The sequence below is a fragment of the Mesorhizobium sp. M0830 genome (assembly GCF_040319965.1).
In the GTDB taxonomy this organism is placed as follows: Bacteria; Pseudomonadota; Alphaproteobacteria; order Rhizobiales; family Rhizobiaceae; genus Mesorhizobium.
The window spans coordinates 57,389-115,059 of record NZ_JAMYOR010000013.1; the positions used below are offsets into that span (position 1 = coordinate 57,389).

Genomic DNA, 57,671 nt, shown 5'->3' on the forward strand with positions numbered 1-57,671 from the left:
AGACATTCATCGATCGGCCCGGCATGTCCCAGGTGACAAGCGCAATGCCGTCGGCGTCGACGTCGAGGGTGAAATTTGTATAGCTCATCGTTTCTCTCCCCGTCAGACGCGTTCGATGATCGTTGCGGTGCCCATGCCGGCACCGATACACAGTGTCACCAGGGCGGTGTTCAAATCACGGCGCTCGAGTTCGTCCAGCACCGTGCCCAAGATCATCGCACCGGTGGCGCCGAGCGGATGGCCCATGGCAATGGCGCCGCCATTGACGTTGATCCTGTCATGCGGAATGTCGAACGCCTGCATGTAACGCAAAACCACCGAGGCGAAGGCCTCGTTGAGCTCGAACAGGTCGATGTCGGAGAGCTTCATCTTGGCGCGCTTCAACAGCTTCTCGGTGACGTCGACCGGACCGGTCAGCATCAGCACCGGTTCCGAACCGATGTTGGCGAAGGTGCGGATGCGGGCGCGCGGCTTGATACCCATCGCCTTGCCGGCCTTCTTCGACCCGAGCAGCACGGCCGCCGCACCGTCGACGATGCCAGACGAATTGCCGGCGTGGTGGACGTGGTTGACCTCTTCCACCTCAGGATGCTTCTGCACGGCGACGGCATCGAAGCCGCCCATTTCGCCAGGCATGATGAAGGACGGGTTGAGCGAGGCCAGCGACTGCATGTCGGTCGACGGGCGCATATGCTCGTCATGGTCCAGGATGGTCAGGCCGTTCTGGTCCTTGATCGGAATGACGGACTTCTTGAAGCGGCCGTCGGCCCAGGATTTTGCGGCGCGCTTCTGGCTCTCGACCGCATAGGCGTCGACGTCGTCTCTGCTGAAGCCGTATTTGGTGGCGATCAGGTCGGCGGAGATGCCTTGCGGCACGAACCAGCCGGGCAGGCCGACCGAGGGATCCATGAACCAGGCGCCGCCGGAGGCGCCCATGCCGACGCGCGACATCGATTCGACGCCACCGGCGATGACGATCTCGTCGGCGCCTTGCGCGATCTTGGCGGCACCGAAATTGATGGCGTCCAGCCCCGAAGCGCAGAAGCGCGATATCTGCATGCCAGGCGCCTTGGTGTCGTAGCCGGCCTCGAAGGCGGCGGCACGCGGAATGACCGAGCCCGCCTCGCCGACCGGATCGACGCAGCCGAAGATGATGTCGTCGACAGTGCCGGTGTCCAGCCCATTGCGGTCGCGCAGCGCCTCGAGCGTCTTGGCGGCAAGCCGAACCGCCGGCACCTCGTGCAGCGATCCGTCCTTCTTGCCCTTGCCGCGCGGCGTGCGCACGGCGTCATAGACATAAGCTTCGGCCATCTCTTGCTCCTTGGTTTATCCGACGGTCTTAGATTGATGCATGTCGATCTCCCAAAACCGGAACCACTTTTGGGCGACATGCATTAGAGCGAGCGTCCAATCAGCAATTTCATGATCTCGTTGGTGCCGCCGTAGATGCGCTGGACGCGGGCGTCGCGGAACATGCGGGCGATCGGATATTCATTCATGTAGCCATAGCCGCCATGCAATTGAAGGCATTCGTCGACGACTTTTCCCTGCAGGTCGCTGAGCCAGTACTTGGCCATCGACGCGGTCACCGGATCGAGGCCGCCGGCGATGTGGCGGGTGACGCAATCATTGTAGAAGACGCGGCCGATGGTGGCCTCGGTCTTGAGCTCGGCCAGCTTGAACTGGGTGTTCTGGAAATCGATGATCGCCTTGCCGAACGCCTTGCGCTCCTTGACGTAGTCGATGGTCAGTGCCAGCGCCCGCTCGATCATGGCAATCGCCCCGGTGCCGATCTGCAGACGCTCCTGCGGCAATTGCTGCATCAGCTGGACGAAGCCCTGCCCTTCCTCGTGGCCGAGCAGGTTTGAAGTCGGCACGCGCATGTCGTTGAAGAACAGCTCCGAGGTGTCGTTGGCTTTCAGGCCGATCTTGTCGAGGTTGCGGCCACGCTGGAAACCCTCAACCTCGTCGGTCTCGACGACGATCAGCGAGGTGCCCTTGGCGCCCTTCTCCGGATCGGTCTTGGTGACGACTATGATGAAGTTTGCAAGCTGGCCGTTGGTGATGAAGGTCTTTGAACCGTTGATCTTGTACTGGTTGCCATCCTTCTGCGCTCGCGTCTTGACGCCTTGCAGGTCGGAGCCGGCGCCGGGCTCGGTCATGGCGATGGCGCCGATCAACTCGCCGGTCGCCAGCTTCGGCAGCCATTTCTTCTTCTGCTCTTCGGAGCCGTAATGGAGGATGTAGGGGGCGACGATCGAGTTGTGCAGACCGATGCCGAAGCCATCCACACCGACATGGCCGATGGCCTCGATGATGGCACTCTCATGCGCGAAGGTACCGCCCGAGCCGCCATATTCCTCCGGCATCGAGGCGCAAAGCAGGCCGGCCGCACCGGCCTTCAGCCAGCTTTCGCGATCGACCATCTCATTCTTCTCGAACTCGTCGTAGCGCGGCGCGATCTCTTCCGACATGAAGCGGTGCGCCATGTCGTAGAGCATGCCGACCTCGTCCGCGGCCCAGGCGGGCTTGGGAAGGCCAAGGATTTCGGCTGGGTTGGTCATGCTGGTATGATACTCCTCCCAGAGCGCATCTTCAGAGTTGAGGTCGGCGCGCTTCACGCAGGACCCCACCCGGCCCTTCGGGCCACCCTCCCCTCAAGGGGCGAGGGAACTATCTTTAGAACGCTTCCGCCGGCAGTGCCATCAGCGTGTCGGCGCCGCTCGAAATGCGGGCGAGATGCGCTGATGTCTCCGGCATGATCCGCTCCATGAAGAAGCGCCCCGTCACGACCTTGTTGTCGTAGAACGACTGAGCGCCATTGGCGTCGGTCTTGCCAAGTGCCGCCTTGGCCATCTGCGCCCACATGTAGCCCAGCGCCACAAGGCCGAAGAGATGCATATAGTCGGTCGAGGCGGCGCCCGCATTGTCGGGCCTGGCCATACCGTTCTGCACCAGCCACATGGTAGCGGCCTGCAGGTCGTTGAGGCCCTTCTTCAGTGCCTTGGTGAACGGCGCCATCTTATCGTCGGCGCGGTATTCCTCGCAGAATTCGCCGACCTCCTTGAAGAAGGCCTGCACCGCCCGGCCGCCGTTCAATCCGAGCTTGCGGCCGACAAGGTCGAGGGCCTGGATGCCGTTGGCGCCTTCATAGATCATGGCGATGCGGGCATCGCGCACGAACTGGCTCATGCCATGCTCTTCGATGTAGCCGTGACCGCCGAACACCTGCTGCGCCATAACCGCATGGTCGAAACCCTTGTCGGTAAGCACGCCCTTGACCACCGGCGTCATCAGGCCGGTGTAGTCGTCGGCCGCCTGACGGTCCTTGTCGCCACCGGCACGGTGGGCGACATCCGACTTGATTGCCGTCCACAGCGCCAGCGCGCGGCCGGCCTCGTTGAACGCCTTCATGGTCATCAGGCTGCGGCGGATGTCGGGATGGACGATGATCGGGTCGGCCTTTTTGTCCGGTGCTTTCGGCCCAGACAGCGAGCGCCCCTGCAGGCGGTCCTTGGCGTAGGCAACGGCGTTCTGATAGGCGATCTCCGACAGCGACAGTCCCTGCAGGCCAACGCCAAGGCGTGCCTCGTTCATCATCGTGAACATCGCCTTCAGGCCGCCATTGGCCTCGCCGAGCAGCGTGCCTTGCGCCTCGTCATAGTTCATGACGCAGGTCGAATTTCCGTGGATGCCCATCTTCTCCTCGATCGAGCCGCAGGAGACAGTGTTCCTGTCGCCTAGATTGCCCGATGCATCGAGCTTGAGTTTAGGCACGATGAACAGCGAGATGCCTTTGACGCCTTCCGGCGCGCCCTCGATGCGGGCCAGCACCAGATGGACGATGTTGTCCGACATGTCGTGTTCGCCGGCCGAAATAAAAATCTTCTGACCTGAAATCTTGTAGGTGCCATCGCCATTCGGCACCGCCTTGGTCCGCAGCAGGCCGAGATCGGTGCCGCAATGCGGCTCGGTCAAGTTCATGGTGCCGGTCCAGACGCCTTCGATCATCCTGGGCAGCCACTTGGCCTTCTGCTCGTCGGTGCCGTGGGTGATGATTGCCGCGATCGCGCCTTGCGTCAGGCCCGGATACATCATCAGCGACATGTTAGCCGAGACCATGTATTCGGAGACCGCAGTGTGTACGGCGTAGGGCAGACCCTGGCCGCCGAACTCGACCGGTGCGGCCAGTCCCATCCAGCCACCCTCGCGATACTGGTCGAAGGCCTCCTTGAAGCCCTTCGGCGTCGTCACCGAGCCATCATCATGACGAACGCAGCCTTCCATGTCACCGACACGGTTCAACGGGTGAATGACGTTTTCGGCGAGCTTGGCGCCTTCGGCGAGGATCGCCTCGAGCACATCGGGCGTGGCGTCGGAAAATCCGGGAAGGTTCGAATAGCGCTGGTAGCCCAGCACCTCGTTGAGCACGAACAGCGTATCCTGGACCGGAGCCCTGTATGTCGGCATGCGTTTTCTCCACCCTGCGAACCCGGTCCGAACGCCCCGATGACGGCCAGGGGCGGCATGCGGACCGATGTTGAAAGCTGGATAGCAAAAATTGACGTTTGCGTAAACGTCAATTTTTCGGTGCGAAAAGATTTCCCGCCCATCGCAGCAATGAGCGTAGCGGCGCGGCAGCGCGCGAGCCGAAACCCTATGGGTCGGGAGGCGAGAAAACGAAAAGCCGCGCGGCATTGCCACGCGGCTTTGATCGTCAGACAGTCAGCGGATGACTTTGGGCGTCGCGCAATTCCCAAGGGGAAACGCTATGCGCTTACCGGGAGAACCGTATCACGCTTCTCCCGAAATTGCTTTAGCGAGCGACGCTCGCCTGTGGTGCCGACCGCTCGGCCAGCATCTGGCGCACCGCCGACATCGAGGCGCTCAGCTCGCTAATGGCGTCATCGATCAGCGCCCGTTGCTTCTGCAGACGGGCAAGCTGCTTTTCCGACTTGTCCAGCGCCAGCCGCAGCTGCTTGGTGTTTGAACCAGTCGGATCGTAAAGATCCATCATCTGCTTGACGTCGCGCAGCGAGAACCCGACCTTGCGGCCAAGCAGGATCAGCTTCAGCCGGGCCTTGTCGCGGCGCGTGTAGAGACGGGTCGAACCGTCACGCTGCGGGTTGAGCAGGCCCTTGTCTTCGTAGAAACGCAGCGTGCGCAGCGTCACTCCGTATTTTTTCGCCATCTCGCCGATGCGGACAAGGTCCTCGCCGGCTTCGACAGACATATTGGTATTGGCCGCGGTCTCGCCGGCCGAGATAAGCTTCATGGTCACTGGCTTTCCCCGTCTGGTGGCGTCGCGGTCTCCTGGACCGTGCGTCGCCTGACTGGAAGCGGGGGCCTGCTTCCAGTCGTGGTTTCAACAAACAAATCGCAAAACGGCACGCTCGACGCGCCTTTTACGTTTACGTCAATTCTATACCGATTGCCGCCTTGTGACGCAAGGGTGTTCTACACTCCGAACTTTATGCCGCACCGTCAGGCCGACATCCAACATCCTTGCAACTTCTTAAGTTTGGTTAACGCGTTGTTTACCACGTTGGGCGAAATGTGGGCGCGTCGGCTACCCGTGTTTATCCTGTATCGAATTTTTCACGGTTTTTCGGAGCGCGGGTGGTAACCTGGGAAGCTCGTCTTCCACCGCGGCATTGTCGCCGGTCGCCTTCGTTCCGACAGAGACTTGGGGGAACTGGCCACGAGCCAGCCATTCTGAAAGACGGACGCACCTATGAACAGCAAGCGGTCCTATCTCGATACACTCAACGCCGGCAGGCAGCGCAGGCCGCAGACCACGCTCGAGCAGTTGAACCAGTCGCTGGAGACGCTGGAGCAGCGGCTGGAGCGGACGCGCGAGGACCCGATGGCACGCCCAGATCCCCGTCAATATGGCGCCGACGCGCGTTATCCCGCCGCCCGACCTGCCAGCCAGCAGCGCTGGTATGAGGATCCGCAGGCCGCGCCGCGCCCGAAGACCCAGATGCAGGGAGCCGCCGCTTTCGGGCAGAACTACCAGGCCATTGCCCGCGACATCGATCGCGTGCGCGGCCAGGAAGACGGCGTTGCGATGGTCGGCAAGATCGCCGGCGAACTGCGCGGCATGCGCGAGGAATTGCGCCACCAGATGACATCAGGGCTGCAGCGTGAATTCGAAGCACTGCGCAAGGACATCGAGCGGGCTTTCCAGTCAGGTGCCAGGCCCGGTACCCAGGCCAAGGGCAGTGCCGAACTCGGCCTTGAATTCGAGCGGCTTTCCGGTGCCATCCAGACGCTGGCCGAGAAGAGCGACGACAGAAGCGTCAACATGCTGCGGCTCGAACTCGAGCAGGTCAAAGCCGCGCTCGACACGCTGGCGCGCGAAGAGAGCGTGCAGAGGGTCGACCGCCGTTGGGACGATTTCGATCGCCGCTGGACGGCTTTCGAAGACCGTGTCGACGCCGACCAGCGCAAGCGTTCGGACGACCCCGGCCTGTCTGTCCTGACCGACCGGCTGGAGCAGATCAGCAACGCCGTCAACAACTTGCCGGAATCGCTGTCGCTGCGTTCGCTGGAGGAGAAGGTGCGCGCACTTGCCGGCGCCGTCGACCATTTCGCCAGCCAGCAGGACAACCGCGGCAGCGACACGCTTGGCCTGATCGACGAGCGGCTGGACGAGATTTCCCGCGCCATCGTTGCCTCGACGGTAGCGGCACAAGCCAATTCATTCGACCACGAGGCTTTCGAGCGCATCGAGAAGCGGATCGACTCGCTTGCCCAGCAGATAGAGGAAGTGGCGCAGGATCGTCCCGGCAACGCGGTCATGGACCGGCTAAGCACTCTGTCGAGCCGGGTCGACGAACTCGCCGGCCGAGCCAATCTGCCCGAGCAGGCTATGGAGCGCCTGGCCAAGCAGATCGCACTCATCGCCGACAAGATCGACCAGGCGCCTACCATGCCTGACGCCGACTACATCTTCCACGGCCTGGATCAACGCTTCGACGTGCTGTCGGGCATGATGGAACGCCGCCAGGGCGACGCCATCGAACAGGGCAACATGCTGTTTCGCGATCTCGAACGCCGGCTTGACGAGGTTGCCGACAGGCTTGACCAGCGGATGCCGCAAATCGACAGCGCCGGCTTCATGGACGCCATCGATGCCCGCTTCACCGCACTGGCCAAGCGCATGGAAACGCGCGTTCCCGATCCCGCGGGCGAAGCGGCGATCCGCGGCCTGGAAAGCCGGCTCGAAGACATTTCAAGCCGGCTGGATGCGTCGGCCGCGCACGTCGCCGGCATTGATCCGGCGCTGATCCGCAGCCTGGAGGCGCAGGTCGCAGGCCTGTCCGCCCATCTTTCCAAGCCCAGCACGCCGCTGCCGGAATTCGAAGACATCAGCCCACGTCTCGACGAAATCGAGAAGTCCCTGGCCGGAACGCGTGATTCCATCCTCGGCGCGGCGCGCGAAGCGGCCGAGAACGCGGTGCGATCGTTGGCCGGTTCGAGTGCCAACACGACGGCCGTTTCCGGCCTTGCCCAGGATTTGAAGACGCTTGAAACGCTGACGCGGCGCTCCGACGAGCGCAATTCGCGAACGTTCGAGGCCATCCACGACACGTTGCTCAAGATCGTCGACCGGCTAGGTTCGCTGGAACCCAGCGAGCCGGTCGAGGCGATGAGCGAATTGCTGGACGCTGCTTCGGCCGAACCGAGCAACTGGCGCGGCGCACGGCGACCCAAGATGGCCGTCGAGCCGCCGTCGATGGATATCGATCAGCCCTTGCCATTGACTGGGGACATGGCGGATCTCGATGGCGCCGCCTCCAGCCTGCGCAATGAGCCGGAAGCTCGCAGCGGCCTGGGCACGCATAGCGGCCTGGGCACGCATGGCGCCCACGGTGTCGGCACCCGCACGCCAGCCGAGGCCGCCGCCGCCGCCGCCATGGCTGCGCTCGGCTCCGACATGGTTTCCGAAAAGAACGAACAAGCGGGCCGCAGATCGATCTTCGGCGGGCTGGCCCGCGCATTCAAGGGCAAGAAGGAAGCGGATATTCCTCCACTGGCCGGCTCGGCGCCGAGCGCCTCAATACCGAGCGTCGATCTCGACGAGCCGCTCGATCCGAGAACGGCCAATCGGCCGCTGGAGCCGGGCTCGGGCGCACCTGACCTCAACGCCATCATGAAGCGCGTGCGCGACGAGCGCGGCCAGCCGGCCAAGCCCAGCGACACCGATGCCGCGAAATCGGACTTCATCGCCGCGGCCCGGCGCGCGGCGCAAGCTGCGGCTGCCGAGGCCGATGCGCTGAAACGCCAGTCGACGATGACCGGACCGGTGAAGGCGCTGCGGATCGGCGACCTGCTCAAGGCACGGCGCAAGCCGATCCTGATGGGGACAACCGCGATTTTGCTGGCGCTGGGCGCCTTGCAACTGGGCAAGGCCTTTTTCGCCGATCCCGCCCAGGTGGCAAGCAACGATGTCGCGCCGATCGTCGCCTCGCAGTCAGTGAAAACCGCCTCATTCGATGCCGCTGGCCAGCCAAAGACCAATATTCAGCCCACAGCAGTGGAAAGCGCGCCGGATCGTGGCGTGAGACCAGCCAAGCCGTCCGAACCGGCAACCAAGGACGTAGCGGCGCAAAGCACGATAACCACGCCGCCAGGCGCCGATCCGTCGACGGCCGCGCTAGCAGCCGAGCCGCTTCCTGCGCCCGTCGATGCCAGCGCGGCGATGTTCGAAACGACAGCTTCGGCTGCGCCGGCCACAACCGCCCCGGCCCCGACTGTTTCAACCGCCACGGATGCAACCGATGCCGACACCGCCGCCCAGCCGTTGACGGCCCAGCCGGCCACAGCCAAGGATACTACGGGCGCGGTTCCGCCGACGGACGCTTCGCCGGCCGCAACCACGGCCAAGATCGACATTCCAGCTGACGCCGGCCCGGACGCCTTGCGCGACGCCGCCGCCAGTGGCGATGCCAAGGCGCTGTTCGAGATCGGCTCGCGTTATGCCGAGGCGCGCGGCGTCAAGGAAGACATGGCGGCAGCGGCCAAATGGTACGAGAAGTCGGCGGAGCTCGGCTTTGCGCCGGCCGAGTATCGCATCGGCAATTTCTATGAAAAGGGCATCGGCGTCGCGCGCGACATCAAGAAGGCGAAGACCTGGTACCAGCTTTCCGCGGAGCAGGGCAATGCCAGCGGCATGCACAATCTGGCCGTGCTCTTCGCCATGGCCGCGGACGGCGTGACCGACAATGAATCGGCCGCGCATTGGTTCCAGGCGGCGGCCGACGTCGGCGTCAAGGACAGCCAGTTCAACCTCGGCATCCTCGCCGCCAAGGGCGTCGGCATGAAACAGAACCTCGAAGAGTCCTACAAATGGTTCGCGCTCGTCGCCAAGACCGGCGACAAGGATGCGGCGGCCAAGCGTGACGAGATCGCCAATGCGCTGCGGCCCGAGCAGCTCGAACGTGCCCGCGCCGCGGTCGAACTGTGGAAGGCCAAGCCGCTGGACGCGGCAGCCAATTCGGCCGACGTTCCCGAATCCTGGCAGAACGGCGCACCGCAGACGACCGCCAGCATCGACATGACGAAGGCCGTCCAGAATATCCAGCGCATTCTCAACAAGAATGGCTATGACGCCGGCGGCGCCGACGGCAAGATGGGCCAGAAGACCAAGATCGCGATCATGGCTTTCCAGACCGATAACAAGATGCCGGCGACCGGCGAGGTCGATGAAAAACTGGTCAAGGCGCTGCTGGCGCGCAAATAACGGCAGAGGCGTCGCTTCCACGACGCCCTTGCCACACATTTGCCTGTTAACTGATTGAGATGTTTTTTGTTTCGGCGGCGTAGCGCGGTTTGACTTCGCAGCACCTCCGGCGCAAGAACGAATTGGCTTGTCGGTCCAAGATGCCCGCAACGGTTGCATTCGCCGACAGGCAGAACTGATCGAGACTGACGGGTGGGCATCTATCTCCCGATCGCGGAAATTTCCGTCAACGTCTTCGTCCTGCTGGCCATGGGTGCGGCGGTGGGCTTCCTGTCGGGCATGTTCGGGGTCGGCGGGGGCTTCCTCATCACGCCGCTCTTGATCTTCTACAACATACCGCCGGCGATCGCGGTCGCCACCGGCGCCAACCAGGTCATCGCCTCCTCCGTCTCCGGCGTCCTTTCGCACATGAAGCGGGGGACGCTCGACTTCAAGCTCGGTGGGGTTTTGCTGGCCGGCGGCATCATCGGCTCCACCGCCGGCATCTACGTCTTCGCCTTCCTGCGCCGCCTCGGCCAGCTCGACCTGTTCATCTCGCTGCTCTACGTCGTGCTGCTTGGCACCGTCGGCGGGCTGATGCTGGTCGAAAGCGTCAATGCCTTGCGTGCCACACGTAGCGGCGCGGCACCGGTGCTGAAGAAATCCGGGCAGCACAACTGGATCCATCGCTTGCCGTTGAAGATGCGTTTCAGGGCCTCAAAGCTGTTCGTCAGCGTCATCCCGGTGCTTGGCCTGGGCGCCGGCATCGGCTTCCTGTCGTCAATCATGGGCGTCGGCGGCGGTTTCATCATGGTGCCGGCGCTGATCTATCTCCTGAAAGTGCCGACCAATGTCGTTATCGGCACATCGCTGTTCCAGATCATCTTTACCTCCGCCTATACGACGCTGGTCCACGCCACCACCAACCAGACGGTCGACGTCGTGCTGGCCTTCTTGCTGATGGCGGGCGGCGTGGCCGGTGCGCAATATGGCGCCAAGGCCGGCCAGAGGCTGCGCGGCGAACAGCTCAGGGCCTTGCTGGCGGTGCTGGTGCTGGCGGTAGCGATACGACTGGCCATCGGTCTCTTCGTCACCCCGCCCAACCTCTATTCGCTGTCTGCCGCGGGCCTCAACTGATGAGGGCTCCGAACGCGTTCGCAACAGCCATTTTCCTGTCGCTGCTTGCGGCCGCCGTGCCGGCGAAGGCACAGGTCCCGCTGACGGAAGGCATCCAGATCGGGCTCTCCACCGACAATGTCTCAATCACCGCCGGCTTTTCCGGCGCCGACCTGACCATCTTCGGTTCGCTGGAAAATCCCGATCCACTCGTGGCGCGTCAGGGCCGCTATGATGTCATCGTCGTGCTCGAAGGGCCACCCAAACCGGTGGTGGTGCGCCGCAAGGACCGGGTGCTCGGCGTCTGGATCAATCTGGACTCCGAGACCTTCGAGAACGTGCCGGTGTCTTATTCGGTAGCGACGACGCGGCCGTTGCAGGACATCACCGAGCCGAACAGCTATAAGCAGCTGTCGCTCGGCGCCTCCAACCTCTACATGCAACCCGCCGATCCCGGCGACAGCCCGGCGACGATCGAGGAATTCACCGCTGCGCTGCGGGAGCGCAAGTCGGCGACCGGCCTCTACAGCGAGAATGTCGGTGGCGTGCAATTCCTCTCGCAGAACCTGTTTCGCGCCACCGTCAGGCTGGCGCCGAATGTTCCGGTCGGCACCCACAAGGCGCGCGCCTTCCTGTTCAAGAGCGGCCTGTTCATCAAGGAGAGCTCGGCCCAGCTCGAAATCCGCAAATCCGGCTTTGAACAGTCGATCTTCCGTGTCGCGCACAATTATTCCTTCCTCTACGGCGTCTTCGCGATATCGCTAGCCATGCTGACCGGCTGGCTCGGAAGGCTGATCTTCCGGCGAGACTAATGCATGTCGCCCAAAAGTAGGCCCCGGTTTTGGGAGAACGACATGCATCGAATCGAGAACCTAAAGCGCGTCGCCTGAATCCGTTCAAACGCGACGCGCTTTAGAACTTTTCCCGAAAAGTAGTTTCCCTTTGCGGGAGCATGCGGTAGACCGCGCTCCCCAGCCAACTGGCAGACACAAACAATTCGGTTCGGCAGAGCAGCCCGTCCCCGGGCAGCGCGCGATTTCTCGTGGCGCCTATCGGCTCGCCGACGACCAATACAGGAACTTGTCATGCGACCAGCCTTCGGCGGCATCGACTTCGGCACTTCCAATTCCACCGTGGGCGTGGTCAGGAACGGGCAGCCGCGCCTCGTCGCGCTTGAAGACGACCAGGTCACGCTGCCCAGTGCCGTGTTCTTCAACTTCGAGGACAACCGCACCTGTTTTGGCCGCCACGCCATCGCCAACTACACCGACAGCATCGAAGGCCGGCTGATGCGCTCGCTGAAGAGCGTGCTCGGCAGTTCGCTTGCGCACGAGAAGACCCGTATCAAGGCGCGCTCGATCGGGTTCATGGAAATCGTCGGCCTGTTCCTCGGCCATCTCAAGAAGAAGCTCGAAGCAGATGCCGGCGATGCCGTCGAGACCGTGGTGCTTGGCCGGCCGGTGCAATTCGTCGATGACGACGCTGAGGCCGACGCGAAGGCGCAAAGCGAACTCGAGAACGCCGCGCGCGCCCAGGGCTTCAAGCACATCGCATTCCAGTTCGAACCGATTGCGGCTGCGCTCGACTACGAGCAGAAGGTGGCGAGGGAAGAGCTGGCGCTGATCATCGACATGGGCGGCGGCACCTCGGACTTCTCGGTCGTGCGCGTTTCACCGCAGCGCTCCCGGTCGCTCGACCGCAAGGACGACATCCTGGCCAGCCGGGGCATCCATATTGGCGGCACGGATTTCGACCGGCTGCTGAGCATCGCCCATGTCATGCCGCAGCTTGGCTATTTGACGCCGACCAAGGACGGCAAGCGCAATCTGCCGGCCAGCTACTTCATCGACCTCGCGACATGGCAGCGCATCAATCTGGTCTACACCGCCAAGGCGATGACGCATCTGCGCCAGATCCGCTACGAGGCTGAGCGCGCCGACCTGGTCGACCGCTTCATCCACATCGTCGAGCACCGCTACGGACACGCGCTGGCGGCGCTTGTCGAAAAAGCCAAGATCGAGCTCACCGACAGCTCGTTCGCAGAGGTCGCGGTGAAGCTGCCGGGCGCGGAGTTCGCCGCCGAGATTACGCGCAGCGGGCTGGAAGCCACGATCGCCAGGGATATCGAGCGGGTCACAGGAACGGTGGCGCAGACCATCCGGGACGCTGAGGTCAGGCCATCCGATATCACCGCGGTGTTCCTGACCGGCGGATCGACCGCGATTCCGCTCGCCAGACGAGAGATCCTGTCGCTGGTGCCGCAGGCATCCGTCATCGAAGGCGACATGTTCGGCTCGGTCGGACTTGGCCTGGCGCTGGATGCTCAGCGAAAGTTCGGCTGAGGCTTTCTTGGAGCGGTTCTGCTTTACCGATCCGCGTTGGACTAGGCCATATGCACATAAACGCCGCAGGCGTGACGCGACGAAGGCCTGGACAGGGACTTACCCGCGCGTTGTCAAAGTCGAGAGCTGGTCAGTGTCGTAGCGGTTTCGCAAATCGGCGAGCGCTTTTGGGTCCGGCGCACCTTGCGCCGCGAGTTTGGCAAGTTCTTCGAAGTAGTGCTCGTGGCCAGGCGGAGAGACGGTCATCAGCACGCGCGCGGGCCCCTCACTGACATTCGTGATGTCGTGCGGTACTCCCGGTGGAATGAACAGATAGGTTCCGGGCGTTGCACGGATCGTCTTGTCGCCGACATGCCACGCACACTCGCCCTCGAGCAGGTAGAACGTCTCTTCCTGGACGCGGTGAACATGCCGTCCGGTGGCGAATCCCGCTGGGATCGTCCAGTCAAACATGCTCGTGTGCTTGGTATTTTCGCCGGTGACGAGGAAGACCATAGGTTGACCACGCAGCATGATACCCTTCTTCTCATCGGGCATGCGAATGACGGCATTGGCACTCATAGGATCCTCCTTTGACTGGGCGCTTACTTCTGGCAAGCACCTGTGCAACATTGGGCGTCGATGCCGGGAAGTCGTGAATTCGTTCCCAAAAATTTGCTAAAAGCGTTGGATGGCACTCGGAGGCGACCTTTATCAGTTTGGCCCGTTCCGTCTCGATCAGGTGGCGGGCATTTTGTACCACGGTGCCGAGCCGACCATGCTTGGGCAACGCGCCGTCTCGCTTTTGCGCTTGCTGCTCCAAAACGCGGGCGTACCGGTATCCAAGGACGCGTTGGTCGAGGCCGGCTGGGGCGAGTTGGCGGTTGCCGATAACAACCTAACGGTCCAGATCGCGGCCTTGCGCCGGGTATTGGCCAACGCAGCGAATGCTGAGAGCTGGATCGAAACACTGCCGCGACGCGGCTATCGCTATGTAGGACCGGCTGTTGCGACGAATGTCCCTGCATCCCGCATCGCGTTGGCGCTGACCTTGCCTGAGAAACCGTCCGTCGCGGTCCTGCCGTTTTCGAACTTGAGCGGAGATCCACAGCAGGAGTATTTCGCTGATGGAATGGTCGACGACATCATCACCGGCCTGGCACGCATAAACTGGCTTTTCGTAATCGCGCGAAATTCGACCTTCACCTACAAGGGCCGCGCCGTGGACGTGAAGCAGGTCGGCAGCGAGCTTGGCGTGCGATATGTCATCGAAGGCAGCGTGCGCAAGGCCGGCGGCAGTGTGCGCGTGACCGGTCAGATGATCGATGCATCGACCGGCGCGCATGTGTGGGCCGAGCGCTACGACCGCAGCTCCGAGGACATTTTCGCGCTTCAGGACGAGATCGCGCTATCAGCGGTGGGCGCGATCGCCCCGAGCATGCGAAAAGCGGAAATTGAACGCGTCAGGCGGAAGCGCCCGGAGAGTCTCGATGCCTACGATCTCGTGCTTCAAGCCCAGCCTGACGTTGACACAGGTATGCCGGCGCAAGTTATTAGAGCGCTGGCGCTTCTTGAGCGTGCCATCGCACTCGAGCCCGCCTATGCCCTTGCACATGGCAATGCCGCGATGTGTCATCATTGTTTGTTCCTTCGCGCCGGGCTGCAGGAGGTCAGCCGTACCGCTTCGATCCGGCATGCCCGATGGGCCATTGTTCATGGGCAAGATGATGCGCTCGCTCTGACATGGGCAGGGTTTTCGATCGGCATGGACGCGCATGATCGCGCCGCCGCATTCACAGCATTGGAAGCAGCCCTCGCCATTAGCCCGTCATCGGCGCTGACCTACATTCTTGGCAGCGTCATTCTCGGATGGGGCGGCGAAGCAGAGCGAGCGATAGAATGGAGCGAGAAGGGTATGCGGCTAAGCCCGTTCGATTCGTGGACTTGGGCCGCGTTTGACGCGCAAGCTATGAGCCATTTGCTGCGCGGGCGTTACGAAGAAGCCTGTCGTGCGGCATACAAGTCCGTTCAAGCCAATCCGGCACACAGCATCACCTATGTGCAACTAGCCGCTGCGCTCGCCAAACTCGGGCGGCTGGACGAAGCACGGGCGGCGGCCGCGCGCGTGCGCGAGCTTCAGCCGGGCTTTCGCTACAGCCGCCAGTTTGCTGGCGTGCGCTGCGCGCCAGCGCTCGCGGAAACTCTTGGAAGCGCGCTGCGGGACGCCGGATTGCCAGAGTGACGGTCGAGCGCCGAGGCGGACGGCGCTTGCGATGGTCCAACCTGGGTCATTTCGACGGACTCAGCGGGATTGACGCAGCATCCGCCTTGCCGCCGAGATGCGTCTTGAGCGCCATCTGGGCAAGGCTTGCCTGGCGATCGCGATGCGTGATCATGGCGAAGTCGCGCTTCGGCAATTCGAGCGGCACGGACCTGAGACTGCCTTCGGCCACTGCACGGGCCACGACAAGCTCCGAAATGATGGTGGCGCCGGCTCCCGCCTCGACCGCCTGGCGGATAGCCTCATTGCTCGGCAGCACCAGGAATATCTGGAGGTCGGCGAGCGAAATTCCTTCGCGGCGCGCCAGATCCTCCAGCACTTCGCGCGTGCCCGAACCGCCCTCGCGGATGATCCAGCGCAGGCCCTTGATGTCGGGGTGGCCGGGCGCAAACTCGGCGATCTCCGGATGCGAGCTGGCAACCACCAGCATGAGCCTGTCGACGTCGACCTTGGCGCGGCGCAATATGTCGGACTCGGTGCGCCCCTCGACCAGGCCGAGATCGGCCGCACCATCAAGGACATTGGCCTCGACCTGCCTGGTGTTGCCGATGGTGACGCTCAGCCTGACGGCCGGATAGGCTTCATGGAAGGACGCTAGCCGGCGCGGCAGCCAATAACTGGCGATGGTCTGGCTGGCGGCGATCGAGAGGCTGCCGGTGACCGTCTGCGAGACATGCTCCAGTACATTGCGCGCGGCAGCCGCCCGTTCGAGCACTGCCTTGGCTTCGGGCAGGAACCGGTGTCCGGTCTGGGCAAGCTCGATGTTGCGGCCAACCCGGTTGAACAGATGGACGCCATGTTGTTCTTCAAGCGCCCGGATGGCGGCCGACGCTGCCGACTGCGAAATGCCCAGCAGTTCCGCCGCCTTGGTCATATGGCCGCGCTCGGCGACGGCGACGAAAATCCGCAACTGGTCCAGGGTCATGGGCGCATTAAGAACCTATATCGATCGAATTTACAAGAACAACTGATTAGACAGATCGATGCCTTTATTCTAAGTTTTCTGGGGAGATTAGAACAAATTCGCCGAGATATCGCAGAGAGCAGAATGATCGGGCGGTTCAGATCCCTGTTTGCGCATTGGACCCGCGGCATAAGGCGACGGTTGGCGGGCGATCGCTATCATCCTGAAGAGCACTACATGCGCGGCCCCGGACCGAGGACACGTGCCAAATCCGTTGGCCGTACAGGCACCCCCGGATCATGATGCACAGACCGCCGCGCGGCGCGAATTCGGCACCATCGCAGCGCCCGCTTGCCGACACGCGCGCACCGGATGAAGGCGATGGCGTCGACACCTCGCCTGACGTTTCCGACAGCATTGCCAAGACCACCTGCTACATGTGCGCCTGCCGCTGCGGCATCGACGTGCACATCAAGGATGGCAAGGTCCGCTACATCAACGGCAACAAGGACCATCCGGTCAATCGGGGCGTGATCTGCGGCAAGGGCAGCTCCGGCATCATGCAGCACTACAGCCCGGCAAGGCTGAGGAAGCCATTGCTGCGCACCGGTCCGCGCGGCTTTGGCGAGTTCCGGGAAATCGAGTGGAAAGAGGCGTTTTCGATCGCGACGGAGCGGCTGTCGAACATCCGCCGGACCGACCCCAAGAAATTGGCCTTCTTCACCGGCCGCGACCAATCCCAATCCTTGACCGGCTGGTGGGCAAGCCAGTTCGGCACTCCGAACTTCGCCGCCCACGGCGGCTTCTGTTCGGTCAACATGGCGGCGGGGGGCCTCTACACGATTGGCGGCTCGTTCTGGGAGTTCGGCGAACCGGACTGGGACAACACCAAGTACTTCATGTTGTTCGGGGTCGCCGAGGATCACGATTCCAACCCGATCAAGATCGGTCTCGGCAAGCTCAAGGCGCGCGGCGCCAAAGTCGTCTCGATCAATCCGTGCCGGACCGGCTACAATGCGATCGCCGACGACTGGATCGGCATCCGGCCCGGCACCGACGGACTGTTCGTGTTCGCGCTTATCCATGAATTGCTCAGGGCGGGCCGCGTCGATCTCGATTATTTGCTGCGCTACACCAACGCTCACGTCCTCGTCATCCAGGAGCCGGGTGCGGCCGATGACGGGCTGTTCGTCCGCGATGCCGAGGGCAATCCGCTGGCCTGGGACAGGATGGCGAAGACACCGGTCAGCGCCACCGATGCCAGCGCGAGACCGGCGCTGACCGGCAGCTTCACGATCGACGGACGCCACTGCGTTCCGGTGTTCCAGTTGATCGCCGACCGCTACCTCGATGAGAGTTATGCACCGGACGCGGTCGCCGAGCGCTGCGGCATTGCCGCCGATACGATCCGCAGGATCGCCGCCGAACTCGCGCATGTCGCCTTCGAACAGACGATCGAGCTGCCGATCGCCTGGACCGACTGGGCCGGGCGCCGGCACGAGACGATCAAGGGGCGGCCTGTCTCGATGCACGCCATGCGCGGCATCTCGGCTCATTCGAACGGTTTTCATACCTGCCGCGCCATCCATTTGCTTCAGGTGCTGCTGGGCACGGTGGATGTGCCGGGCGGCTTCCGCTTCAAGCCGCCCTATCCCCGCTCCGCACCGCCCGGTCCGAAGCCGGCCGGCAAGACCATCAAGCCGATGACGCCGCTTGACGGCATGCCGCTTGGTTTCGTCTGTGGGCCGGACGACCTGCTGGTCGATGAGGCCGGTACGCCGACCCGTATCGACAAGGCCTATTCCTGGGACGCGCCGCTGGCGGCGCATGGCCTGATGCATACCGTCATCCGCAACGCCTGGGCCGGCGATCCCTACAGGATCGACACGTTGATGATGTACATGTCGAACATGGCGTGGAATTCCTCGATGAACACCGTCGAGACCATGGCCATGCTGACCGACCATGATGACGCGGGCGACTACAAGATCCCCTTCATCATTTATTCCGATGCCTATTATTCCGAGACCGTGCCGTTTGCCGACCTCGTCCTGCCGGATACGACCTATCTCGAGCGGCATGACTGCATCAGCCTGCTCGACCGGCCGATCAGCCATGCCGACGGACCGGGCGATGCCATCCGCCATCCCGTCGTCGAGCCGGACCGCGATGTCCGGCCGTTCCAGTCGGTGCTGATCGAACTCGGCGCCCGGCTCGGCCTGCCCGGTTTCGTCGATGAGGATGGCACGGCCAAGTACCGCGACTATGCCGACTACATCGTCAACCATGAGCGCACATCAGGCATCGGCCCGCTCGCGGGCTGGCGCGGCAAGGATGGGACCTCGATCGGCAGGGGTGAGGCCAACCCGGACCAGTTGCAACGCTACATCGACAATGGCGGCTTCTGGCATCACGATTTCGCTGACGACCAGCGCTACTACAAGATGGCCAATCGCTCCTATCTCGACTTCGCCGTGCAGATGGGCTTCATCCCCAAGGCGGAGCCAATCGTCTTCCAGCTCTATTGCGAGCCAATGCAGCGCTTCCGTCTTGCCGCGCGCGGTCATGGCCGCGCCTTGCCGCCCGAGGGCGATCGCCAGCGCATCGAGACCTACATGGACCCGCTGCCCTTCTGGTACATGCCCTTCGAAGAAGCAGCCGTCGACCTCGAAAAATATCCGCTGCACGCGCTGACGCAGAGGCCCATGCACATGTACCATTCGTGGGGGTCGCAGAATGCGTGGCTGAGACAGATCACCAGCCAGAACCGGCTGTTCGTGCATCAGCGGACGGCAGCAGATCTAGGTCTTGTCGATGACGACTGGGTGTGGATCGAAAGCATCAACGGCAGAGTGAAGGGACAGATCAAGCTGATCGACGGGGTGAACGAAAGCACGGTCTGGACCTGGAACGCCATCGGCAAGCGGCGCGGCAGCTGGGGGCTGAAGGACGACGCGGCCGAATCCAATCGCGGTTTCCTGCTCAATCATATCATCGGCGACCAGACTTCCGCCGATGCTCAGGGCAAGCGCTATTCAAACTCCGATCCGGTCACCGGCCAGGCGGCATGGTTCGATCTGCGCGTGCGCATCGTCAAATGCGCGGCCGAGGAAGCCGGCTTCACCGAGCCGCAGTTCGAGCGTTTTCAGCAGCCCCCGCATTTCGAACCCTCGCCCGACAAGCTGACCTTCGGTGCTGAATTCCGCCGGGCAAGAGAGGTGGCCGAATGACTTGTCTGCCCAGTCAAAGCGGCAAGAAACTAGGGCTAGTCATCGATCTCGACACCTGCGTCGGCTGCCAGGCCTGCGTCACCGCCTGCAAGGAGTGGAACACCGGCGGCCACATGGCGCCGCTGACCGACATCGACCCTTATGGCGGCCATGTCGACGGCGTCTGGTTCAACCGTGTTCACAGCTACGAGCACACCACCGAGATGGGCGGACGCACGGTCAACTTCCCGCGCTCCTGCCTGCATTGCGAGACGCCGGCCTGCGTCACCGTCTGCCCGACCGGCGCCTCCTACAAGCGGGCTTCAGACGGCATCGTGCTGATCGACGAGGACAAGTGCATCGGCTGTAAATTGTGTAGCTGGGCCTGCCCCTATGGGGCGCGCGAATTCGACACCGATGTCGGCGTCATGAAGAAGTGCACGCTGTGCGTCGATCGCATCTATAACGACAATCTGGCCGAGGAAGACCGTGTGCCGGCCTGCGTCGCAGCTTGCCCGACCAGCGCTCGGCATTTTGGCGACCTGGGTGATCCCCTGTCGGCTGTCTCGCAACTGGTGGCGGAGCGTGGCGGCGTCGACCTGATGCCGGAGCTCGGCTACCGCCCGACCAACAAATACCTGCCGCCGCGCGCCCATACCACGCGTGCCGCTTCGGTGGCCGCGCCGGCCCTCGAACCGGTGCGGGCCGAAGGCGGCTTCCTCGGCTGGGTCGACCGCATGCTTTCGAACTGATCATGCATCCAGCCTTCTCGGTCGTCTTCTTCACCACCGCCACCGGCGCCGGCTATGGGCTGCTCGCGCTGCTGGGCGTGCTCGGAGGATTCCAGATCATTCCACCCGATTTCTGGCTGGGCTTCATCGGCATGGGCCTGGCGCTCGGCCTGATCGCGGCGGGGCTGTTGTCCTCGACCGGCCACCTCGGCAGGCCCGAACGGGCTTGGCGGGCCTTCTCGCAGTGGCGCAGTTCGTGGCTGTCGCGTGAAGGCGTCGCCTCGGTCATAACCTTCATTCCCGCGGGGCTGTTCGGCATCGGCTGGGTGTTTTTCGGCAAGACCGGCGGCTGGGTCGGCATGGCGGGATTGCTGGCGGCCATCGGCGCGGTCGTCACCGTCTGCACCACGGGAATGATCTATGCGTCACTAAAGCCGATCGCCCAATGGCACAGCCGGTTCACGCTGCCAGCTTACCTCATCTTCTCGGCAATGACCGGTAGCGTGCTGCTGAACGCGCTGCTGCAGGGATTTGATCTTGGTTCGATAACCCTTCTGGTGGCTTCCATACTGCTGACTCTGCTCGGCTGGGGCTGGAAGCTGGCGACCTGGCGCTACAATGACGCGCTGGAGATTTCGACCACCGCCAACACCGCGACTGGACTTTCCGGCGGCACGGTGCGGTCGCTGGAATGGCCGCATACCGAGGAAAACTACCTGCTTAAGGAGATGGGCTTTCGCATCGCACGCAAACACAGCGTGCGGCTGCGCCAGATCGCACAGGGTCTGGCCTTTGCCTTCCCCGTCCTGCTGCTCGCGGCTACTTTCGCCCTGCCCTGGCCCTTCGCAGCGGCGCTGTCGGTGCTCGCCGCGATCGTGCAGTTCGCCGGCATGCTGGTCGAACGCTGGCTGTTCTTCGCCGAGGCGAAGCACACCGTCACTTTATATTACGGGCGGTAGAGACTACCGGCGGAAACACGCCTCAGCCAGGCCTCAGCATTGAGCGGGATATCGCAAAAATGCGGTCCGCGCCGAGCATGTAGGCCATCAGAGTATCCAGCCGGAACAGCCCGGCATAGGCGCGGTCGAGCACGTTGAGGGAGCCGGTATAGGCGCCGAAGGCCGGCATGATCATGCGGCCGCCATCCCCGGCAAAGCAGCGCCGCCGCACCGAACGGCCCCGCTGCACGATGCGAGCGCATGGATGCAGGTGGCCCGCTATTTCGCCCTCGACGCGCACCTTCGACGGCTCGTGCCGGAACAGCAGCGAGCCAATGGCGAGTTCGCGCACCGTTTCGCCCTGCAGGTCGGCGGGCGCTTCCGGATCGTGATTGCCGGCAACCCAGAACCAGTCGCGGCCTGACATCAGCGCCTCCAGCCGCTCGCGAAAGCTCGCATGCATGCGTCCGGCGCCGCCGCCATCGTGAAAACTATCGCCCAGGCTGATGACGATGGATGGCTGATAGTCAGCGATCACGGCCTGCAATCTCAGCAAGGTTGCGCCGGTGTCGTAAGGCGGAATCAGCGTGCCGCGCCTTGCCAGCGACGAACCCTTTTCCAGATGCAGGTCGGACACGGCCAGAAGCCTGAACTCGGGAAAATAGAGCACACCGCGCGGATCGCAGACGGCGCGCTCGCCGGCGATGCCGACAAGGTCGGCCTCGCCGATCAGCGATGTGCGCGCCAGCGAAAAATTCATTCCTCGACCATCCCCGGCCCCATTGCCTCCTCGACCAATGTCGCCGCATCCATAAGCAGCGTTTCATCGGCCTCGCCGTTCACCGGCATCTTGCCGATCTCAAGCATGATCGGCACGGCAAGCGGCGAAATCTGTTCAAGCGCCTTATGCACGATTCGACCTTGGATGCGCGAGAGCATGTCGGCAAGTCTGCTGACATCGAGCAGACCGGTCGCCGCATCCGCACGTGTCGCCTGCAGCAGGATGTGGTCCGGCTCATGGCTGCGCAGCACATCGTAAATGAGGTCAGTCGACACGGTGACCTGGCGGCCACTCTTTTCCTGGCCCGGATGGCGTTTTTCGATCAATCCCGAAATCAGCGCGCAGTTGCGGAAGGTGCGCTTGAGAAGCCAGCTGTCGGCCAGCCAGGCTTCGAGGTCATCGCCCAGCATATCCTGGTCGAAGAGTGCGCTGAGCGAAGGCTTCCGAGCTTTGAACATCGAGCCCATGTCGCCCAGTGACCATATCGCCAGTGCATAGTCAGTGGCGACAAAGCCGAGCGGCCTGGCTCCCGTCCTGTCGAGCCGGCGGGTGAGCAGCATGCCGAGCGTCTGGTGCGCTAGCCTGCCCTCGAACGGGTAGGCCACGAGATAATGGCGATTGCCGCGCGGAAAGGTCTCGATCAGCAGGTCGTGGCGTTTGGGCAGCACCGATTTGTCGGCCTGGAACCGCAGCCAATCGCCCACCTGCTCCGGAAGCTTCTTCCATCGCTGCGGGTCGTCCAGCATGATGCGGACCTGTTCAGCGAGATAGGTCGAAAGCGGGAACTTGCCGCCGCCATAATAGGGCACCTTGGCATCGCTGCCGGGCGCGTTCGACACGAAGCATTCATTCTCGCGAATGCCTTCGAAGCGCAGCACCTTGCCGGCAAACATGAACGTGTCGCCATGCGTCAGCGTTTCGAGGAAGGCTTCCTCGATCTTGCCGAGAACCCGGCCGCCGCGCGAAGCCGCGCCTTTGCTGCCGGCCTTGATGTAACGCACGTTGAGGGCCGGCACCTCGATGATGGTGCCGACATTCAACCTGTATTGCTGGGCAATGCGCGGATTGGACACGCGCCACAACCCATCCTTGTTTAGCCGGATGCGGGCATAGCGCTCATAATTCTTCAGCGCATAGCCGCCGGTGGCGACGAAGTCCACGACACGGTCGAATGTCGACCGATCGAGGCTGACATAGGGCGCGGCTGTTCGCACTTCCTCGAACAGATCATCGGCACGGAACGGCGCGCCGCAGGCGCAGCCCAGCACATGCTGGGCCAGCACATCGAGGCCGCCATCGATCAGCGGCGGTGTGTCCTGGGCGCCGAGATAATTGGCGTCGAGGGCAGCCCGGCACTCCAGCACCTCGAAACGATTGGCTGGGATGAGGATCGCCTTGGACGGCTCGTCCATGCGGTGGTTGGCGCGGCCAATGCGCTGCGCCAGCCGGCTTGCCCCTTTCGGCGCGCCGACATGCACGACCAGGTCGACATCGCCCCAGTCGATGCCGAGGTCGAGCGTCGAGGTGGCGACGATGGCACGCAGCGCATTCTCGCCCATCGCCTTCTCGACGCGCCGGCGCTGCGCAACGTCGAGCGAGCCGTGATGCAACGCGATCGGCAAGGTATCCTCATTGACCCGCCACAATTCCTGGAACAGCAGCTCCGCCTGGCTGCGGGTGTTGACGAACAACAGGGTCGTCTTGTGGCGCTTGATCTCGTGGTAAATCTCCGGCGTGGCGTAGCGCGCCGAATGCCCCGCCCACGGCACGCGCTCTTCCGAATCGAGGATGGAGATCTCCGGCTTCGCGCCGCCCGTGACGACGATCAATTCGGCCATCCCCGGGCTTGTCGACTCTTTGGGTGGATTCTGGCTGACCAGCCAGCGCCGCAACTCGTCCGGCTCGGCCACCGTCGCCGATAGCCCGATCGTCTGCAGGCCAGGGACAAAGCTGCGCAACCGCGCCAGCCCGAGCGCCAGCAGATGTCCGCGTTTCGACGTCACCAGTGAATGCAATTCGTCGAGCACGACGTAGCGCAGGTCCTCAAAGAAGCGCCTTGCATCGCCTGCTGCGATCAGCAGCGCCAGTTGCTCGGGCGTGGTTAGCAGAATATCGGGCGGCACCAGTTTCTGGCGCTGGCGCTTGTGCCCGGGGGTGTCGCCGGTGCGCGTCTCGATGGTGACGGGCAGCCCGATCTCCTCCACCGGCTTGCCGAGGTTGCGCTCGATATCGACGGCAAGCGCCTTCAGTGGCGAGATATAGAGCGTGTGGATGCCGCGATGCGCCTGGCCCGGCTTTCGCCTTGGCCGGTTCGCAAGTTCAGTCAGCGAGGGCAGGAACCCGGCCAACGTCTTGCCGGCGCCAGTCGGGGCGATCAGCAGGACCGACTGTCCGGCCTGGGCCTTCGACAGAAGTTCAATCTGATGGGCGCGCGGCGACCAGCCCTTTTCGCCAAACCATCGGATGAATGGTTCGGGCAGGGCGACGGTGGCATTCTGTTCGGCAAGGCGCGGCTGCTCTGTCACCTGCCAGAGGTAGCGCGACGGCAGTCAATCGCCAAGAAGAATCGGAACAAAAGGGGATCGTTCGTTCCTACGGCCGCCGAAACCCGGTCGGACCGCCATAGAGGTAGCCGATGCGGGCGACGGCATCCTTCAGTCCCTCGCGCGACACCAGCATGGTGTGGCCGTTGGCGTGGATCATGGTGTCGGCATCGGTCATAACGGCGACATGGCCCTTCCAGAACACCAGGTCGCCCCGCCGCAACCCTGAGAAATCAGGTCCCGGTTCCAGCGGCCCGCCGAGCGTCGTCGCCTGCATGTCGGTATCGCGCAGCACGTTCCTGCCGGCCATGCGCATCGCCAGTTGCACCAGGCCCGAACAATCGATGCCGAAGCCGGAAGTGCCGCCCCAGAGATAGGGTGTGCCGAGAAACATCTCAGCCACCGAAACGTAATCGGTGGCCACGTCACCGAGAGGCCGCAGATGACCTGCTATCAACGCTTCGCCGGAGGGCAGAACGGCATAGTGGGTGCCGCGTGTCTCGGCCGCATCCGTCACTGTCACCGTCGATCCCATCGACAATTGTCCTGAGATCGGAAACCGCAAATCGGGTCCAGGATAGAGAAAAGTGCGTGGTGCCGAGACGATGTGCGTGGGCGCATGTTCCCGCCCGCCCAGCATGGTATCGGCGACATAGCCGACATAGCCGTCACGTTCCGCCTGGACCCAGGCCCAGCCCTCAGCGACCTCGAAGACCAGGACATCGTCGCCGAACAGGGCTTGCGTGTTGACGCCGGCATCCGGCCGCGGCGCCTTGCGGATATCGGCCACGGCTGCAGTGATCCGCGCCGGCCGACCGGCAACGAAGCGGTCTGCGGCGACTTCGCCCTTCAGCCGTGCATCGGCGAGGTCGGAACGGAAAGCGTGAAGGCGGGCATCCCTGGCAGTCAAATCGGCAACTCTGAAATTAGATGGGTAACTCATGGGCCTTGGCGATGATATCATCGCCGAAGCGCTCGACAAAGAGAGCGCCCTCGACCGTGCGTCTGATCAGCACATTTCGCTTGTCGAGTTCGTCGCGATGGCGCGATACCAGTTTCAATGCGCCCATCGTGTCAAGCGCGCGCGTAATCACCGGCTTGGTGACGTTGAGGCGGGCAGCTAGCCCACGCACGGTATGTGGCGGCGGGTCGAGATAGATTGTGAACAGGATCGCGGTCTGGCGCATGGTCAGATCGGGTGCATCGTTGCGCACTTGCGACAGCATCACTTGCTGCCACAGTCGCAAGGCCTGGCTCGGGCGCATCGCAATCGACATCGCGCCAGCATGACAGCAAATTGTTTCGGTTCCGTTTCAGTTTCCGTAATTTGCCCGCTCTGCCTAACTCTATCAGCCAAAGCGCTTCGAGATGAGCCGCTCAAGCGCGCGGATGCCTTGTGCCTCGCCGCCAGCAGGACCATGCGGGCGGTCAGCAGGGTTCCAGGCGAAGATGTCGAAATGCGCCCAGGCCACAGTCTTTTCGACAAAGCGCTTCAGGAATAGTGCCGCCGTGATCGAGCCGGCAAAACCGTCCGCGGTGACATTGTTGATGTCGGCGATCTTCGACGACAGCTTTGAATCGTAAGGCCGCCATAATGGCATCCGCCACAGCGGATCCTCGACCGCAACAGAAGCCGCCGCGAGGTCGAATGCGAGCGTTTCGTCGCCGGTATAGAATGGTGGCAGGTCGGGACCGAGCGCGACACGGGCAGCCCCGGTCAGTGTCGCCATGTCGACCAGAAGCTGCGGCTCCTCCTCGTCGGCCAGCGCCAGCGCATCGGCGAGCACCAGCCGTCCCTCGGCGTCCGTGTTGCCGATCTCGACTGACATGCCCTTGCGGCTCGTCAGCACGTCGCCGGGCCGGAAGGCGTTGCCGGCAATCGAATTCTCGACCGCGGGAATGAGCACGCGCAGGCGCACATCCAGCCCTGCAGCCATGATCATCGAGGCCAGGCCAAGCACGTTGGCGGCACCGCCCATATCCTTCTTCATCAAAAGCATGCCGGACGACGGCTTGATGTCGAGACCGCCAGTATCGAAACAGACACCCTTGCCGACCAGCGTCACCTTCGGCGCGCCTTGCTGCCCCCAACGCATGTCGATCAGGCGCGGCGCGGCGGTCGACGCGCGGCCGACGGCGTGGATCATCGGGAAGTTCTGATCGAGAAGATCGTCGCCCTTGACCACCGAGACGTCGGCCTTGTGCCTGTCGGCAAGGGTCCGCACCGCCTTCTCCAGGTCTTCCGGGCCCATATCGCTGGTCGGCGTGTTGACCAGATCGCGGACCAGGAAAACGCCATCGACAATACGGCGAACCCGCCCGGTATCGACGCCGGCCGGCAGGCCGAAGCGCAGCGCCTTGCCAGGTTTCTTGCCATAGCGGGTGAAGACGTAGCCGCCGAGCATCAGCGCGATTGCAACGAGTTCCGGCTCGACCGGCGTCGAGGCGAAATGCCAGTCGCCTTCCGGAAGGGCTTTCGACAGCCCGCCCAGGGCGAGCGCGCCTTCGCCATCGCCGATACCGAAGAGGGCGCCGCCGAGCGCTCCTTTTTCGCCAGGCACGACCAGCGTCCTGCCTGCCTCGCCGGAAAAGCCATTGGCTCTTGCCCAGGCGACGGCCGCTGGCGCAAGACCGGCTGCGTCCAGACCGTCGCTGGCGACCAGATAGACCGGCAATGCGCCCGGCAATTTCTTCTCGACGAGTTCGACAGGCATTCGACGGTCTCCTGGTGTGGGCGCGCCCCGAGTCGGCGTTCTTAACTGTCCGTTAGGGTTAACAGAATATTTCTGCGAGAGGGAAGACGGCCACGCAATGGCCGCGCATGAATGGAGGCTTAGGTAGCCATGCCGACCAACAGCACGATCAATGCCAGGGGAAAGCGGCTCATCACCACGGCCCTTGCGCTGGCGCTCGCGGCGGGCGTCGCCGGTTGCGGAACCGACAAGCTCTCCACCGGCTCGATCGGGCGCACCGGAGGCAAACCGTTGGAACTCATGTCGGCCGGAGAACTGCACAATGCCACCGGCGCCCTTGGCCAATCCTACGCCAGGAACCCCAACGACAAGCGGATAGCGACCAATTATGCGGCGGCACTGCAGATGGATGGTGACGCCGACCAGTCGCTCGCCGTGATGCGCAAGCTGGCGATCGCTCTGCCGAAGGATCGTGACGTGCTTGCCGCCTATGGCAAGGCGCTGGCGGCCAACGGCCAGTTCGAGGCGGCGCTTGACGCCGTACGCCGCGCTCAGACACCGGAATATCCCGACTGGAGGCTGGTGTCGGCCGAAGCGGCCATTCTCGACCAGACCGGCCAGAAGGATAATGCGCGCCAGCTTTACCGCAAGGCGCTCGAACTCAAGCCGAACGAGCCTTCGGTGCTCTCCAACCTTGGCATGTCCTATGTGCTGGAAGGGGACCTGCGCACCGCCGAAACCTACATGCGCTCGGCCGCGCAGCAGCCCAATGCGGACAGCCGGGTCCGCCAGAACCTGGCGCTGGTCGTCGGGCTGCAAGGCCGTTTCGACGAGGCCGAGAAGATCGCCCGACAGGAACTCTCGCCTGAGCAGGCGCAGGCCAACGTCGCCTATCTCAGGCAGATGCTGGCACAGCAGAATGCCTGGAGCCAGCTCAAGGATCAGGACAAGTCAAAGTCCGCGACTAACTGAAACAACAATCCGCAAGGAAGTTGAATGAAAAAGGCCGCGCTGCATCCAGCGCGGCTTTTTCACATGTCGTACAGGGATTTGCCGCGCTGCTACTGAGATGCTGCCGGCGCCGGATGATCTCCGAAGATGCCGCGCTGACTGACCTGAATGCCGGCGGGGCCCAGAATGATGGCGAAAAGCACAGGCAGGAAAAACAGGATCATCGGCACGGTGAGCTTTGGCGGCAAGGCGGCGGCCTTCTTCTCGGCCGCATTCATGCGCATGTCGCGACTTTCGGCGGCAAGCACGCGTAGCGCATGCGCCACCGGCGTGCCGTAACGCTCGGCCTGGACGAGTGCCTGCGACACCGACTTGACCGAATCCAGTCCGGTGCGACTTGCCAGGTTCTCGTAGGCCTGCTTGCGCTCCGGCAGATAGGAAAGCTCGGCATTGGTGAGGATGAATTCTTCCGCCAGCGGCACCGATTGCGCGCCGATCTCATCGGCGACCTTGCGCAGCGCTGCTTCCACCGACATGCCCGATTCGACGCAGATCAGCATCAGATCGAGCCCATCCGGCCATGCCATCTGGATTGACTGCTTGCGCTTGGTGGCACGGTTGTTGACATAGACGACCGGTGCGTAGAAGCCGCCATACGCAACGAGGATACAGACGAACAGCCGGATGACCAATGGCTTGTCGGGCAACGCCCCGAGCACGAAGATGTAGATTGTGGCCAGCGCAAAGCCGACAAAAGGAAGTACCAGACGGAAGAAAAGAAACCGCGTCAGCGGATTCTGGCCCCGAAACCCGGCCACTTTAAGTTTCTGCAACGTGCCCTCGTCGGCGAGCGCGCGCCTCAGATCCAACCGGTCGACAATGTTGCGCATGCCAACAGACTGTTCCTCGCGCAGGCCCTTGCGACGGCGATCCGCCTCGACGGCAAGCCGGGCGCGCTGTTTGGCACGCAATTCGTCGCGTTCCAGCGCAACGGTTTTCATGCGTGACTTGAGCTGGTTTCCGCCAAACGCCGGCAGCAAGGTGAAGAAGGTCGCAAACACCGCTATTCCGACCAGCAGCGCGATCAGGAAGCTTGGATCCGTCAGGGTTTTGACAACTTGCTCGGTCATGCCAGCATCCTAGACTTCGAAGTTCATCATCTTGCGCATCACCAGGATGCCGATCGACATCCAGACCCCAGCGCAACCAAGGATCAGATTTCCGACGCTGGTGGTGAAAAGCGGCATCAGGTAGGCCGGGCTCGACAGGTAGACGAGAAAGGCGACGATGAAGGGCAGCGCACCGATGATCGCGGCGGACGCCTTGGCTTCCATCGACAGCGCCTGCACCTTGGCCTTCATCTTCTTGCGATCGCGAAGCACGCGCGAAAGATTGCCCAGCGCCTCGGAGAGATTGCCACCGGCCTGCGACTGAATCTGGATGACGATGCCGAAGAAACCCGCCTCCGTGCAAGGCATGGTTTCGGGCATGCGCAAGGTTGCGTCGGGGATCGAGAGGCCCATCTGCTGTGAATCGACGATGCGACGAAACTCGGCCTTTACAGGCTCGGGCGATTCGTTGGCGATCAGGCGCACGGCATCGTTCAGCGGCAGGCCGGATTTGACCGCGCGCACGATGATGTCGAGCGCGTTTGGAAATTCGTTGAGGAATGCCTTGACCCGACGCGCGCGACGAAACGAGACGAACCAGCGCGGCAGGCCGAGCGCCCCGGCCAGCAGCACGCCAGGCAAGGCGAGCTTCGGCGCTCCGGCCACAAAGGCGGCCATGGTCAAAACGAGGCCGCATACGGCGGAATATACATAGAAGCGCTCTACCGTGGTCTTCAGGCCGGCCTGGCGGAGTTGGACCTTCAGCGGCGGTTTCTTGACGGCGCTGTCCTTGGTTCTCTGCTTTGCGTCGAGCTCGTTGAGTGAATCCTGAACCGACTTGCGCCGCTTGGTGGCTTCCGCCGCGCGATCGCGCGAGGCCTTGACGACCGAGCGATCCGTCTCGGCGGTCCTGATCGTTTCGAGCCGCTTGCCGACCTGTTTCTCGTTGCTGATCCGAGTGAACAGAAATGCATAGGCGACGGCGCCGGCGCTGAAGCCGGCGAGTACGACAAACGCCAGTACTGTGCCGTCAAATCCAAACATTGGCTCGAACCCTTACGCCCCAAGATGCGTCAGTCAGCGCGTTTCTCCATCGCCTCGAGCGCAATGGCGAGGCGCTGCTCCTCGCCATAGTAGCGGGCACGGTCCCAGAAGTGCGGACGACCGATGCCGGTCGATACATGTTCTCCCAGCAGCCTGCCATTGGCGTCCTCGCCCTTGATGTTGTAGAGGACGATATCCTGAGTAATGATGACGTCGCCCTCCATCCCGATCACCTCGGTGATGTGGGTGATGCGGCGCGATCCGTCGCGCAGGCGTGCCGCCTGGATGATCACGTCGATGGAGCCGACGACGATTTCGCGCACTGTCTTCTGCGGCAGCGAATAGCCGCCCATGGCGATCATGGATTCGATACGGTTCAGGCATTCGCGTGGGCTGTTCGAGTGGATCGTTCCCATCGAGCCGTCATGGCCGGTATTCATCGCCTGCAGAAGGTCGAACACTTCGGGTCCGCGCACTTCGCCGACGATGATGCGCTCGGGCCGCATGCGCAGGCAGTTCTTGACCAGGTCGCGCATCGTCACTTCACCCTCGCCCTCCAGATTGGGCGGGCGGGTTTCAAGGCGCACGACGTGCGGCTGCTGCAATTGCAGCTCGGCCGAGTCCTCGCAGGTGATGACGCGCTCCTCGCGGTCGATATAGTTGGTCAGGCAGTTTAGCAGCGTCGTCTTGCCCGAGCCGGTACCGCCCGAGATGACGATGTTGCAGCGAACCCGACTGATGATCTTGAGAACTTCGGCGCCCTGCGGCGAGATCGCGCCGAACTTGACCAGCTGATCGAGCGTCAGCTTGTCTTTCTTGAATTTGCGGATGGTGAGCGTGGCACCGTCGATGGAGAGCGGCGGCGCGATGACGTTGACGCGTGAGCCGTCGGGAAGGCGGGCGTCGCAGATCGGGCTGGACTCGTCGACACGACGGCCAACCTGGCTGACGATCCGCTGGCAGATGTTGAGCAGCTGCTGGTTGTCACGGAAGCGAACGCCGGTCTGTTCGACCTTGCCGTTGACTTCGATGTACACGTTCCTGGAGCCATTGACCATGATATCGGCGATGTCGTCGCGGGCGAGCAGCGGCTCGAGCGGCCCATAGCCGAGCACATCGTTGCAGATGTCCTCGAGCAGTTCCTCCTGCTCGGCGATCGTCATCGCGAAATTCTTGATCGCGATGATGTCGTTGACGATATCGCGGATTTCCTCGCGCGCGCTTTCAGGATCAAGCTTGGAAAGTTGCGACAGGTCGATGGTGTCGATAAGCGCGGAGAAGACCTGGCTCTTGGTGTCGTAATAAGTCTCGCTCTTTTCGCGCTGTGCCCGCTTCGGCTCAGGCGCTAATGGCGGCGCCTCGACCGCACGGCGCGCTGGCGGCGCGACAGGTGCGCTTGGCGCAGCCGCAGGCCTGGCCAGAACCGCCGTGTCCGTGGAACTTGCAGCCGGCGGCGCAACAGGCGCTGGTGCTGGCGGGCGAAATTCCGGCGTGAACCGGTTGCCGTCGTCGCTGCCTCTTTTACCAAACATGATCGACTACCGATTCCACTGCTGAAGCGTCACTTCTTGTTGCGCGAAAGCTTGCCGAGCAAATTGCCAAGCCCGGCCTTCTTCTTGGCCTTGATTTCGCTGCGCCCGGTCAGCACATGCGCCATTTCGTTGATCATTGCGACAACCGGGTTCTTGGCATCCATTTCGCCGAGCATGCGTCCGTTGTTGGCGGCATTGCCGAAGAGCAACGGATCAAAACCAATGACCGACATTGCCGACAGGCCGAGCGGCTCGGCGAAATCGGACGGCGAAATCTCCGGGCGCTTCGGGACGCCGGCCTGGTTGATGATCAGCTTCGGCGGCGGATCGTTGGGACGAAGCCGCTTCAGCATGTCGACGAGGTTCTTGGTGTTGCGCAGATTGGCCAGTTCCGGCGTCGCCGTGATGACGATCTCATCGGCCTTGATCAGGGTGTTCTTGGTCCAGCCCGTCCAGACATGGGGAACATCGAGAACCAAAAGCGGCACGCTGCGCTGAGCGGTGTCAACGAGCTGCGTGAAGGCCTCGGGATCGAAATCATAGACCCGATCGAGTGTCGAAGGCGCTGCCAGCAGCGACAAATGCTCGGCGCATTGAGTCAGCAGCCGGTCAAGATAGACTTCATCGATACGCTCCGGCGAAAACACCGCCTCGGCGATGCCTTGCGCCGGATCCTGGTCGAAGTTGATGTTGGCCGTGCCGAAAGCCAGATCGAGATCGGCAACGACCACTTCGGATTTGAACAGGGTCGACATCGCCCAGGCGACATTATGGGCAATCGTCGAGGAGCCGACACCACCCTTGGCGCCAACAAAGGCGATCGAGCGGCCGAGCGGCTCGGCTTCCGGATCGATGAAGATCGACGATATCACGCTGACGATGTCGGCCATCGACACCGGCGCGATCACATATTCGGAAATGCCGTTGCGGATGAGTTCGCGGTAGAGGCCGACATCATTGTAATGACCGATCACCACCACCTTCGAGGTCGGATCGCAATATTCCGAAAGCTGGGCGAGTTGCTCCAGCAATTGCTTCGGTTCGCTGCGCGATTCCAGCAGGATCAGGTTGGGCGTCGGCGCCGATTGGTAGAATTCTATTGCGGTGGGGACGCCGCCCATATGGACCTTGAGATGCGCCTTCGTCATGCGGCGGTCCTCGCCGGCGCGCTCGACCGGATTGGCAACGCCCTCGGTCTCGCAGAATGCCTGGATCGAGATGCGCGGGATCGGCCGCAATGCCTGCATCGCGGCAATGTCCTGCTGCGAGGTATCGCTGCCATCCACCGGGGCATCGTAGGCAAGATTGCTCATCGTCATGCTCTTTTCCGTGGCCTGTTCAATCCGAGACTGGCGGCTCAGTACGTCACTTCCGAATTGCCGAGGAACTCGTCCGAAATGCCTCTTGCACGATAGACATCGATCACCGCGCCGCGATTTTCAGCATCGATTGTGGAGGGCTTGCGCGGGCCGAGCAGATCGGCCGGATTGGCCATCTGGGCGGCAAGATTGTTCTGATAGGAGCAGCCGAAATCGGCATAATGCTTGTTTTCCGACGTATTGACGAGATCGTCGGGCCAGCGTCCGCATTTGTCGGTCTGGGCTCTCACCGAGATATAGGAGACGCGAACCGGGGCGGATGTCTCGCTCGACCCGGCCTGATAGGCGACCACGACGATGCGGTTGCGCTTGATGCCGCTGGCGACTGCGAGCCTGGCGAAATCACGGCCGGCCGCCGTCGCGGCAACCTCGTTGGCCGAGCCGCTCGGAACCTGGATCGTCAGCGTCGGGGCGGCGCTCTTGTCATAGCCGTCGAGAAAGCCAAGAAGCGTATCGCGCTGCGAGCCGGTCATGCCGCGGTCACCGGCCCCGACAGGCAGGTCGATCTTCTGGTTCTTCTCCGCGATCACGATTGGATGGTTGGTGCGATAGTCATCCGGGATGGCGCCGACCGTGATGCTGTCGCGATGGGCGCAGCCGGCAAGCAGCGCCGCCATTGCAACCGCCACGACCGGAACGGCTCGCCGGCTGACCTGCGAACTGCCAAAGCGCATCCTTGTGGCGATGGTGCTTGCCTTCAATGCTGACTGAGACATGTCCGCTTCCCCGCTTACTTGTAGATGAAGCCGACGACGCCGTGGTAGCGGCCGTTGGGCTTGTCGGTCTGCATGGTGCCGTAGACGCGATTGACGCGGCCGAGGAACATGGCGGCGCCGTCGCTGGCGGCGTTGAAATTGTCGTCTGGCTTGGCAAGGTCGTTGCGGGCGACCGGTTTCACCAGATAGGGCGTGATGATGATGACGAGCTCGGTCTCGTTGCGCACGAAATCCCTGCTGCGGAAGAGCGCGCCGAGCACCGGGATTTTTGTCAGCCCGGGCAAGCCGTTGACGGCTTGCCTGACATCGTCGCGAACCAGGCCGGCGATCATCATGGAGCCACCAGATGGCAGTTCCACCGTGGTGTCGGCGAGACGCTTGCGAAGCGAAAGGGCGTTCATGCCGGCGCTCGCCACGCCTTCGGACAACGATACGGATCCCTCGGTTGTTGGTTCGGAAACGGAGGTTCGGACTTTCAGGCTTATGCGGCCGGGAGACAACACCACCGGCTGGAATTCCAGGCCGATGCCGTACTCGATCTTTTCGACAGTGTAGGTCTTCAACCCAGTCTGGTTGTCGGTGGATACCTTCTGGTCGACGTTTGACACCATGTTGTATTCACCACCGACCTTGAAGGTCGCCTTCTCGCCGGAAACCGCGGTCAGGGTCGGCTCCGCCAAGGTCTTCATGACCCCGGACTGCTCCATGGCGTTGACATAAGCCTGCAGCCCCGACGCGCCGATCTGAAAGCCCGAGTTCGACAGCTGCTTGCCGAGACCCATGAAATTATCGCTGATCGCGCCGTAGCTGATGCCGTTGCTGCCACCGCTGCCGACCATGTTGACGCCGAGCTGCTTCATCACCGAACGGCTGACTTCGGCCACCGTCACCTTCAGCGTGACCTGATCGTCGCCGATGATCTGGAGTAGGTTCACGATCTTGCTGGTGCGGCGCTCCTGGTCCGGATTGTTGATGTCAACACCGCTCTGGGCCGAACCGCCGGCCGCCGTCTGCGAATATTGGCCCGTCGTCGCTTCACCGCCCGAAACGAAGATCGTCGCCAGGTCGACCGCGCGTTTTGCGTCCAGCGGCGTATCGACCGTTCCGGTCAGGACGACGTTGTCATTGAGCAGTTCCACCTTGATGGCCGACGTTGGGAGGAAGCGCCTGATATAATCCTCAAGGCCGGCAACGTCGCGTTCGACGGCCAGATCCAGACTGACGATCTGCTCGCCATTCGGGCCGAAGACAAAGATGTTCGTCTCGCCAACCGCCTTGCCGAACAAGTAGATGCGCCTTGCGGTGCGGGTCACCGCATCGGCCACCGCCGGGTTGGCGACGAGAATGTCATAGGCATCGCTCGGCAAATCGATGACCACCGACTTGTTGAGACCGAGCTTGACGCGCTGGGTGGCCGTCGATGCCGTGACCTGAGCGTTCTTTGCCTCGACAATGCTGCCTTGCACATTCGTTCCGACGAGCAGCAGGCCGAATGCCGCGGCTACAATTGCCGGCAGTTTACCACTTAGCCTCATTTCCTTGCCCCTACCTCGGAAACTTCGCCCGACTTGATCAGCCTCACCGTTCCCCTGCGGCCATTGCCGGAAACGAGATAGTCGGCCTCACCCAGATTCTTTTCCTGCGTGTCCGCGACTGCCCGCAGCGCCAGGGTCAAGCGATCGGCCATTTGTTGGGCAACGGTGATGATCTCTGCCTGCTTGGGCGTCAGTTCCAGCGTGGCCGTCTGGCCCACCCTGGTTTTCTTGCCTTCCTCATCCTCCTGAATGGTCTGGTCGATGGCCAGGACGCGGATGTTCTTGAGGATGGTCTCGGTGTTGAAACCGGCGCCAGCGGCGCTGGCATCGGCCCTGCGGGTCATGATGACATCGACGAAATCGTTCGGAAGAATGAAGCCGCCGGCCGACGTGTCGGCCGAGATAGCCGTGGCGACCGCCCGCATGCCGGAAGGCAGGATCGACGACATGAAGCTCTGCCCCTCGCCGATCAGCTTGGAACGCCGCAGAGGCTCTCCGGCATACATCGCCACACGGGCAACGGAACTCTTCAGCTTCTCCAACGCCTCGGGCTCAGCGGCGCGGGTGATGAAATTCGCATTGACGCCGTCGGCGGGCCAGGATTGCCAGGCGATGTTGCTCTCGATCGGGCTGCCCATCGGAACGTCGCCCGAAAGCACAAGCACATCCTGCAGAGCCACCGCAGGGGCCTGAGGGCCGGATTCGACGACGACCTGGGGCGGCGGTGCCACCATGTTTTTCGCGACATAGCCCGCGCCACCCGCCGCGGCCACCGCCACGCTCAGAATTATCAATCGCGATGCTGGCATCTGTCCGAACCCTTGCCCTGGCAAACCACGTAGCCAAGCCGGACTTTGCAGCGGCAATCGTCAAAACAAGGTTAATGTAATGCTTACGATCGTGATTAATTTAAGGTTTACATAAATTAGCCGGAACGCGCCCTGACCGGCCAAAATGGCCGGGCCGGCGCTGTTTCGAGCCGGTTGCGGCAATGCAGGCAGATAATAAAAAAGATCGTGCTCAGGCCGCCAGCCTGGTGAGCGCCCATACCATCAAGGGCGAATCTGGATAGGTCAGCAACCCGCCAAGGCCTAGCGCGACGCCGTAGGGAACGCCCTTTGCCTCGTCGGCGAAATGGCGCAGAAACGGATTCTGGCCGGTAACGGTCGCAAGCAACGACTTCCGGTAGATGATGATCGCGAGCGTCAGCAGGCCGCCGATGATCGTCGAGGCCACGAGATACTCGACGAGATTGACGTTGAGACCCATCCACATCGCGGTGGCTGCCAGAAGCTTGGCGTCGCCGCCGCCCATCCCGCCCATCGCAAACAAGCCAAACGTCACTGCAAGGACCAGCGCGCCGGCGGCGAAATGTCCGCCATAGGCAGCCCATTCCATACCCGTCAGAGGCGCAACCAGCGCAAAGACAACGACGAGCAGCACCGGCACGCGATTGGCGATCGTCATCGACAGCATGTCAGAGATCGCGGCAAACAGCATGCAGAACGGAAAAACCACGAAGATCAGGGCTTCAAGCATCGGCGCTATGCCTATTGTCGGCTTTCACGGGGCTTAACCTAGATATGTTCGATTAACGATTGATGAGGGCCGGCCGAAAAAACGAGTGATGTTGGCAGCGGCATGGAAAAAGGGCCGCCAAGCGGCGGCCCTTTTCCAAAACACAATCCAAGTGCGCTCGGCGACAAGGCCGATCAGCTGCCGCTCGGCGCGGAGTTCAGGGTGGTTCCGATGGCGGTGAACTTAGCGTTGAGCGCGTTGCCGAGCGTGCCGGCGCCAGTGATGATGGCGAGCGCGATGAGAGCGGCGATCAGACCATATTCGATAGCGGTCGCGCCGGATTCGTCCTTCACAAAACGTGCGATGAGATTAGACATTCGAGAGCTCCTACTCCACGTGTTACAGCACTTCCGTCAACTTCTGTGATGGTCGATCGGATGCTGCCAATCTAGGGAGAAGCTCTTTCGATCGGCTTAATAAACAGCCTTACCGATTCCTTTCCCGGTTCGAACATATTGCGTGGTTAACTTCGGGCTAAAGTGCCGCCGAACCTTCCAATCCCGGTTTTGGCGGGCTTGCGGCCCGACCCGGACGTGCCTCGCGGGCACCCTTGCTGGCCATGACACCGTTGGCAGCACCGCATGCTTAACCGTTGGTTCACCAATCTCGTTCATGTTCCGTTGATCAGTCTGCTTGCGTGGAGCGCCTCAATGGCCCAGCCGAGATCGTCAATCGTGATTGCCGCGCTTCTTGCCGCCACTACCTTCGTCGCGCCAGCCATGGCCGGCGCCGGCATCGAGGTCACGATGAACCAGGCCAAGATCGTCAAACTGTCGCGCCCCGCCGACACAATAGTGGTCGGCAACCCGGCAATCGCCGACGCTTCCGTGCAGGATGCCTCGACGATCGTGCTGACCGGCAAAGGCTTCGGCGTCACCAATCTGGTCGTGCTCGATGCGGATGGCAGCCCAATCGTCGACGAGCAGGTTACCGTCATGCGGCAGGCTGCCTCGTCCGTGCGTATCTATAGGCGCGCCGAAATCCAGACAATGTCCTGCACGCCCTATTGCGAAAGCTCCTACAAGAGCGATGCGGAGAAGTCCTCCGAAGCTGAAATGAGTGTCAGCCACTAGGATGGTGCAGCTGAATGCCGTTCAGGTTATCGCCTGGTTAAGAAGCCAACGCCGACTTTAACGATCATCCAAACCGGAACTCAATCGGTTTGCGCTAATGCTCCCTCCGAGACCGCATAGAGACCGGCAGGATCAGACATGAGCATGGAATTCGGCTCCGCAGGCGAACACAAGGCGAGACGCCCAAGTTTTTTCGGCCGTTTTCTGCGCGACCGGCGCGGCGCCACGGCAATCGAATTCGCAATCCTTTCGGTCCCGTTCGCGCTGCTTGTCTTTGCCATTCTGGAAAGCTGCATCTCGTTCGCCAGCCAGGAAGTGATGGCCAACATCACCGATGATGTCGCGCGCCAATTGCGCACTGGCCAGTTGAAGGCGGCCGACGTCTCCAAAGACAGTTTGACGACCACGATCTGCACAAAACTGGAGATCATGGTCTCGCAGGATTGTCCCAATCAGCTGCAAGTGGATCTTCGCCAATATACGACGTTCGCCGACGCGGCCGCGGCCGGCTTCAAGATCCAGGGCGGCCAAATCATCCTGACGAACGGCACCGCCGAGCCGCCCTTTGCTGTCACGTGGGGGGCGGCGGGGTCGCGGAACATGCTTCGGGTCTTTTACAAATGGCCTATTATGACCGACCTGTTGGCGCAGTCGATGGGCGGCAACAAGACGCTGCATTTCGCATCGGTAACCTGGCAGAACGAGCCGTTCGACAACTGAGTTCGAGGCGGATGCACGAGCAGCAAGAAGAAAAAAGGCAATGGGCATGATGCGTGCGGGGGCACATCTTGGGATTACGGGAATTTGGCGGAAAGCAAGTCGATTCTGGTCCGATCGCCGCGGCATCGCGGCAGTCGAATTCGCCTTGATCATGCCCATTCTGCTGATCATGTATTTCCTGACAATGGAGGCGTCACAGGCCATCGAGACCAGTAAGAAGGTCAGTCGTATCGGCAGCATGGTGGCTGATCTCGTCACCCAGCAGACAAGCGTCCTCAAAGCCGACATCGACGGCATCATGAAGATCGGCTCCGTAACCCTTCAACCCTACAACCGCTCGAACCCGAGCATCACCATAACGGCAATACAGGTCTCGGCCGACGGGACGAGGGCATTGGTGGTATGGTCGCGCAAGTTGGTCGCAGGCGTCGCCGGCCCCGGCGCCGCCGCGACCACGGAGACCACGGTTCCAGCACCGCTCATGGTCGCCAACACCTTCCTCATCCGTGCCGAAAGCAATCTTGGCTACATCCCGGTCATCGCCTGGACGGCGAGCGACCAGCAGAAGCTCGGACTGACCTCGGCTTTCAGCAACATAACGATGGGCGAAACCTATTATCTGCGTCCCCGCAGAAGCGTGGCGGTTACTTGCAGCGACTGTTGAACCATGACGGCCAGGCAGTTTGCAGAACCGCTCCGGCTCTTAATCCACCGCGATTGCAGGTGAGAAGCCGTTACGCAGATTTTCCGTTTTGGAATTGCGCTACTGCTGCTGACTTCTGCCCGAGACGAAGCGCACAATAGAAGCGGCCATCTCGTAGTCCTTTGGGGCAACGGCAGCGAAGCCACCGGAATGTTTCTGTTCCAGGAGGTGGTAAATGTCCGGAGTCGTCGACCTGAGGTTGGTGAGGAACACGGTGAGCCGTCGCTTGGCTTCAGGGTCGAGATCGCTGCGCACCGCGTGGGGACCATATCTCAGCAGGCCAGACGTCCATACGACCCGAAGTTCCGCCGCTGAAAGGCCTGCCGCTTCGAGCCTTGCCTGCGTGCCCGATGCTTCCGGCTGGCCGTCGGCCGCGGCCGTCACCCAGCCGAACAGACCATCGGCCCTGCCATCGATCAGCATCGTTTCGGCCGCCGCAGCCGAGTCGGCGCGGACCAGAAACGGTGCATCTTCCGCGACCTTGCGGCCTTCTTCGGCCAACGCCACCAGTGGCAAGAGAGAACCGCCGACACTGTCAGAAGGCGCAATGGCGATGCGATGGCTCTCCATCGCCGCCAGATTGGGCAGCTTGCCGTCTCGGGTCAGCAGAACGGAGCGGATACCGGTCGCGCCGTCGGAATCGACCGCAGCCACAAGGGGCTCGATACATAAGCAGCGCTGCGAGGCCGTCGCATAGGCGGTCGCCGAATAGATCGCGTATTCGATTCGGGCATTGGCCTGCGCCTCGATCAGCGCGGCATAGTCGCGGGCAACTACAAACTCGACCTTCATGCCCAGAGCCTTGGTGTAGGCGTCAGTCAACACAGCCAGCCCCGGAACGGTATTGCCGGCGCCTGGCTCGGCAACGATGCCGATGCGAAACGTGCCGATATCGTCGCGCCAGTCGGCATGTGCCGGATTGGACCAGAGCGTGGCCTGCACCAGCATGAGAGCAGCAGTCGCCTTCAGTGCAACACTCCGAACCGCCGTCTGTTTTCCTCGACCCATGCCCATCCGACGCACCGTTGCGACATGCACTCCTTGTTTGTGCCTGTCGTTGCCCAAAACCGCTGCGCGCCTTTGGCGACCACTGGACTATCGCGCCAAGCCGTTGCCGTTTGGTTTCCGAATTGCCAATGAAGTCGCGGAACCCTATGTCTGGTCGTTCAAACTGGCAACAACTCGATGGCGCGCGCTTTCCTCTTCGTTCTGGACTCCTTCGGCATCGGTGGCGCCACCGACGCCGATCGCTACGGTGATGCCGGCGCCAACACATTCGCGCACATCACCGAGGCCTGCGCCGAAGGCCGCGCGGATCGCGAAGGGCTTCGCAGCGGACCGCTGTTTGTCCCCCACATGGCATCGCTCGGGCTTGGCAAGGCTGCCGAAACCGCGACGGGACTAGGCTTTGCCAGTAGCGGGACAGATCTGCTCGCCACTGCCTTCCACGGCGCCGCGCAGGAGGTTTCAAGCGGCAAGGACACACCGTCGGGCCATTGGGAAATCGCCGGCCTGCCGGTGCGCTTCGACTGGGGCTATTTCCCGGATACGGTTCCCGCCTTTCCGGCCGAACTGACCGAGGCGATGATCCGCGAAGGCAAGGTGCCGGGCATTCTCGGCAATTGTCATGCGCCGGGCACCCAGATCATCGAGCGGCTTGGCGAGGAGCACATCCGTACCGGCATGCCGATCTGCTATACGTCTGTCGACTCGGTGCTGCAGATCGCCGCGCATGAAGTCCATTTCGGCCTCGAGCGGCTTTATGAATTCTGCAAGGTGGTGCGCAGGCTGGTCGACCCACTGCGGATCGGACGGGTTATCGCGCGGCCTTTCATCGGCGAAACCGCCGCCACTTTCGAGCGAACGTACAACCGCCATGACTACGCCGTGCCACCGCCGGAGCCGACGCTGCTCGACCGGCTGACGGCGCGTGGTAGCCGTGTCATCGCCATCGGCAAGATCGGCGACATCTTCGCCCATCGTGGGATTTCGCAAGAGCGCAAGGCGGCGGGCAACATGGCGATGTTCAACGAGGCGCTGGGCGCGATGGATGATGCCGGCAACGGTGACCTCGTCTTCGCCAATTTCGTCGACTTCGACACCGAATTCGGCCATCGCCGCGACGTTGCAGGCTATGCTGCCGCGCTCGAAGCCTTCGACCGGCGACTGCCGGAAGCATTTGCAAGGCTGCGGCAGGGCGATCTTCTCATCCTGACGGCCGATCACGGCAACGATCCGACCTGGCGCGGTACCGATCATACGCGCGAGCGCATTCCGGTGATCGGCACCGGACCGGGTTTCAAGGGCGGCGACATCGGGCTGAGAACGACATTCGCCGACATCGGTGAAACGGTGGCCGAGCATCTTGGGCTGGCGCACGGCCGTTACGGCACTTCCTTCTATACGGCGATTGGCGGCCATGCCTGAATTGCCGGAGGTCGAAACCGTCCGGCGTGGACTGCAGCCGGTCTTGGAAGGCGCCACCATTGCCCGTGTCGAGGCGCGCCGACCGGATTTGCGCTTTCCATTTCCCGAGAAGTTCTCGCAGCGGCTGACCGGCAAGACGATCACGGCCCTCGGCCGCCGGGCCAAATATCTGACGATGGACCTGGAAGGCGGTCCGGTGCTGATCTGCCATCTCGGCATGTCGGGCTCATTCCGCATCGAGACGACGGACGGCAGCGACATGCCTGGCATCTTCCAGCATGACCGCTCGAAGAGTTCCAATCACGACCACGTCGTCTTCCATGTCGTATCTCCGGCGGGCGTCCGATCCCGCGTGATCTTCAACGACCCACGCCGCTTCGGTTTCATGTTGTTTGCGGAAGGATCGCCGGACGTTCACCCGATGCTGGCCGGGCTCGGCGTCGAGCCAACGGGCAACACATTGGACGGCGTACTGCTTGCCTCGTTGATGAAAGGGCGGCGATCACCACTGAAGGCAGCGCTTCTCGACCAGCGACTGATCGCCGGGCTCGGCAACATCTATGTCTCCGAGGCGCTGTGGCGCGCCGGCTTATCGCCGCTGCGCGAGGCGGGCACGATCGCCAAACCGGGAAAGAAAGGCCATGCTCAAAGCGAACAACTCGCCCAGGCAATTCGCTCGGTGATATCAGATGCGATCGCTGCGGGTGGGTCCTCACTGCGTGACTATATGCAGACCGATGGGTCACTGGGCTATTTCCAGCATTCCTTCGCGGTCTATGATCGCGAAGGAGAGGCCTGTTCGAAGCCCGGTTGCAGCGGCCACATCGAACGGATCGTGCAGAGCGGCCGATCGACGTTCTATTGCCGGACATGTCAGCGGTGAGTTAGACGAGCGCGAGCAAGGAGAAGCAGCCATGACCTATGAAGCGATCATCACCGAAACGCATGGCAAGGTCGGACTGATCAGGCTGAACCGGCCGCAGGCGCTCAATGCGTTGAATTCGCAGATCCTGACCGAAGTGGTCGCAGCCGTGAACGGCTTCAGTGCCGATGCCGGTATCGGCGCCATGGTCATCACCGGTTCCGAAAAGGCTTTCGCCGCCGGCGCCGACATCAAGGAGATGCAGTCTATCTCTTATGCGGACGCCTACGCCCAAGACTTCTTCGTCGGCTGGGAGGAACTTACGCGGGCGCGAAAGCCTGTTATCGCGGCGGTAGCGGGCTATGCACTCGGTGGCGGCTGCGAGTTGGCGATGATGTGCGATTTCATCATTGCCGCCGACACGGCAAAGTTCGGCCAGCCCGAAATCACGCTCGGCGTCATCCCAGGCATGGGTGGATCGCAGCGGCTGACCCGCTTCGTCGGCAAGGCAAAGGCGATGGACATGTGCCTGACGGGACGGATGATGGATGCCGCCGAGGCGGAGCGTTCGGGCCTCGTGTCGCGGGTCGTGCCCGCCGCCGATCTTGTCGATGAGGCGCTGAAGGCGGCCGCCAAGATCGCCAGTTTCTCGCTGCCATCGGTGATGATGGCAAAGGAGGCTGTCAACCGCTCCTTCGAGACGACGCTTGCCGAGGGCTTGCGGTTCGAGCGCCGACTGTTTCACTCGCTGTTCGCACTGGACGATCAGAAGGAAGGCATGGCGGCTTTCGCCGAGAAGCGGAAGCCGAATTTCACCAACCGCTGATGCCAATCCTTTGGCTGGGAAGAAGTTGGCTGTTGGCCGCCAAAAAGAAGGCCGGGCAGCGTTGACGCGCCGGAAAAGCTGAACTATAAGCCGCACCAACCGAGGCGGCCCCGTGGCTGCCCGTTTGTTTTTTGCGCCCTGCGGCATCCCGCATGCGCCTACCAGATCAGAAGAGAGGCATCATGGCCAATACATCCTCGGCCAAAAAGGCAACGCGCAAGATCGTACGCCGCGCAGCGATCAACAAAAACCGCCGCTCGCGCGTGCGTACCTATATCCGCCAGGTCGAAGAGGCGCTTGCCTCCGGTGACAAGGCCGCCGCGCAGGCTGCGTTCAAGATCGCGGAGCCGGAATTGATGCGCGCCGCAACCAAGGGCGTGATCCACAAGAACACGGCGTCCCGCAAGGTGTCGCGACTGGCTCAACGGGTCAAAGTCCTGTCAGCCTAACATTACTTGCCTAGACTGATGTTCTTCGAACCCGGCCGTTTGCGCCGGGTTTTTTCGTTTGCCGGCAAGCACTTAAAAAGAATGTCCGAAAACGACGTTCTATGCGGATTTGTCCATTGGGAATACTTTGCCGGCGTATGCATGCCTGCACTTGGTCAGCATGCTTGAAATGGGCCGACTTAAAGATTCTTGGCTACCAGAAATAGTCTTTAATTTTCAGACATTTACCGGCGGTGATCCACAGCTTGTCCACATCGAGCCGGAGCGATGGGGGACAAGTGGCTGTCAAGTGAATTATTTCAGAATATTTCTCTCAGCGCGCGGTTTTTCATATTCGCCGGAAAAGGGTTTGAATCACAATGGCTTTGTTAAAATGTGCCGTTGCGGTACGCCGCTCGAACTCGCCTCCAGTAACCAGATTCCTTAAAAATCCGTTAGACGTGGCCTTGCCCTATCCACAGCGATTTCGGTAATGTCGATCCATCGAAAGGGACGGGCTCTGGGCCTTAAACCCAGCCTGAATCGGCCAGCTTAAATTGGCGGGATTTGCAACGCGGATCAAGTCCGCGGACCGATTTGGCTTGTCTTTTTTCGATACGGTAGGGGACTGGCGTAACTAGACATGGCAGGTAGACGGCGGCCGGCGCTCTTTTCGCCGGACGGTGTTGTGTTGCCCTGACATACCCAACGCGGACTGGCTTCCATGGGCCGGCACCGGTTCCCGCTGATAGTGGGCGACGTTCATCTGCCGGCGGCGGCAGCGGACATCGTAGCGAAGACGCAGTCGCCGGAACCGGATGCAGGAGGCGCATCCCCGGTGGAAAACAGGTACGGAAGGACAAGGAAAAGATCATGCAGAGCGGCATCGAAAGGGAGCTTGCGGGCGACCTCCCATTTCCTGGAACTTTGATCGGAGCAAGCGACATGGCGGTCCCCAATGACGCGGAACAGAAATTCGACCGGGTGAAAGCCCAGTTGAAGGCGCGTCTGGGAACCGAAGTTTATTCTAGCTGGTTTGGCCGCATGAAGGTCGCGGAAGCTTCCAAGGGCATTGTCCGCATCTCGGTGCCCACGGCATTCCTGCGCTCATGGATCAACGGACATTACCTCGACCTCATCTCAGAGCTGTGGAAGCAGGAGGATCCGGGTCTCCTCAAGATCGACATCGTCGTGCGCACGGCGACCCGCCAGGGCCGTAGCCAGGCTGAGGCGGAGGTGGTGCCGGCACGCAAGATGACCCGCCAGACGCAGACTGCGCTCGCCGCCGGCACCGTCAGCCCCGGCCGGACAGAGCGTGCACCGGTCCCGCGTCCGGGCACGCCGGTCGAGAGCGAATTCCGGCACAATGTGCTGGGATCACCGCTTGATCCTCGCTATACATTCGGCTCCTTCATCGAGGGACCGTCGAACCGGGTGGCCTTCGCCGCCGCCAAGGCAGTGGCGGAATCGCAATCGAGCGCGGTGCGCTTCAACCCACTTTTCCTTCACGCAACCGTGGGTCTCGGCAAGACACATCTGCTGCAGGCTATCGCGGCAGAATCGCTGAAGCAGAATCCCAAGTCGCGCGTCGTCTATCTCACGGCCGAGTATTTCATGTGGCGCTTTGCCACCGCAATCCGTGACAACAACGCTCTGACGCTCAAAGAGCAGTTGCGCGACATCGACCTGCTCATCATCGATGACATGCAATTCCTGCAGGGCAAGTCGATCCAGCATGAGTTCTGCCATCTGATCAACATGTTGCTCGACAGCGCCAAGCAGGTCGTCGTTGCCGCCGACCGGCCGCCGTCGGAACTGGAATCGCTTGAACCGCGGGTCCGCTCGCGCCTCAATGGCGGCGTCGCGCTTGAAATGTCGGCGCCCGATTTCTCCATGCGCCTTGGCATGCTCAAATTGCGTCTTGCCACCGCCAGGGTGGATGACGCGTCGCTGAACATTTCGGAAGAGATTCTCAATCACGTTGCCCGTACCGTGACCGGCAGCGGACGTGAACTGGAAGGCGCCTTCAACCAGCTGCTGTTCCGTCAATCCTTCGAGCCGCAGATCACCATCGACCGCATCGACGAAATCCTTGGCCACATCTATCGCACCGGTGAACCGAAGCGGGTCCGCATCGAGGACATCCAGCGCATCGTCGCGCGCCACTATAATGTGTCGAAGACCGAATTGCTGTCCAACCGGCGCACGCGCACCATCGTCAAGCCGCGGCAGGTCGCCATGTACCTGTCGAAGGTGATGACGCCGCGCTCGCTGCCCGAGATCGGACGGCGTTTCGGCGGCCGCGATCACACGACGGTGCTGCATGCCGTGCGCAAGATCGAGGACCTTTCTGGCAACGACAACACGCTGGCGCAGGAACTCGAGTTGTTGAGGCGGTTGATCAACGATCAGGCCTGACCGGACCGGAGCGACCAGGAACAACGCCGGAATTCAATGGCTTGCCAGTGCGGCCGGGGCCCGGAACGGGCTCGTAGCGGCGCATGGAATCGACCCGGATTTCGGTTTTGCGACACCGGCGCACGGACTTGGCACGCTTTATCCCCAGAAAGCCCGCGTAGCCGGCCCGAACCGGTCGCGCGGGCTTGCGTTCGCTGATTTTTTCCTGTCAGTCTACGCAGATTCTGAGCCTGTTCAGACCTTTCGCGGGGTGCCGCTTACTGGTGACCCCGTCATTCATTCAAGCGAGCTTGTTTCGTCATGCGTGTTATCCTGGAACGGTCAAATCTCCTGAAGTCGCTCAACCACGTCCACCGTGTGGTCGAGCGGCGCAACACCATACCGATCCTGTCCAACGTGCTGCTCACCGCCGAAGGCGCCAGCCTCGAAATGAAGGCGACCGACCTCGACCTCGAAGTGACGGAAGCGACGCCCGCCAAAGTGGAGCGCGGCGGGGCGACGACGGTTCCGGCACATCTGCTCTACGACATCGTGCGCAAGCTCGCCGATGGCGCCGAGGTGATGCTGAAGACGGACGAGGACGGCAACGCCATGACGGTGACGTCAGGCCGATCGAGCTTCCGCCTTCAGTGCCTGCCACAATCCGACTTCCCGGAGCTTTCGGCCGGATCGTTCTCGCATATCTTCCGTCTCGAGTCGGTTGGCTTGAAAGGCCTGATCGAGAAGACCCAGTTCGCCATCTCCACCGAAGAGACACGCTATTACCTGAACGGCATCTACCTGCACACGCATGAGGTCGGCGGCAAGCTGAAGCTTCGCTCCGTGGCGACCGACGGCCACCGCCTGGCGCGCGCCGAGATCGACGCGCCGGCGGGATCCGAGGGCATGCCGGGCATCATCATTCCACGCAAGACGGTGAGCGAGCTGCAGAAGCTGGTGGACGATCCGGACGTCGCGGTGACCACGGAACTGTCGGACACCAAAATCCGCTTCACCATCGGCAGCGTAATTTTGACCTCGAAGCTGATCGACGGCACCTTCCCCGATTATCAGCGGGTCATTCCGACCGGCAACGACAAGAAGCTGATCATCGACCGGCAGAGTTTTGCCGCCGCGGTCGATCGCGTGTCGACCATCTCTTCCGAACGCGGCCGCGCGGTGAAGCTTTCGATCAGCGAGGGTCAGGTGACGCTTGCGGTCAACAATCCGGATTCAGGCAGCGCCACCGAGGAACTGGCCGCCGACTATTCGTCCGATCCGATCGAAATCGGCTTCAATGCCAAGTATCTGCTCGACGTTGCCGCGCAACTGACCGGCACGGAGGCCAAGTTCATGCTGGCCGACGCCGGTTCGCCGACGCTGATCCACGACATGGCCGACGAAACTGCACTCTATGTGCTGATGCCGATGCGAGTGTAGCCTGAGCCGAGTCATCAGCCCGGCTCTGCAGCCGGGACCGGCTACGAGAATGATGGTTGCGGCGATTTCCAGAGCAGTTCCAGGAAAGGTGTGAAACGGCTTTCCGTCCGGAATTGCGTCGAAACAAAGAGATAGAGCGGTTCGGCGTTTCCGTGAAACGATGAACGCTCTACAGGCGGATAGCGGTTGCCGGCACAGACCCACATAAGTAAGCTTACACTTACTAACTTTCGCAATTACGCGACGCTGACGATCGATCTGGCGCCGGGCGCCGTGGTTTTTTCCGGCGACAACGGTGCCGGCAAGACCAATCTCCTCGAAGCGATCTCCCTTCTGACACCTGGGCGTGGCTTGCGCCGCGCCCCTTACGCTGACGTCGCTCGCGAGGGCGGCGACGGCGGCTTTGCCCTGCATGCACGGCTCGACGGGCCTGACGGCCAGGTCGAGATCGGAACAGGCATTTCCGGTGGCGACAACCCCGGCGAAGGCGGCAGGCGGGTGCGCATCAACGGAGCTTCGGCGCGTTCGGCCGAGGACATGCTGGAATGGCTGCGCGTGGTGTGGCTGACGCCGGCGATGGACGCGTTGTTCACCGGGCCGGCCGCGGATCGCCGGCGCTTTCTCGACCGGCTGGTGCTGGCGATCGACCCCGGCCACGGGCAACGTGCGATCGACTACGAGAAAGCGATGCGCAGTCGTAACCGTCTGCTTACAGATGGGTCTCGAGACGACCGCTGGTTCGACGCGATCGAGACGCAGATGGCAGAAACCGGGGTGGCGATCGCCGCGGCGCGGGCCGAGATGGTGAGGCTGCTCGCCGCGATGATCGACAGGTTGCCTGACACGGGGCCGTTTCCGCAGGCCGATATCGGCCTTTCAGGAGACCTGGAGGCCGCGGTTTCCAGCACACCGGCAGTCGATGTCGAGGAGAGCTTCCGCCGGACGCTTGCAGACGGCCGCGACCGCGACTGTGCCGCCGGGCGCACGCTCGAAGGGCCACACCGTTCCGATCTGGTGGTGCGGCACCGTCCCAAGGCGATGCCGGCCGAGCTCTGTTCGACAGGCGAGCAAAAGGCGCTGCTGGTCGGCATCGTGCTGTCACATGCTCGGTTGACTGGCGAAATGTCGGGCATGACACCTATCATGCTGCTCGACGAGATCGCCGCGCATCTCGATGGCGGGCGGCGCGCGGCGCTATTTTCCATCCTTGAAGAATTGAACTGCCAGGTGTTCATGACCGGAACCGATGCTGCGCTTTTTTCCAGTCTCAAGGGGCGTGCGCAATTCCTGACTGTCGACCACGGCACAGTTGGGCCAACGATCTAACTCTGTCCCAAAAACCGCTCCACACTTTTGGGCGACATGCATGAGATTATGCATGTCGTTGTCCCAAAACCGCTCTACACTTTTGGGCGACATGCATTAGCCCCTGACAGGATTTTGCAGCCGCTATATGATCCGGCGATGACCCCTGCCGCCCTGACCGCCGACGAGATCGAACGCTATGCCCGCCACATCGTGCTGCCCGAGATCGGCGGCGTTGGCCAGCAGAGGCTGAAACAGGCGCGAGTGCTGGTCATCGGCGCCGGCGGGCTGGGCGCGCCGGTGCTTGAATATCTTGCCGCAGCCGGCGTCGGCACGCTCGGCGTGGTCGATGACGACACCATTTCGCTCTCCAACCTGCAGCGCCAGGTCATTCACGGCACGGACAGTGTCGGCATGCTGAAAACCGACAGTGCCAAGGCGGCAATCGCCCGCATCAATCCCAACACCAGCGTCGAAACGCACACATTCCGGCTGACTGCGGACAATGCCCCTGCCCTCGTCGCCGGCTATGACATCGTCGTCGACGGTTCCGACAATTTCGAAACCCGCTACGCGGTGGCCGATGCCTGCGCGAGCGCTGGGAAACCGTTGGTTCATGCCGCCGTCGGGCGCTTCGATGGCTCGGTGACGGTGTTGAAGCCATTCGAGGACGGCAAGGACGGCAAGCCCAATCCAGGCTACCGCGACCTGTTTCCCGAAGCGCCACCGCCTGGGCTGGTGCCGTCCTGTGCCGAAGCCGGCGTGCTTGGTGCGCTGACCGGTGTCGTCGGCACACTGCAGGCAATGGAGGCGATCAAGCTGATCACTGGCGTCGGCGAGCCGCTGGTCGGCAGGCTGCTGCTCTATGATGGGCTGGCGGCGCGTTTCGACACGATCCGCTACAAGAGAAACTGATCCCGTGGAACAGACTGAAGCTGTCTCCATCACACAGATTTCGGCCGATTTCGACCGTTGGGACGATGTGCTCGCACTGATCATGTGCGCCTTCGCCTCGATGGACGGCGTGATCGACCCACCCTCCTCTGCCCGCCTGCTGACCACCGATACTCTACGGGACAAGGCGCGGCGGGAGACCGGCTTCGTGGCACTCAAGGACGGCAGGAGCGTCGGCTGTATCTTTGCCCTTGAAAAGGTGGCGGAACTCTATGTCGGCAAACTCGCTGTCGCGCCGGACTGCCAGGGACAAGGTATTGGGCGGCGGTTGATGCAGGCGGTCGAAGATCTTGCCCTAAGCCGCGGCAAGGCGGCACTCGAGCTTCAGACGCGGATCGAACTGACCGCAAACCATGCAGCCTTTGCCCGACTCGGCTTTCACGAAACCGAGCGGACGGCGCATGAGGGCTACTTCAAGCCGACCTCGATCACCATGCGCAAGGTGCTTGTGTAAGCCTGGTCTTTCATTCTGCGTTTCGATTGCGTCAGGTTCTGAGCGGCAGCACGCGGTCCGGCGGGCGGTGGCCATCGACGAAAGCGCGTATGTTGATGATGACCTTTTCGCCCATATCGATGCGGCCTTCGAGCGTCGCCGAGCCCATGTGCGGCAACAACACGACCTTGTGCTTGGCGGCGAGCTTCAGCAGCTTGCTGTTCAAAGCCGGTTCGTGCTCATAGACATCGAGGCCGGCTCCGGCAATCTTACCGTCCTGGATGAGCCTGACCAACGCTTCCTCGTCGATGATGTCGCCGCGCGCGGTGTTGACGATATAGGCCGTGGGCTGCATCAGAGCCAGCCGCCGCGCCGAAAGCAGATGGAAGGTCGCCGGCGTCGAAGGGCAATTGACCGAAATGATATCCATGCGGGCCAGCATCTGGTCGAGGCTTTCCCAATAGGTCGCCTCCAGCCCGTCTTCGACGTCAGGCAGCACGCGATGGCGGTTATGGTAGTGGATCGAGAGGCCGAACGCCTTGGCCCGCCTGGCAACCGCCGTGCCAATGCGCCCCATGCCGACGATGCCCAGCCGTTTGCCCCAAATGCGTCGGCCAAGCATCCAGGTCGGCGACCAGCCGGCCCATTTCTTGTCGCCGGTGAGCACGTTGGCGCCTTCCGCCAGCCGCCGCGGCAACGCCAGCATCAGCGCCATAGTCATGTCGGCGGTGTCCTCGGTCAGCACATTGGGCGTGTTGGTGACGGTGATGCCCCTCTTGGCCGCGGCCTCGACATCGATCTTGTCGACGCCATTGCCGAAATTGGCGATCAGCTTGAGGTTGTCGCCGGCCTGGGCGATCAGTGCCGCGTCGATCTGGTCGGTCACCGTCGGTACCAGCACGTCGGCCTCCTTGACCGCCGCAACCAGTTCCGGCTGCGTCATCGGCCTGTCCTCGACATTCAGCCGGGCGTCGAACAGTTCGCGCATGCGGGTCTCGACCGGGTCGGGCAGCTTTCGCGTGATGACGACGAGAGGCTTCTTTTTGCCTGCCATTGTTTCCTCGTACCCCGATCTCGTTGAGACCTCTTTAACCAAGACCGGCGAAACTGAAAGCCGGTCGCGGTGCCGATTACCCCATGTAACAAGCGGTGCCGCCGAAGACAAAGAAAAAGGGGCGCCGATGCCGCCAGGCAAGCGCCGAAAGGAATGAAAGTGTCTGGTTTCGCGTCGTTTCGCCTGACCCTCAGCGGAGCACTTCTCGGCGCTTTGCTTTATTCTCCGCTTGCCGCGGCGCAGAGTGCAGCAGCACCTGCCCAGAGCGTCGTCACGGTCGGGCCGAGCGGTTTGCCGCTGCCGCGATTCGTCAGCCTGAAATCCGGCCGCGTCAACTCGCGCGTCGGCCCCGGCGCCAACTATTCGGTCGACTGGATGTATATGAAGGCCGGCCTGCCGATGGAGATCATCCAGGAATTCGACACATGGCGCCGCGTGCGCGATGCCGATGGTTCGGAAGGCTGGATCAATCAGTCGCTGCTTTCCGGCCGGCGCACGGCAATAGTCGCACCGTGGCAGCGCGGCAAGGGCGCTCAGATCAACCTTCTCAACAGCCCCGACAAGGACGCTCGGGTGGTCGCGATGGTAGAGCCTGGCGTCATGGGCACGATCAAATCCTGCGACGGCCAGTGGTGCGAAATGACGTTCGATGGCCACACCGGCTGGCTTGCCCAGTCGATTGTGTGGGGCGCTTACCCCGGCGAGCGGGTCAAGAACTGACCACCTCATCGCGAGGACGCGGGATCAGATATGTAGGCCCGGCAAATCACGGTGACGGCAACGCAGCCGTGTCAGGAGCGTGATCCTGCTGGCAGGCAAACCCGGCAATCCATGCGACCGGTTCAGTAGTCACGCAGCCTGGTCGCCTGTATCAGACCGTGGTCGTTTGGCGCCCGATGCGGCCGAGATGGGTGTCCTGAAAGCTGGTCGACAGCTTGAGGCCGTAGCCCAGCGCACGGTCGATGGCGATGTGGGCGATCCAGATCAATGCGACCGCCATCACGGTCGCATTGCCGGACAGGTGCCCGGCCAGCAGCAAGAATACTGGTACGATCGGGATATGCAGGGCGTTATAGGCAAGGGCACCGACGCGCGGCCCCGCCAGATAGCCGAACATCGATAAGTCCGGCACCAGGATAAGCACCCCGAAGAGCCACCACGACATGCCAGTCGAGCCGTAGAAAACGACGGCAGCTGCCGCAACGATGGCCCATTCCAGCCGAATTGCCAGATCAAGCGATTTCAATCTCCTGCCGATCCTTCGCGGCGCTTGGGGCGCAGCCTCACCACGATGTCAACATTGGCGATCTCCATCCCTTCCGGTGGCTCCGGCAGGTTGGCGACCGTCACCGGACCGCTGTCGATATCGAATATGCGGTTTTCGCCTTCGATATAGAAATGGTGATGGTCGGAGGTGTTGGTGTCGAAATAGGTCTTCGCGCCCTCGACAGCGAGGATACGCAACAGTCCCGACTGGGTGAACTGATGAAGGGCGTTGTAGACAGTGGCCAGCGATACCGGCACGCCGGCGGCGACCGCTTCCTCGTGCAGTTCCTCGGCCGACAAATGACGATCGCCCTTGGCGAAAAGCAGGTCGGCCAGCGCAATGCGCTGACGCGTCGGCCTCAGCCCGGCTTCACGGACCCGCTTGTCCACAGCCACATTTCCCTTCCGGCCGTCCAGGTCCATCTTCTCGTCGAACCTCACAGTTCCGCCCCAAGACACGTCCAGAATGGCAAAATAATGAACTTCTGCCGATACCGGACCTTTTCAGGACATATATTCTGTCGTCCGAATGCGATCAATAGCGCGCATTGACCCAGGCAGACGGGCAGGTTAAGCGCAAACGCCGGTTTCCGGCCTGAAACAGATTGTGTTAGGAAGCCAACGACAGGGCACCCGATAGCCCGAACGGTATGGGGATGAGGTTGATGACGGGTAAATCCAGCTACGAGTACGACGAATTGCTGGCCTGCGCCCGCGGCGAGTTGTTCGGACCGGGCAATGCCCAGCTTCCCTATCCTCCCATGCTGATGTTCGATCGTATCACCGAGATCAGCGAGACGGGTGGCGCCTTCGAGAAGGGTTTCATCCGCGCGGAATTCGACATCAAGCCGGACCTGTGGTTCTTTGCCTGCCATTTCATCGGCAATCCGATCATGCCGGGGTGCCTCGGCCTCGATGCCATGTGGCAATTGACGGGCTTCTATCTTGGCTGGCTCGGCGAACCCGGCAAAGGAATGGCGCTGTCGACCGGTGAAGTGAAATTCAAGGGCATGGTCACGCCCTCGGTGAAGAAGGTTGAGTACGGCATCGACTTCAAGCGCGTGATGCGTGGCCGGCTGGTGCTCGGCATCGCCGATGGCTGGCTAAAGGCGGATGGCGAGCCCATATACGCGGCAACGGATTTGAAGGTCGGTCTGTCGAAACAGCCGACGGTCGGCTGACCAGAATTCCTAGCCGGCCCTTGGCCAGCATCCCTGGAAGGAGTTGCGAATGAGACGTGTCGTTGTCACAGGCCTCGGCATCGTGTCGTCGATCGGCAACAATGCCAACGAGGTGCAAACCTCGCTGCATGATGCCAGATCCGGCATCAGTTTCTCCGATTCGTTCGCCGAGCATGGCTTCCGGTGCCAGGTCTGGGGTGCGCCGACGCTCGATCCTTCCGCCATGATCGACCGCCGAGCGATGCGCTTCCTAAGCCAAGGTGCAGCCTGGAACCACGTCTCCATGGATCAGGCAATCGCGGATGCGGGCCTGGAAGAGAGCGACATCACCAATGAGCGTACCGGCATCGTCATGGGATCGGGCGGACCATCCACCCGCACCATCTTCGAGGCGGCCGAGACCACGCTGAAGAACGGCAGTCCCAAGCGTATCGGTCCGTTCGCGGTGCCGAAGGCAATGTCGTCGACCGCATCGGCAACGCTTGCCACCTGGTTCAAGATCCACGGCGTCAACTATTCGATCTCTTCGGCCTGTTCGACCTCGGCGCATTGCATCGGCAATGGCTACGAACTGATCCAATGGGGCAAACAGGACATAGTCTTTGCCGGCGGCCACGAGGATCTCGACTGGACGATGTCGGACCTGTTCGACGCCATGGGCGCCATGTCGTCGAAGTTTAACGACAAGGCATCGACCGCTTCGCGCGCCTACGACGCCAATCGCGACGGCTTCGTCATCGCCGGCGGCGCGGGTGTGCTGGTGTTGGAAGAGCTTGAGCACGCCAAGGCGCGGGGCGCCAAGATCTACGCCGAGATCGTCGGCTACGGCGCGACCTCGGACGGCTACGACATGGTTGCCCCTTCAGGCGAGGGCGCGGTTCGCTGCATGCGCCAGGCGCTGGCCACGGTTTCCACGCCGGTCGACTACATCAACACCCATGGCACATCGACGCCGGTGGGTGACTCCAAGGAAATGGGCGCGATCCGCGAGGTGTTCGGCGAGAAGATGCCCTACATCACCTCGACAAAATCGCTGACCGGCCATTCTCTGGGCGGGGCGGGTGTGCAGGAATCCATATACTCGATCCTGATGATGCAGGGTGGTTTCATCGGCGAAAGCGCCCATATCGAGACCCTCGACCCCGAATTCGAGGGCATGCCGATCGTGCGAAAGCGCATCGACGACGCCAGGATCGACACCGTCTTGTCTAATTCGTTCGGCTTCGGCGGCACCAACGCGACGCTCGTTTTCCAGCGCTATTCCGCATAAGGCCAGCGTTTTTTTTGTAATAAGGATTGGCGGCCATGGACGGATTGATGAAGGGCAAGCGCGGGCTTGTCATGGGTGTCGCCAACGATCATTCGATCGCCTGGGGCATTGCCCGGAAATTGTCCGAACATGGGGCGGAACTCGCCTTCACCTATCAGGGCGATGCCTTCGGGCGCCGGGTCAAGCCGCTGGCCGACAAGCTCGGTGCCTCGCTGGTGGTGCCATGCGACGTCGAGGACAGCGCTTCGGTCGCCGCGACGTTCGAGACGCTGGGTAAGGAATGGGGCGGGCTGGATTTCGTCGTCCACGCCATTGGCTTTTCCGATAAGAACGAGCTGAAAGGCCTCTACGCCGACACCAGCCGGGACAATTTCGTCCGCACCATGGTGATCTCCTGCTACTCCTTCACCGAGATCGCCCGCCATGCCGCCGCCCTGATGCAGGACGGTGGATCGATGATCACGCTGACCTATGCGGGGTCGGTCCGCGTCATGCCGAACTACAATGTCATGGGCGTGGCCAAGGCAGGGCTGGAGGCCAGTGTGCGCTATCTCGCCAACGATTACGGTCCACGCGGCATTAGGGTCAATGGCATATCGGCTGGACCCGTGCGCACGCTTGCCGGCGCCGGCATTTCCGACGCCCGCCACATGTTCTCCTATCAGCAGCGCAACTCGCCGCTGCGCCGCACGGTGACCATCGACGAGGTCGGCGGCTCCGCGCTTTATCTGCTGTCGGGTCTGTCTTCGGGCGTCACCGGCGAAATCCACTATGTCGATTCCGGCTATCACATCGTTTCCATGCCAACGCTGGACGAATTGAAGCAGACCGACGGCGGACGAGACTAATGCACGTCGCCGAAGCGTGCGCAGCGGTCTTGGGACAACGACATTTATGAAACAAAAGCTTAAGATGCGCCGGCGGAATCCGTTTCAACACGACGCGCTTTAACCCTCTAAAGAAATACTTTCGGTCGAATAAAATTAGATGCATTGGCGGAAACTCATTTTAAGGAGATATCCGCTAGAAAGCCCCGTACTCTGGGGATCTTTCAATGTCGGCCGTCAGCAACCCGAAGCGAACACCGGTGTTCCGATTGCTCACCATAGCGAGCTCGGGTCTCGGCAGTTTCGTCCTCGGACTCTGGGGCCTGAAGCTCGGTCTCGGCGAAGGCTTTGCCGGCATCTCCGCGGACATGATGGTCGCGATGATGGCCGCGCTTTGCGCACTGGCGGCGTCGGCAGCCGCGATGTCCTTCTTCGCCGGCGTGGATGAATCGGCGGATTTCGTTTTCACGGAAACCCATTTCGATAAACTGACGGGCCTTTTGGCGCGTCCGGCAATGGTCGGCAAGATTGCCGAGGCGGCGTGCGCGACAAGCCGGACCGGCGAGCCGATGTTCCTCATCGACATCGACATAGACCGCTTCAAGCAGATCAACGACGCCATCGGCTACAGCCAGGGCGATGAGTTGATCCGCGCCTTCACCAAGCGATTGAAGAGCTGCGTGCCGCAGCGGGCACTGATAGGACGCATTGGCGCCGGTGAATTCGCGATACTGCTCCCCGACAATCAAGTATCAGGGTCGCTGGAAAGCACCATCGAGAGGCTCATCGACGAGATGATGGAGCCCTATGAACTCAGCACTCACCTGCAATCGGTCAGCCTGTCGGTGGGCATCGTGGCGATGCCGAAGGACGGCGTAGATCCCGTCCTCATCCTGCGCCGCTCCAATCTGGCGCTGCAGAATGCTCGCGCCAGCGGCGTCGGCAACTGGTCTGTCTTCCATGCCGAAATGGGTAGGGTCGCCGATCATCGCCAGTGGATCGAATCCGAACTGAATACGGCCTTCGAGCGCGGTGACTTCGATCTTCACTACCAGCCGCAGCTCGACCTCCCGACCGGGCGCATCGTCGGCTATGAAGCCCTGATCCGCTGGCGGCACCCCGAACGCGGCATGATCCCGCCGATGGAGTTCATCCCAATCGCCGAGGAAACCGGCATGATCGGCCCGATCGGCGAATGGGTGCTGCGCAAGGCTTGCAGCGACGCCCGGCATCTGCCCGACGACTGCTTCGTCGCCGTCAACATCTCGCCCGTGCAGTTCATGACCAAGGACTTCGTCGGCACCGTGCGCGACACCATGACGAGCACCGGCATCAAACCGTCGCGGCTGGAACTGGAAGTGACCGAGACGGCGATGATGCAGGATCGCGACCGCGCCGCCGCCATCCTGAAGCAGCT

General features: G+C 62.2%; 51 protein-coding genes (2 of these 51 running past the window's edge). 26 read left to right on the forward strand and 25 right to left on the reverse strand.

Going from position 1 to position 57,671, the window contains the following annotated elements:
- The 5 genes from NKI20_RS10630 to NKI20_RS10650 form a co-directional block, all read right to left on the reverse strand.
- Positions 1 to 88 carry the 5' portion of a 3-hydroxyacyl-CoA dehydrogenase NAD-binding domain-containing protein gene (locus NKI20_RS10630; RefSeq protein WP_352830390.1) on the reverse strand. It extends 2,132 nt beyond the left edge of the window, so 88 of the gene's 2,220 nt are visible here — the first part of the coding sequence; the start codon lies at positions 86 to 88; its stop codon lies beyond the left edge, outside the window.
- Between the two features lie 14 nt (positions 89 to 102).
- Positions 103 to 1,311, reverse strand: coding sequence for an acetyl-CoA C-acetyltransferase (locus NKI20_RS10635; protein ID WP_023758062.1), 1,209 nt, complete (start codon positions 1,309 to 1,311; stop codon positions 103 to 105).
- Between the two features lie 83 nt (positions 1,312 to 1,394).
- A complete protein-coding gene (locus NKI20_RS10640) occupies positions 1,395 to 2,564 on the reverse strand; it encodes an acyl-CoA dehydrogenase family protein (protein ID WP_352830394.1) in 1,170 nt (389 codons plus the stop codon).
- Between the two features lie 115 nt (positions 2,565 to 2,679).
- A complete protein-coding gene (locus NKI20_RS10645; protein WP_352830397.1) occupies positions 2,680 to 4,470 on the reverse strand; it encodes an acyl-CoA dehydrogenase in 1,791 nt (596 codons plus the stop codon).
- A 346-nt stretch (positions 4,471 to 4,816) separates the two neighbouring features.
- On the reverse strand, positions 4,817 to 5,275 hold the full coding sequence (locus NKI20_RS10650) for a MerR family transcriptional regulator (protein ID WP_352601517.1): 459 nt from the start codon (positions 5,273 to 5,275) through the stop codon (positions 4,817 to 4,819).
- Positions 5,276 to 5,734: 459 nt separating this feature from the next.
- Between NKI20_RS10650 and NKI20_RS10655 the strand changes: the two genes are divergently transcribed.
- The 4 genes from NKI20_RS10655 (at position 5,735) to NKI20_RS10670 (ending at position 13,185) form a co-directional block, all read left to right on the forward strand.
- The gene (locus tag NKI20_RS10655) at positions 5,735 to 9,748 is read left to right on the forward strand and encodes a peptidoglycan-binding protein (protein ID WP_352830400.1); all 4,014 of its coding nucleotides are present in this window, start codon (positions 5,735 to 5,737) and stop codon (positions 9,746 to 9,748) included.
- A 192-nt stretch (positions 9,749 to 9,940) separates the two neighbouring features.
- Positions 9,941 to 10,864, forward strand: a complete 924-nt coding sequence (locus NKI20_RS10660) for a sulfite exporter TauE/SafE family protein (RefSeq protein ID WP_023758067.1) — start codon at positions 9,941 to 9,943, stop codon at positions 10,862 to 10,864.
- On the forward strand, positions 10,864 to 11,655 hold the full coding sequence (locus NKI20_RS10665) for a TIGR02186 family protein (protein ID WP_352830403.1): 792 nt from the start codon (positions 10,864 to 10,866) through the stop codon (positions 11,653 to 11,655). Before NKI20_RS10660 ends, NKI20_RS10665 begins: the two co-directional genes overlap by 1 nt.
- Positions 11,656 to 11,928: 273 nt before the next feature.
- Positions 11,929 to 13,185, forward strand: a complete 1,257-nt coding sequence (locus NKI20_RS10670; RefSeq protein WP_352830406.1) for an Hsp70 family protein — start codon at positions 11,929 to 11,931, stop codon at positions 13,183 to 13,185.
- 99 nt (positions 13,186 to 13,284) lie between these two features.
- Here NKI20_RS10670 and NKI20_RS10675 read toward each other — a convergent pair whose 3' ends face one another.
- Positions 13,285 to 13,746 carry a cupin domain-containing protein gene (locus tag NKI20_RS10675; protein ID WP_023758070.1) on the reverse strand — a complete coding sequence of 154 codons (462 nt, stop codon included), beginning with the start codon at positions 13,744 to 13,746 and terminating at the stop codon, positions 13,285 to 13,287.
- A gap of 109 nt (positions 13,747 to 13,855) precedes the next feature.
- On the opposite strand from NKI20_RS10675, the gene NKI20_RS10680 reads away from it, so the two are divergent.
- On the forward strand, positions 13,856 to 15,406 hold the full coding sequence (locus NKI20_RS10680) for a winged helix-turn-helix domain-containing tetratricopeptide repeat protein (protein WP_352830409.1): 1,551 nt from the start codon (positions 13,856 to 13,858) through the stop codon (positions 15,404 to 15,406).
- A gap of 46 nt (positions 15,407 to 15,452) precedes the next feature.
- Here the strand turns inward: NKI20_RS10680 and NKI20_RS10685 are convergent, their stop codons facing one another.
- Positions 15,453 to 16,370 (reverse strand): LysR substrate-binding domain-containing protein, encoded by a 918-nt coding sequence (locus tag NKI20_RS10685; protein WP_352830412.1) that lies wholly within the window; start codon positions 16,368 to 16,370, stop codon positions 15,453 to 15,455.
- Positions 16,371 to 16,648: 278 nt separating this feature from the next.
- Between NKI20_RS10685 and NKI20_RS10690 the strand changes: the two genes are divergently transcribed.
- From NKI20_RS10690 to NKI20_RS10700, 3 genes are read left to right on the forward strand one after another with little or no spacing between them, the layout of a single operon-like run.
- Complete coding sequence (locus tag NKI20_RS10690; protein WP_352830413.1) at positions 16,649 to 19,579, forward strand: molybdopterin oxidoreductase family protein; 2,931 nt, start codon at positions 16,649 to 16,651, stop codon at positions 19,577 to 19,579.
- A complete protein-coding gene (locus NKI20_RS10695) occupies positions 19,576 to 20,310 on the forward strand; it encodes a 4Fe-4S dicluster domain-containing protein (RefSeq protein WP_136619626.1) in 735 nt (244 codons plus the stop codon). Before NKI20_RS10690 ends, NKI20_RS10695 begins: the two co-directional genes overlap by 4 nt.
- A 2-nt stretch (positions 20,311 to 20,312) precedes the next feature.
- Positions 20,313 to 21,248 carry a dimethyl sulfoxide reductase anchor subunit family protein gene (locus NKI20_RS10700; RefSeq protein ID WP_352830416.1) on the forward strand — a complete coding sequence of 312 codons (936 nt, stop codon included), beginning with the start codon at positions 20,313 to 20,315 and terminating at the stop codon, positions 21,246 to 21,248.
- Positions 21,249 to 21,270: 22 nt separating this feature from the next.
- On the opposite strand, the gene pdeM is transcribed toward NKI20_RS10700, so the two are convergent.
- From pdeM to NKI20_RS10725, 5 genes are all read right to left on the reverse strand, one after another.
- Complete coding sequence (gene pdeM, locus NKI20_RS10705) at positions 21,271 to 21,987, reverse strand: ligase-associated DNA damage response endonuclease PdeM (RefSeq protein ID WP_352830418.1); 717 nt, start codon at positions 21,985 to 21,987, stop codon at positions 21,271 to 21,273.
- Positions 21,984 to 24,533 carry a ligase-associated DNA damage response DEXH box helicase gene (locus NKI20_RS10710; protein ID WP_352830421.1) on the reverse strand — a complete coding sequence of 850 codons (2,550 nt, stop codon included), beginning with the start codon at positions 24,531 to 24,533 and terminating at the stop codon, positions 21,984 to 21,986. The genes pdeM and NKI20_RS10710 overlap by 4 nt, the downstream gene beginning before the upstream one ends.
- A gap of 67 nt (positions 24,534 to 24,600) precedes the next feature.
- Complete coding sequence (locus tag NKI20_RS10715; RefSeq protein ID WP_352830424.1) at positions 24,601 to 25,461, reverse strand: C40 family peptidase; 861 nt, start codon at positions 25,459 to 25,461, stop codon at positions 24,601 to 24,603.
- Positions 25,462 to 25,477: 16 nt separating this feature from the next.
- Entirely contained in the window at positions 25,478 to 25,828 is a 351-nt protein-coding gene (locus tag NKI20_RS10720; protein ID WP_023758079.1) for a MarR family winged helix-turn-helix transcriptional regulator, read from the reverse strand.
- Positions 25,829 to 25,900: 72 nt separating this feature from the next.
- Positions 25,901 to 27,265, reverse strand: a complete 1,365-nt coding sequence (locus NKI20_RS10725) for a leucyl aminopeptidase family protein (RefSeq protein ID WP_352830427.1) — start codon at positions 27,263 to 27,265, stop codon at positions 25,901 to 25,903.
- 129 nt (positions 27,266 to 27,394) lie between these two features.
- Here NKI20_RS10725 and NKI20_RS10730 point away from each other — a divergent pair, with 129 nt between their 5' ends.
- A complete protein-coding gene (locus NKI20_RS10730) occupies positions 27,395 to 28,216 on the forward strand; it encodes a tetratricopeptide repeat protein (protein ID WP_352830430.1) in 822 nt (273 codons plus the stop codon).
- An 89-nt stretch (positions 28,217 to 28,305) separates the two neighbouring features.
- On the opposite strand, the gene NKI20_RS10735 is transcribed toward NKI20_RS10730, so the two are convergent.
- The 9 genes from NKI20_RS10735 to NKI20_RS10775 form a co-directional block, all read right to left on the reverse strand.
- Positions 28,306 to 29,325: a type II secretion system F family protein gene (locus NKI20_RS10735; protein WP_352601386.1), complete on the reverse strand. Its 1,020-nt coding sequence runs from the start codon at positions 29,323 to 29,325 to the stop codon at positions 28,306 to 28,308.
- 9 nt (positions 29,326 to 29,334) lie between these two features.
- Positions 29,335 to 30,348 carry a type II secretion system F family protein gene (locus tag NKI20_RS10740; protein ID WP_023758083.1) on the reverse strand — a complete coding sequence of 338 codons (1,014 nt, stop codon included), beginning with the start codon at positions 30,346 to 30,348 and terminating at the stop codon, positions 29,335 to 29,337.
- Between the two features lie 29 nt (positions 30,349 to 30,377).
- Positions 30,378 to 31,880, reverse strand: coding sequence for a TadA family conjugal transfer-associated ATPase (locus NKI20_RS10745; protein WP_352727012.1), 1,503 nt, complete (start codon positions 31,878 to 31,880; stop codon positions 30,378 to 30,380).
- A 29-nt stretch (positions 31,881 to 31,909) separates the two neighbouring features.
- Entirely contained in the window at positions 31,910 to 33,199 is a 1,290-nt protein-coding gene (locus tag NKI20_RS10750) for a CpaE/TadZ family protein (RefSeq protein WP_352830434.1), read from the reverse strand.
- 38 nt (positions 33,200 to 33,237) lie between these two features.
- Complete coding sequence (locus tag NKI20_RS10755) at positions 33,238 to 33,975, reverse strand: CpaD family pilus assembly protein (RefSeq protein ID WP_352830437.1); 738 nt, start codon at positions 33,973 to 33,975, stop codon at positions 33,238 to 33,240.
- A gap of 14 nt (positions 33,976 to 33,989) precedes the next feature.
- Positions 33,990 to 35,510 (reverse strand): type II and III secretion system protein family protein, encoded by a 1,521-nt coding sequence (locus NKI20_RS10760; RefSeq protein ID WP_352830439.1) that lies wholly within the window; start codon positions 35,508 to 35,510, stop codon positions 33,990 to 33,992.
- A complete protein-coding gene (gene cpaB / locus NKI20_RS10765; protein WP_023758088.1) occupies positions 35,507 to 36,319 on the reverse strand; it encodes a Flp pilus assembly protein CpaB in 813 nt (270 codons plus the stop codon). Before cpaB ends, NKI20_RS10760 begins: the two co-directional genes overlap by 4 nt.
- A 211-nt stretch (positions 36,320 to 36,530) precedes the next feature.
- Positions 36,531 to 37,049 carry an A24 family peptidase gene (locus NKI20_RS10770; protein WP_352727018.1) on the reverse strand — a complete coding sequence of 173 codons (519 nt, stop codon included), beginning with the start codon at positions 37,047 to 37,049 and terminating at the stop codon, positions 36,531 to 36,533.
- Positions 37,050 to 37,222: 173 nt separating this feature from the next.
- Entirely contained in the window at positions 37,223 to 37,405 is a 183-nt protein-coding gene (locus tag NKI20_RS10775; RefSeq protein ID WP_352830442.1) for a Flp family type IVb pilin, read from the reverse strand.
- A 333-nt stretch (positions 37,406 to 37,738) separates the two neighbouring features.
- On the opposite strand from NKI20_RS10775, the gene NKI20_RS10780 reads away from it, so the two are divergent.
- The 3 genes from NKI20_RS10780 to NKI20_RS10790 all read left to right on the forward strand — a co-directional run bounded on the left by NKI20_RS10780 (position 37,739) and on the right by NKI20_RS10790 (position 39,545).
- On the forward strand, positions 37,739 to 38,161 hold the full coding sequence (locus NKI20_RS10780; protein ID WP_352601402.1) for a pilus assembly protein N-terminal domain-containing protein: 423 nt from the start codon (positions 37,739 to 37,741) through the stop codon (positions 38,159 to 38,161).
- Between the two features lie 138 nt (positions 38,162 to 38,299).
- The gene (locus tag NKI20_RS10785) at positions 38,300 to 38,881 is read left to right on the forward strand and encodes a TadE/TadG family type IV pilus assembly protein (protein ID WP_352727020.1); all 582 of its coding nucleotides are present in this window, start codon (positions 38,300 to 38,302) and stop codon (positions 38,879 to 38,881) included.
- A 46-nt stretch (positions 38,882 to 38,927) separates the two neighbouring features.
- A complete protein-coding gene (locus NKI20_RS10790; RefSeq protein WP_352727141.1) occupies positions 38,928 to 39,545 on the forward strand; it encodes a TadE/TadG family type IV pilus assembly protein in 618 nt (205 codons plus the stop codon).
- Between the two features lie 99 nt (positions 39,546 to 39,644).
- Here NKI20_RS10790 and NKI20_RS10795 read toward each other — a convergent pair whose 3' ends face one another.
- Entirely contained in the window at positions 39,645 to 40,532 is an 888-nt protein-coding gene (locus NKI20_RS10795) for a phosphate/phosphite/phosphonate ABC transporter substrate-binding protein (RefSeq protein ID WP_352830445.1), read from the reverse strand.
- 237 nt (positions 40,533 to 40,769) lie between these two features.
- Between NKI20_RS10795 and NKI20_RS10800 the strand changes: the two genes are divergently transcribed.
- The 9 genes from NKI20_RS10800 (at position 40,770) to NKI20_RS10840 (ending at position 50,677) form a co-directional block, all read left to right on the forward strand.
- On the forward strand, positions 40,770 to 42,011 hold the full coding sequence (locus NKI20_RS10800; protein ID WP_352830447.1) for a phosphopentomutase: 1,242 nt from the start codon (positions 40,770 to 40,772) through the stop codon (positions 42,009 to 42,011).
- Positions 42,004 to 42,894, forward strand: coding sequence for a bifunctional DNA-formamidopyrimidine glycosylase/DNA-(apurinic or apyrimidinic site) lyase (gene mutM, locus NKI20_RS10805; protein WP_023758095.1), 891 nt, complete (start codon positions 42,004 to 42,006; stop codon positions 42,892 to 42,894). Before NKI20_RS10800 ends, mutM begins: the two co-directional genes overlap by 8 nt.
- Before the next feature lie 31 nt (positions 42,895 to 42,925).
- Positions 42,926 to 43,699 carry an enoyl-CoA hydratase gene (locus NKI20_RS10810; protein ID WP_023758096.1) on the forward strand — a complete coding sequence of 258 codons (774 nt, stop codon included), beginning with the start codon at positions 42,926 to 42,928 and terminating at the stop codon, positions 43,697 to 43,699.
- Between the two features lie 182 nt (positions 43,700 to 43,881).
- Entirely contained in the window at positions 43,882 to 44,148 is a 267-nt protein-coding gene (gene rpsT, locus NKI20_RS10815) for a 30S ribosomal protein S20 (RefSeq protein ID WP_013533694.1), read from the forward strand.
- Positions 44,149 to 45,072: 924 nt separating this feature from the next.
- Complete coding sequence (gene dnaA / locus NKI20_RS10820) at positions 45,073 to 46,545, forward strand: chromosomal replication initiator protein DnaA (RefSeq protein ID WP_352830450.1); 1,473 nt, start codon at positions 45,073 to 45,075, stop codon at positions 46,543 to 46,545.
- A 300-nt stretch (positions 46,546 to 46,845) separates the two neighbouring features.
- Positions 46,846 to 47,964, forward strand: a complete 1,119-nt coding sequence (gene dnaN, locus NKI20_RS10825; RefSeq protein WP_352601417.1) for a DNA polymerase III subunit beta — start codon at positions 46,846 to 46,848, stop codon at positions 47,962 to 47,964.
- Between the two features lie 186 nt (positions 47,965 to 48,150).
- Positions 48,151 to 49,290 (forward strand): DNA replication/repair protein RecF, encoded by a 1,140-nt coding sequence (gene recF / locus NKI20_RS10830; protein ID WP_352830453.1) that lies wholly within the window; start codon positions 48,151 to 48,153, stop codon positions 49,288 to 49,290.
- Between the two features lie 138 nt (positions 49,291 to 49,428).
- On the forward strand, positions 49,429 to 50,184 hold the full coding sequence (locus tag NKI20_RS10835) for a molybdopterin-synthase adenylyltransferase MoeB (protein WP_352601421.1): 756 nt from the start codon (positions 49,429 to 49,431) through the stop codon (positions 50,182 to 50,184).
- Positions 50,185 to 50,188: 4 nt separating this feature from the next.
- Positions 50,189 to 50,677 carry a GNAT family N-acetyltransferase gene (locus NKI20_RS10840; protein ID WP_352601423.1) on the forward strand — a complete coding sequence of 163 codons (489 nt, stop codon included), beginning with the start codon at positions 50,189 to 50,191 and terminating at the stop codon, positions 50,675 to 50,677.
- Positions 50,678 to 50,708: 31 nt separating this feature from the next.
- On the opposite strand, the gene NKI20_RS10845 is transcribed toward NKI20_RS10840, so the two are convergent.
- The gene (locus NKI20_RS10845) at positions 50,709 to 51,710 is read right to left on the reverse strand and encodes a 2-hydroxyacid dehydrogenase (protein WP_023758102.1); all 1,002 of its coding nucleotides are present in this window, start codon (positions 51,708 to 51,710) and stop codon (positions 50,709 to 50,711) included.
- A 159-nt stretch (positions 51,711 to 51,869) separates the two neighbouring features.
- Here NKI20_RS10845 and NKI20_RS10850 point away from each other — a divergent pair, with 159 nt between their 5' ends.
- Entirely contained in the window at positions 51,870 to 52,430 is a 561-nt protein-coding gene (locus NKI20_RS10850; protein WP_023758103.1) for an SH3 domain-containing protein, read from the forward strand.
- Between the two features lie 151 nt (positions 52,431 to 52,581).
- Here the strand turns inward: NKI20_RS10850 and NKI20_RS10855 are convergent, their stop codons facing one another.
- Complete coding sequence (locus NKI20_RS10855; protein WP_023758104.1) at positions 52,582 to 52,956, reverse strand: DUF4260 domain-containing protein; 375 nt, start codon at positions 52,954 to 52,956, stop codon at positions 52,582 to 52,584.
- Positions 52,953 to 53,399, reverse strand: a complete 447-nt coding sequence (irrA, locus tag NKI20_RS10860; protein WP_352601427.1) for an iron response transcriptional regulator IrrA — start codon at positions 53,397 to 53,399, stop codon at positions 52,953 to 52,955. Before irrA ends, NKI20_RS10855 begins: the two co-directional genes overlap by 4 nt.
- A 242-nt stretch (positions 53,400 to 53,641) precedes the next feature.
- Between irrA and fabA the strand changes: the two genes are divergently transcribed.
- The 4 genes from fabA to NKI20_RS10880 all read left to right on the forward strand — a co-directional run.
- The gene (fabA, locus tag NKI20_RS10865; RefSeq protein WP_023758106.1) at positions 53,642 to 54,157 is read left to right on the forward strand and encodes a 3-hydroxyacyl-[acyl-carrier-protein] dehydratase FabA; all 516 of its coding nucleotides are present in this window, start codon (positions 53,642 to 53,644) and stop codon (positions 54,155 to 54,157) included.
- Positions 54,158 to 54,206: 49 nt separating this feature from the next.
- Positions 54,207 to 55,427 carry a beta-ketoacyl-ACP synthase I gene (gene fabB, locus NKI20_RS10870; protein WP_352601429.1) on the forward strand — a complete coding sequence of 407 codons (1,221 nt, stop codon included), beginning with the start codon at positions 54,207 to 54,209 and terminating at the stop codon, positions 55,425 to 55,427.
- A 35-nt stretch (positions 55,428 to 55,462) separates the two neighbouring features.
- Positions 55,463 to 56,275, forward strand: coding sequence for an enoyl-ACP reductase FabI (gene fabI / locus NKI20_RS10875; protein ID WP_352601431.1), 813 nt, complete (start codon positions 55,463 to 55,465; stop codon positions 56,273 to 56,275).
- 206 nt (positions 56,276 to 56,481) lie between these two features.
- Positions 56,482 to 57,671, forward strand: the 5' portion of a protein-coding gene (locus tag NKI20_RS10880; RefSeq protein ID WP_352601433.1) for a putative bifunctional diguanylate cyclase/phosphodiesterase. It continues 355 nt past the right edge of the window; 1,190 of the gene's 1,545 nt are visible here — the first part of the coding sequence; its start codon is at positions 56,482 to 56,484; its stop codon lies beyond the right edge, outside the window.

Bases quoted from the DNA above. Each gene is read 5' to 3' on its own strand.
- NKI20_RS10780 (WP_352601402.1), top strand. From the start codon at position 37,739: ATGGCCCAGCCGAGATCGTCAATCGTGATTGCCGCGCTTCTTGCCGCC.
- NKI20_RS10730 (WP_352830430.1), top strand. From the start codon at position 27,395: ATGCCGACCAACAGCACGATCAATGCCAGGGGAAAGCGGCTCATCACC.
- NKI20_RS10740 (WP_023758083.1), bottom strand. From the start codon at position 30,348: ATGTTTGGATTTGACGGCACAGTACTGGCGTTTGTCGTACTCGCCGGC.
- NKI20_RS10750 (WP_352830434.1), bottom strand. From the start codon at position 33,199: ATGACGATGAGCAATCTTGCCTACGATGCCCCGGTGGATGGCAGCGAT.
- NKI20_RS10700 (WP_352830416.1), top strand. From the start codon at position 20,313: ATGCATCCAGCCTTCTCGGTCGTCTTCTTCACCACCGCCACCGGCGCC.
- NKI20_RS10670 (WP_352830406.1), top strand. From the start codon at position 11,929: ATGCGACCAGCCTTCGGCGGCATCGACTTCGGCACTTCCAATTCCACC.
- NKI20_RS10745 (WP_352727012.1), bottom strand. From the start codon at position 31,880: ATGTTTGGTAAAAGAGGCAGCGACGACGGCAACCGGTTCACGCCGGAA.
- NKI20_RS10640 (WP_352830394.1), bottom strand. From the start codon at position 2,564: ATGACCAACCCAGCCGAAATCCTTGGCCTTCCCAAGCCCGCCTGGGCC.
- dnaA (WP_352830450.1), top strand. From the start codon at position 45,073: ATGGCGGTCCCCAATGACGCGGAACAGAAATTCGACCGGGTGAAAGCC.
- NKI20_RS10755 (WP_352830437.1), bottom strand. From the start codon at position 33,975: ATGTCTCAGTCAGCATTGAAGGCAAGCACCATCGCCACAAGGATGCGC.
- NKI20_RS10665 (WP_352830403.1), top strand. From the start codon at position 10,864: ATGAGGGCTCCGAACGCGTTCGCAACAGCCATTTTCCTGTCGCTGCTT.
- NKI20_RS10675 (WP_023758070.1), bottom strand. From the start codon at position 13,746: ATGAGTGCCAATGCCGTCATTCGCATGCCCGATGAGAAGAAGGGTATC.
- cpaB (WP_023758088.1), bottom strand. From the start codon at position 36,319: ATGCCAGCATCGCGATTGATAATTCTGAGCGTGGCGGTGGCCGCGGCG.
- mutM (WP_023758095.1), top strand. From the start codon at position 42,004: ATGCCTGAATTGCCGGAGGTCGAAACCGTCCGGCGTGGACTGCAGCCG.
- NKI20_RS10690 (WP_352830413.1), top strand. From the start codon at position 16,649: ATGATGCACAGACCGCCGCGCGGCGCGAATTCGGCACCATCGCAGCGC.
- NKI20_RS10835 (WP_352601421.1), top strand. From the start codon at position 49,429: ATGACCCCTGCCGCCCTGACCGCCGACGAGATCGAACGCTATGCCCGC.
- NKI20_RS10810 (WP_023758096.1), top strand. From the start codon at position 42,926: ATGACCTATGAAGCGATCATCACCGAAACGCATGGCAAGGTCGGACTG.
- dnaN (WP_352601417.1), top strand. From the start codon at position 46,846: ATGCGTGTTATCCTGGAACGGTCAAATCTCCTGAAGTCGCTCAACCAC.
- NKI20_RS10790 (WP_352727141.1), top strand. From the start codon at position 38,928: ATGATGCGTGCGGGGGCACATCTTGGGATTACGGGAATTTGGCGGAAA.
- NKI20_RS10680 (WP_352830409.1), top strand. From the start codon at position 13,856: ATGGCACTCGGAGGCGACCTTTATCAGTTTGGCCCGTTCCGTCTCGAT.
- NKI20_RS10800 (WP_352830447.1), top strand. From the start codon at position 40,770: ATGGCGCGCGCTTTCCTCTTCGTTCTGGACTCCTTCGGCATCGGTGGC.
- NKI20_RS10635 (WP_023758062.1), bottom strand. From the start codon at position 1,311: ATGGCCGAAGCTTATGTCTATGACGCCGTGCGCACGCCGCGCGGCAAG.
- NKI20_RS10845 (WP_023758102.1), bottom strand. From the start codon at position 51,710: ATGGCAGGCAAAAAGAAGCCTCTCGTCGTCATCACGCGAAAGCTGCCC.
- NKI20_RS10760 (WP_352830439.1), bottom strand. From the start codon at position 35,510: ATGAGGCTAAGTGGTAAACTGCCGGCAATTGTAGCCGCGGCATTCGGC.
- NKI20_RS10770 (WP_352727018.1), bottom strand. From the start codon at position 37,049: ATGCTTGAAGCCCTGATCTTCGTGGTTTTTCCGTTCTGCATGCTGTTT.
- fabA (WP_023758106.1), top strand. From the start codon at position 53,642: ATGACGGGTAAATCCAGCTACGAGTACGACGAATTGCTGGCCTGCGCC.
- NKI20_RS10795 (WP_352830445.1), bottom strand. From the start codon at position 40,532: ATGCTGGTGCAGGCCACGCTCTGGTCCAATCCGGCACATGCCGACTGG.
- fabB (WP_352601429.1), top strand. From the start codon at position 54,207: ATGAGACGTGTCGTTGTCACAGGCCTCGGCATCGTGTCGTCGATCGGC.
- NKI20_RS10735 (WP_352601386.1), bottom strand. From the start codon at position 29,325: ATGACCGAGCAAGTTGTCAAAACCCTGACGGATCCAAGCTTCCTGATC.
- fabI (WP_352601431.1), top strand. From the start codon at position 55,463: ATGGACGGATTGATGAAGGGCAAGCGCGGGCTTGTCATGGGTGTCGCC.
- NKI20_RS10725 (WP_352830427.1), bottom strand. From the start codon at position 27,265: ATGCCTGTCGAACTCGTCGAGAAGAAATTGCCGGGCGCATTGCCGGTC.
- NKI20_RS10720 (WP_023758079.1), bottom strand. From the start codon at position 25,828: ATGTCGATTGCGATGCGCCCGAGCCAGGCCTTGCGACTGTGGCAGCAA.
- NKI20_RS10645 (WP_352830397.1), bottom strand. From the start codon at position 4,470: ATGCCGACATACAGGGCTCCGGTCCAGGATACGCTGTTCGTGCTCAAC.
- irrA (WP_352601427.1), bottom strand. From the start codon at position 53,399: ATGGACCTGGACGGCCGGAAGGGAAATGTGGCTGTGGACAAGCGGGTC.
- NKI20_RS10685 (WP_352830412.1), bottom strand. From the start codon at position 16,370: ATGACCCTGGACCAGTTGCGGATTTTCGTCGCCGTCGCCGAGCGCGGC.
- NKI20_RS10695 (WP_136619626.1), top strand. From the start codon at position 19,576: ATGACTTGTCTGCCCAGTCAAAGCGGCAAGAAACTAGGGCTAGTCATC.
- pdeM (WP_352830418.1), bottom strand. From the start codon at position 21,987: ATGAATTTTTCGCTGGCGCGCACATCGCTGATCGGCGAGGCCGACCTT.
- NKI20_RS10775 (WP_352830442.1), bottom strand. From the start codon at position 37,405: ATGTCTAATCTCATCGCACGTTTTGTGAAGGACGAATCCGGCGCGACC.
- NKI20_RS10785 (WP_352727020.1), top strand. From the start codon at position 38,300: ATGAGCATGGAATTCGGCTCCGCAGGCGAACACAAGGCGAGACGCCCA.
- NKI20_RS10655 (WP_352830400.1), top strand. From the start codon at position 5,735: ATGAACAGCAAGCGGTCCTATCTCGATACACTCAACGCCGGCAGGCAG.
- rpsT (WP_013533694.1), top strand. From the start codon at position 43,882: ATGGCCAATACATCCTCGGCCAAAAAGGCAACGCGCAAGATCGTACGC.
- NKI20_RS10650 (WP_352601517.1), bottom strand. From the start codon at position 5,275: ATGAAGCTTATCTCGGCCGGCGAGACCGCGGCCAATACCAATATGTCT.